This is a genomic window from Halomonas sp. (assembly GCF_031581305.1).
Classification (GTDB): Bacteria; Pseudomonadota; Gammaproteobacteria; order Pseudomonadales; family Halomonadaceae; genus Halomonas.
Window position 1 is genome coordinate 1 of sequence record NZ_JAVLBC010000004.1, and the last position, 42,246, is coordinate 42,246.

Here is a 42,246-nt window from a genome sequence, read left to right on the forward strand (position 1 = left end):
TTCGGCGGCCAGGGCCTCGAGGGTGGCCGGCGGGGTCGCCAGGTCCTCGCTGCCGCCGAAGAGATGCACCCTGACGCCCTTCCCGGAGAGCTTCCCCGTGAAGGTGTCACGTCCCAGCATCTCGCAGAGCGTGGCGTAGGAGTCGTCGTCGCCGCGGCCCATCTGGGTGCACCAGCCCGCCTTCAGGGCCGGCTCGGCCTCGAAGCAGGCGGGGGCGAACCAGCGCGGCACGATCTCCTCGGACATCGCCGCCAAGCCTTCCTGGCGCACGCGGTCGGCGCGTGTGCTCCACAGCTCGGCGTTGCCGATCACCGCCCCGGTGTTGGTCAGGATGGCGGTCAGCAGCCGCTCACCATGCTCGCTGACCAGCTGCTGGCCCACCACGCCGCCGATGGAGGTGCCGGCGAAGTGGAAGCGGCTGGCGCCGGCGTGGTCGGCCAGTGCCAGGGCTTCGCCTGCCAGGTCGGCCGGGGTGATTGCCCCCTCGCCCCAGGCCTGGCTCGCGCCGTGGCCGGGCAGGTCCCAGGTCAGCACGCGGTAGCGCGGCAGCAACGTCGGCAGCACGTCGTCCCACACCGCCTGGTTCATGCCCAGCGGGTGGGCCAGCACCACCAGGGGGTTGGCCTCGGCGCCGAGCAGGCGATAGGCCACGCTGCGGCCGTTGATGTTCAGAAATGCCATGAAAGTCTCTCCTGACGCCTAACGTCAAAATTCAATGTCTTCCCCATCGACGGCGGTCCTCAGTGGCCCCCGACATGGACCCGATGGCGAGTCGTCAGACAGCCTTGAGCCCCAGGATCTGGCGAGCCTGTTGCCAGGTGGCCACCGGGCGCTCGTACTTCTCGCAAAGCGCCGCCACCCGCTCGACCAGGGCGGCATTGGAGGGGGCCAGATTCTCCTTGTCCCAGCGGACGTTGTCCTCGAGGCCGGTGCGCGTGTGGCCTCCGGCGGCGATCGACCACTCGTTGAGCACCAGCTGGTTGGCGCCGACACCGGCCCCGCACCACTGGGAACCCGGTGCCAGTCGCTCGAGAGTCTCGATGTAGAAGTCGAAGGTCGGCTTGTCGGCCGGCATGGCGTTCTTCACGCCCATCACGAACTGAACGTACAGCGGTGCCTTGATCTTGCCCTGCTTCATCAGGTTCACCGCCTGATGAATATGTGACAGGTCAAAGGCCTCGATCTCGGGCTTGATGTCATAGGTCAGCATCTCGGCGGCGAGCCAATCCACCAGGTCGGGGGAGTTCTCGTAGACGCGCGTGGGGAAGTTGTTGGACCCCACCGACAGGCTGGCCATGTCGGGCTTCAGCGGTAGCATGCCGCCGCGCTCACGCTCGGCACCGGAGCGGCCGCCGGTGGAGAGCTGGACGATCATGCCCGGACAGTGCTTGCGCAGTCCCTCGAGCAGACGGGCGAACTTCTCGGGATCCGAGGTCGGGGTCTGGTCGTCGTTGCGGACATGGCAGTGCGCAATGGTCGCCCCGGCCTCGAAGGCCGCCTGGGTGCTCTCGATCTGTTCCTCGATGGTGACCGGTACCGCCGGGTTGTTCTCTTTGCGTGGCAGGCTGCCGGTGATGGCAACGCAGATAATACAGGGATTCGACATGGGAACCTCGCGTTATGCCTGAGAGCTCGTGTGGAGGGTATGCAGGAGCCTCGAGGGTGATGCCGTGGACGCCTAGGCCCGTTCGATCAGGGTGGCGATGCCCTGCCCCACGCCCACGCACATGGTGCACAGGGCGTAGCGCTTGCCGCTCTTGTGCAGCTCATGGGCGGCGGTCAGCAACAGGCGTGCGCCGGACATGCCCAGCGGGTGTCCCAGGGCGATAGCGCCGCCGTTGGGGTTGACCCGAGGGTCGTCATCCTCGAGGCCGAGGTCGCGCATGCAGGCGAGCGCCTGGGCGGCGAAGGCCTCGTTGAGTTCGATGACGTCGATCTCGTCGAGCGACACCCCAGTGCGCGCGAGCAGCCTGTTCACCGCGGGCACCGGGCCATAACCCATGATCCGCGGCTCGACGCCGGCGGTGGCCATGCCGAGGATCTTCGCCATGGGTGTCAGGCCGTGTTTCTCCACCGCGGCGGCGCTTGCCACCAGCATGGCGGCGGCGCCGTCGTTGACGCCCGAGGCATTGCCGGCGGTGACGCTGCCGCCCTCGCGGAAGGGCGTGGGCAGGCCGGCGAGCTTCTCGAGCGTGGTCTCGCGCAGGTGCTCGTCCTGGTCGAAGACCAGCGGCGCCAGCTTGCGGCGCGGGATCTCGATGGCGGTGATCTCGAGGGCGAAGCGGCCGGCCTGCTGGGCGGCGGCGGCCTTCTGCTGGGAGCGCAGGGCGAAGGCGTCCTGGTCCTCGCGGGAAATCTTGAACTGTTCGGCCACGTTCTCGGCGGTCTCGGGCATGGAGTCCACGCCGTAGGCCTTCTTCATCAACGGGTTGATGAAGCGCCAGCCGATGGTGGTGTCCTCGATCGTCTGGCCGCGTGAGAAGGCGCTGTCGGCCTTGCCCATCACGTAGGGCGCACGGGACATGGACTCCACGCCGCCGGCCAGGGCCAGCTCCATCTCGCCGGCCTTGATGGCACGGAAGGCGGTGCCCACCGCGTCCATCCCGGAGCCGCACAGGCGGTTCAGCGTGGTGCCGGGCACGGAGGTCGGCAGGCCGGCGAGCAGCAGCGACATGCGCGCCACGCTGCGGTTGTCCTCGCCGGCCTGATTGGCGCAGCCCATGAAGACATCGTCGATGGCAGCCGGGTCGAGCCCTGGGGCCTCGGCCAGCACCGCCTTGAAGATGCTGGCGGCGAGATCGTCGGGGCGCACGCTGGAAAGGGTGCCGCCGAAGCGGCCCACGGCGCTGCGCCGCGGATGACAGAGGAATACGTCGCTCATGGGAGGGTCTCCTGTTACTCGCCGGCGTGCTGGCGTTCGGTTCTGTCCTTCAGCTCGCGCAGGATCTCGAGCTCATGTGCGGAGGGCTCGGGGGTGCTCTCGAGCTCTCCGGCGAAGCGGATCTCCCAGCCGGTGGCCTCGATCACGTCCTCGCGGCTCACGCCCGGATGCAGGGAGACCACCGTGAGCTCCTTGCTCTCGGGGTCGGGCTTCATCACGCAAAGGTCGGTGATAACGCGAGTGGGCCCCTTGCCGATGTTCGGCACGCCGTCGCGGCCCTTGCCGTCGCGGCCGAAGCCCAGGGTGGTGACGAAGTCGACGTCCTTCACGAAGGCGCGCTTGGAGTGCTTCAGGGTGATGAAGACCTCGCCCGCGTTGGTGGCGATCTCAGGCGCCCCGCCGCCACCCGGCAGGCGCACCTTGGGATCATGGTAGTCGCCGATCAGGGTGGTATTGAGGTTGGCGTAACGGTCGATCTGGGCAGTGCCCAGGAAACCCACGCTGATCTTGCCGCCCTGCAGCCAGTAGCGGAACATCTCCGGCACCGCGACGGTGGTCAGGGCCGACTCGGCAAGCTCCCCGTCGCCGATGGAGAGCGGCAGCACGTCCGGCTTGGTCTGCAGGGTGCCGGACTCGTAGATCAGCACCACGTCGGGGGCGTGGGTCAGGCGCGCCAGGTTGGCGGCCTCACTGGGCAGGCCGATGCCGACGAAGCAGGTCATGCCGTTTTCCAGGGCGCGGGCGGCGGTGACGGTCATCATCTCCGAAGACGTGTACTCGAGGCTCATCAGGCGTTCCCCCCTGCGTTCATGACATTCTCGTCGATCCAGGCCGTGAAGGCGTCGCGATCCCGGGCGATGGCATCCCACTCCTTGTAGAAGCGGTTGTTGCGCGGGTAGTAGCCATGGGCATAGGAGGGCAGGGCGCCCTTCTCGGCCACGGCGATGGCATCGATGGCCCAGCCCGGGATGATGCAGGCGTTGGGGTGGTAGTCCGGCTCGGTGGTCAGGTCATCGACGATCTCCTCGACAGTGACGATGCTCTGTGTTGCCGCCAGCACGGCCTCCTTCTGCACGCCGACGATGCCCTCCACCAGCACATTGCCCTTACGGTCCGCCTTCTGGGTGTGGACGATGGAGACGTCCGGACGCACCGCCGGCACCGCGGCCAGGCGCTCGCCGGTAAAGGGGCACTCGATGAACTTGATCTGGTCATTGACGTTGGGCAGCTCGCTGCCCACATAGCCGCGCAGCACGGCCAGCGGCAGGCCGGCGGCCCCGGCCTCGAAGGCGCAGGCCATGGCGGCGTGGCTGTGCTCGAGGATCTCGATCCTGCGGGGCCAGCCCTTCTCCACGGCGTCGCGCAGGCGGTGCAGGGAGCCCACGCCGGGGTTGCCGCCCCAGGAGAAGATCACCTTCTTCGCACAGCCCGCGCCGATCAGCTGATCGTAGATCAGGTCGGGGGTCATGCGGATCAGGGTCAGGTCGCGCTTCTTCTGGCGGATCACCTCGTGACCCGCGGCGAAGGGAATCAGGTGGGTAAAGCCTTCCATGGCCACGGTGGCGCCGTCCTCGACGTAGCGCGCGACCGCGTCATGCAGGCTGAGAAACTCGGCCATGATGGTTCGCCTCATGCTGTTGCGTTCGGGAGGCCACCGGCCGGGAACCGGCTGGCCCGAATGTGTTCGCAAAGTGAACATAGTTTTGCAGTGCGAACAAATTACTCCCGTCACGATCGGCCGTCAAATCCCGCCGAGCACAGACGAAAGAGGGGAGGCCTGGCCTCCCCTCGCGATCTCCCCGTGTAAGTATCGAACTTTCAGTCGATTACTTGCCCTCCAGCCAGGCGATGGCACGTTGTAACTGGGCTCGACTACTACCAAGGTATAAGGCCGGATCACTGGCCCGCTCGAGCTCGGTAGCCTCGACGCGACCCGCTACCTCTTCGTGCCCGGCCAGGACCTCGGCGTAGGGGCGGCCCGTCAGACGCGCCGTCTCGGCGGCCTCGGCGCTGATGCGCTTGGCGGCATCCTGGCCCACGACCGGGGCCAGCAGGCGCGAGACCGGCTCGGCCATGATGCCGCCGCCTGTCACCGCCAGGTTGCGCCGCATCGCCTCGGGGTGGACCTCCATGCCCTCGAGCAGCACCGCGGCCTGTTCCAGCGCGCCTTCAAGCAGCAGGGCACTATCGAGCAGCGGCGCCCACTCGGCGTGCCACTCCCCCAGACCCCGCTCCAGAGGCTGGGCCGCGGCATTGAGGACCACCGAGGCATGGCCATGCACCTGGCGGGCGGCACCGCGGATCAGCGCGCAGCGTACCGGATTGCGCTTGTGCGGCATCGACGAGGACTCCCCCATGCCGGGTGCCACCGGTTCGGCCACCTCGCCGAGCTCGGTCTGGGTCAGCAGCGATACGTCCAGGGCCAGCTTCTCGGCGGCGCCGGCGGCGGCATCCAGCCCCGTGGCCAGGGCATGGATCGGCTGGCGATCGGTGTGCCACGGCAGCACGGCCGTGGCGAGGCCCAGCCGCTCGGCCAGGGCATCCATGAACGCAAGGCCCAGCTCGTCCCGGCCCGGCCCTTCCAAGCCAGAGTGCACCGCCACGGCACCGCCGAACTGCACCGGCAGCTCCAACCCGGCCAGGCGACGACGCGCCTGCTCCAGGCCGATGGCCCAGTGGGCCACCTTGACGCCAAAGGTGATCGGCAGCGCCTGCTGCATCAGGGTGCGGCCCACCATCACGGTCTCGCCATGGCGCTGCATCAGGCTGAGGGCCGCGGTGCGACAGCGCACCAGCAGGGCATCGAGGGACGTCAGTCGAGGCAGCAGCAGCAGCATCAGGGCCGTGTCGACCACGTCCTGGCTGGTGGCGCCCTGATGCCAGTAGCGCTTGAGCGCCTCCGGCAAGGCCGCGCGCCCCTGCTTGACGAAGGGGATGGCCGCATTGCCGCCGCTGGCGATGCCGGCGGCGATCGCCTCCAGATCGAAGTCATGCGCCTCGAGGGTCTTGCGCATGGCCTGGCTGGCGCCCTCGGGGACCGCCCCGCGGGCCTCCTGGACCTCCGCGAGGGCCAGCTCGAAGGACAGCATGGCGTCGACCATGGCCCGGGCATTGCACTCGGCCAGCGCCTGCTGGCTCATGAAGGGGTGCTGGATCAGGGCGGCAGGCATGGCGGTCTCTCCGGTGGTGGCGTGGGGTGTCGACCAGGGGGTTCCCCTATGGTCGCACACATGTTCGCATTTCGAACAAATATGCTAGATTAGACCAAGGTTCTCCGGCAACACGACCAAGGATAACGACGGATGGAAACGTCTCTGCAGGACGAGGCCCTCAGCCCCGACGATCGTGACTTCGTGACCGCACTGGCCAGTGGCCTCGAGGTCATCCTGGCCTTCGACGAGGCCCACCCGCGCATGACCCTCAGCGAGGTGGCGGCGCGCACCGGCATGAACCGTGCCCGGGCGCGACGCTTCCTGCTGACCCTGCATGCGCTGGGCTATGTCCGCAAGCAGCAGCGCCACTTCGAGCTGGCCCCCAAGGTGCTGAACCTCGGCTATGCGTTCCTCTCCGCCAACAACTACCGCAGCGTGATCCAGCAGATTCTCGAGGACATCACCAACGAGTGTGGCGAGTCCTCGTCGCTGGGCGTGCTGGACGGCGACGACGTCACCTATGTGGCGCGCTCCTCGTCGCGCCACCGCCTGATGGCCATCACCCTCTCGGTGGGCACGCGCCTGCCGGCGGCCCACACCTCCATGGGGCGGGTGCTGCTGGCCCAGCTGCCGGATGCCGAGCTCGACGCCTTCCTGGCGCGGGTGGTCCTCGAGCCGCATACCGACAAGACCATCACCGACAAGGCCGAGCTCAAACGCTGCATCCTCGAGGTGCGCCAGCAGGGCTACGCCATCGCCGACCAGGAGCTTGACTCCGGCTTGCGCTCGGTGGCCGTGCCGGCCTTCGATGCCAACGGCCGGCTGCTCGGTGCGATCAACATCAGCACCAATGCCGCCCGAGTCGACTTCGACACCCTGCTGCGCCAGTACCTGCCGCTGCTGCAGGAGAAGGCCCGACAGATCCGCGCCAGCGTCAGCTGATCCACCTGCCACCCCAAGGACGGCGAAGTGCTAGAGATACTGGCGATCACGCTGCCGATCTTCCTGCTGATCGGCGCCGGCTTCACCGCGGCTCGCACCGGCCTGCTGAGTCGCGACAACATGCAGGGCGTGGGCACCTTCGTCATGTACCTGGCCCTGCCCTCGCTGATCATCCGCGCCCTGACCGAGTACCCGTTGGCGGAAGTCTTCAACCCGACCTACCTGCTGGCCTACGGGCTGGGCTCGCTGGTGGCCTTCCTGCTGGGGCTGGCGCTGTCGGTGGGACTGCGTGGCAAGCGCCTGGATGCCGGTGCCATCCACGCCCTCGGCATGTCGGCTTCCAACAGCGGCTTCATCGGCTACCCGGTCGCCCTGATGGCGATCGGCCCGCCGGCAGCCATCTTCATGGCGCTGAACATGGTGGTGGAGACGCTGATCATCATCCCCACGGCACTGATACTGGCCGAGGCCAGCCGACAGAACGGCAACGGCGTCGGGCAGGTGGCCCGCCAGACCCTCGCTCGCCTGACACGCAACCCGGTACTGGTCGGGCTGTTGATCGGCATCCTCCTCGCCCTGACCGGGCTGAGCCTGCCGGGCCCCCTGGCCCGCGCCGTCAGCATGCTGGCCGACGCGGCGGGCCCCGCGGCCCTGTTCACCATCGGCGGCATGCTGCATGGCCTCAAGGTGCGAGGCATGGCCATGGATGTCGGTCAGGTGGTACTGGGCAAGCTGCTGCTGCACCCCCTGGTTGTGCTGGGCGTCTTCCTGCTGCTGCCCGACCCGGACCCGATGCTGATCGCCGGCGCCATGCTGTTCGCCTGCGCACCGATGATCAGCGTCTACCCACTGTTCGGCAAGCAGTACGGTCAGGGCGACACCAGTGCCGCAGGGCTGATGGTCAGCACGCTCGCCTCCTTCGTGACGATCAGCCTGGTGATCTGGCTACTGACGCAGTTCGGCCTGCTGCCGGTCTGAACGCCGGCAGTCAGGAGTCTGCCCCCTCGCCGGCGGCCATCACCGCCTCCAGGGCGCTGACATAGCCGCGGCTCCCCAGGCCCGCGATCACCCCGTCGGCGCGCAACGAAACATAGGAGTGGTGACGGAAGCTCTCCCTCTTGTGCACGTTGGAGAGGTGCACCTCGATCACCTTGCCGTCGAAGGCATTGAGCGCATCCAGGATCGCGACGGAGGTGTGGGTATAGGCCGCCGGGTTGATGATGATCGCCGCGGTGCCATCCAGGCGAGCCGCCTGGATGAGATCGATGAGCTCGCCCTCGTGGTTGCTCTGCCGGCAGGTGATCTCCCAGCTCCCCAGCACTGCCTGCTCGTAGAGGGCGTTGTTGATGTCCTCCAGGGTCTCATGCCCATAGATCTCGGGCTGCCGGGTGCCCAGCAGGTTGAGGTTGGGGCCGTGGAGTACCAGTACCTTGCGCTGACTCATCCGGCAGTCTCCCTTGATCGTTTGTCCGTGGGGTTAAAGAGATCAGCCAGCAAATGTCCCTGGCAGCCCGGCAATTGTCAGTGCCTCCCTCCTGTGTTGCAAGGCAGAGTCCATCCTCTCGGCGGACTGACTGCAGATGACCCAGACCCTCGGAAAAATCCAATCTGGTCAGATTGGCCCTGGAGACAGCTGTCATTGCCAGCCGGGCCTGCAGAGAATACGGATCAACAAGGAAACACGACGCATCGTTCACGCAAAAGCACGCGTGCCAGCATTCCTTGTCGACCCAGGCTCCATGCGCCCAGACAAAAGGCCATCACATCAGCGGTGGCATGGAGAGACCCACAACAAGACCCCGAGGTGACACCATGGACAAGACCCGTCTTGAAGGAAAGAACTGCCTGATTACCGGTGCCGCGCGTGGCATGGGTGCCGCCGTTGCCGAACACTATGCCGAACAGGGCGCCAATGTGTGTGTGGCCGACCTTAACCTGGAAGGATGCGAGGAGGTCGTGGCGCGTATCCAGGAAAAGGGTGGAAAGGCCATCGCCGTGAAGCTCAACGTGACCGAGCGTGACCAGGTGCAGGCCGCCATCAAGGCCACCGTCGATGCCTTCGGCAGCCTCAACGTCATGGTCAACAATGCCGGCATCAACAAGCCGCTGATGTTTCTCGACATCACCGAGGAAAACTGGCACCAGATCATGGACGTCAATGCCCTGGGTTGCCTGATTGGCATGCAGGAAGCTGGCAAGCAGATGATCGCACAGGGCAAGGAGAACGGTCCCTACAAGATCATCAATGTTGGCTCCATTCTCTCGCGTCAGGCCTTCGACGATGTGGTGCCCTATGCCTGCAGCAAGCATGCCGTGCTGGCGATGATCAACGGCGGCGCCAAGGCGCTGGTCGACCACAACATCACCGTCAACGGCTATGGACCCGGTGTCGTGCGTACCGAGCTGTGGGAGCAGCTCGACAAGGACCTGGTCAGCATCGGCAAGTTCGACAAGCAGGGCCAATCCATGGACGAGCTCGCCGAGAAGATGATCCTGATGAAGCGCTACTCCTACCCGGAAGATGTGGTCGGCACGGCCTCCTTCCTGGCCAGCCCCGAGTCGGACTACATGACCGGCCAGCTGCTGATGATCGACGGCGGCATGATCATGCAGTGACGCCACCGGCAACCCGGCCGATGAATCAGTAATACCCTTTTTCTCGCATCACCCGATCGGCCCTGTCCTGCGCCAGGAACAGGGCCTTCTTGATAGAGCGGCGTCCGTCCAGCACTTCGAAGATCTCGTGCCCGGCAATGCTGATCAGGTCCGTGATGCCCGGCACCGGGGGGCGCGGCCAGGCCTGCAGGATGCCCTTCCTGGCCATGTCATCCACGATATCGATCAGCGGAGACAGCGCCGAGACCTCCGGGTCATGGCTGACGCTGAAGCGCGGGGTCACCAGGCTGCCGTTGAGGATGTAGAGCTTGGACATGTTGGCCGAGGTGAGGTGGCGAAGTGCCGTCCAGACACTCTCGACCCGTTCCTCCGAGAGGTTGGCCGGAATGGCGAGGGCATAGCCTCCAATCGGGGTGATCGGACGGCCATGGTTACCGACGGGGTGGGGAAGATACCCGGTATTCCCCCAGGCCGGCGAGTCCTTGTTGAGCTCGAAAAGGGGAGCCAGCAGCGTGTAATTGTAGGCCATGCAGGCCTCGCCGGCGGCATAGGACTTGGCTCGCTCGTACCATGCCATATTGAGGATATTGGGCGGCGAGTATTTCAGGATATCGAGCATGTACTCACAGGCACGGTAGGCCGCATCCGACTGGAACATCGGCCGCAGCTCCTCCCCGACGGTCTGCTGAAAATCATAGCCACCCTCGCGGCGGCGAAGGTTGATGATCGGCTGGCCGAACTTGGCCATCAGGAAACTGAAGGTGTGGCCCAGCGGCGTGCCTCGCGCGGCATTCCAGGCGATGCCATACCGCCCTCTGGCGGGATCATGCAACCGACTTGCCACCTTGACCAGTTCCTCGGTCGTCGTCGGGGGCTCGAGTTGTGCCTGCTCGAATATGTCCTTCCGGTAACAGAGTAGCTCCGGGGTGGTCTGCAGGGGAATACCGTACTGCTTACCAGCATAACGGGAACTCTGGATGGCGACGGAATGGAAATCGGACAGGTCGTAGTCATCCCGCTCGATCAGCGAATCGAGTGGCATCAGTATCTCCTTCGACGCCAGCTCACCGAACCAAGGGAGGTCACAGGCGACGAGGTCGTAGCGAGACTTCGTGCGGCCGGCATTGGCCAGGATCGCCTCGCGCAGGTCGTCGATCGACCTGGCAGAGTTGTGGATCTCGAGGCCGAAGATCGATTCCAGCTGCTGCTTGAGGTTATGCATCGCCATGAAGGTCGGATCGGCGTGGATGAGTCCACGCAGCCCGCCCTTCAATTCGAGCCGTGCCGACAGCACCGCCGGCGGTGAGATCACGCGATCCGTCGCGTCCGCGGCGAGGAAGATCACGCGGCCGGTGTCCGACGTCGGATCCACGCCAAACAGGGGGCCCAGGAGGTCCTTGATCCGATGTGCATAGGCCTCCCACTCGTCGATCATCATGGCCGAGGGGTGCAGCGAGACGGTCTTCCCCGACTTCGTCCTGGGGCGCGACAGGATCAGCCCGCGCTTGATGATGCTCTCGATCCCGCGCTTGGCGGTGCCGTAGGAGAGCCCGGAGGCATCCGCGAGCGAGGTGGGCGTCGTCAGTCGGCCGGCCAGGTGGTTGCGCATGAGATGGAGCATCATGCGCATCTCCCGGTAGCCGTGGCTCAGGGAGAGGGAATACTCGGTCTCCTCCTCGAGCTTCTCGATGAAGTCGATGAAGCGCGAGAGTTCCGTATTGGAGAGCTTCGGCCTCGGCGTCTGGGACAGCGTGTCGTAGGGCCCCTCAGGATGGCTCTCGTCGGGGAGGTCGCTCATGTTCGCCTCGGGGCAAGGAGAAGATAGTGCACCAAGATAGCGCCGCCTCACGCCTGACAGCAAACGCGACGCCAACGCGGCTATCCCCAGCCGTCGGCGATCAGCCGAACGCCCAGCACGATCAGCAAGCTCAGGATGACCCGGAAGAAGAGCTCACCACTCAGCCACTTCTGTATGACCAGCCCGAGGCGCACCCCCAGCCAAGCCACGGGGATCAGCAGCAGCGCGATGATGAGGTTCTCGATGTTCAGCAGGCCAAGCATGCCGTAGGGCACCAGCTTGACCAGGTTGGTGGCGGCCAGAAAGACCACGGCGGTGCCCAGGAACTGCTCCTTGGAGAGCCGGCACTGCAGCAGGTAGAAGTTGAGCGGTGGCCCTCCGGCATGGGCGATAAAACTGGTGAAGCCGGCAATGCCGCCACTCAGTCCACCGATCCAGCCAGGCATCACGCGACCTCTGAAGGGCTTGAACAATCCCCACAGGCCGAACAGGATCGAGAATACCCCCAACAGCACCTTCAGCAGGCCCTCATCGAAGAGGCCATAGGTGAGGTAGCCGACCGCCACGCCCAGCACCGCCGGGGGAAACATCAGCCACAGCAGTGATCCCACTCGGTGGCGCCACCAGGCCCGCAGGCTGAAGACATCCATGACGATCAGCAGCGGCAGCATGACGGCCACGGCAAAGGTCGGGCTGACCTTCAGCGAGATCAGCGGCACCGCCACGACTCCGACGCCCCCGGCGAATCCCGACTTGGAGATGCCGGTGAGCAGTACCGCCACGATCATCAGGACAATGAACTGCCAGTCATACACCATATGACGCCTCGTGTTTCCCGAAAGGGAATGAAAAAGGGCCGTGCTAACACGGCCCAAATCATAGGAACCTGCAGTGTCCAGTTCCCGCTTCGGCTGACCGAAGCGGCAGCCTTTCAGCCCTGTCAGAGGACCTGGCAGACCTCGTCGAACTCGAACCGATCCTGGCGCGGGAAGAGTGCCGAGGCATCGCCGTAGCCCAGATTGCAGAGGAAGTTGCTCTTCACCTGGCCATCGGGGAAGAACTCCTCATCCACGGCCGCGTTGTTGAAGCCGGACATCGGCCCGGCATTCAGCCCCAATGCGCGGGCGGCAAGAATGAAGTAGCCACCCTGAATGGAGCTGTTGCGAAAGGCCGTGGAATTGATGAAGTCGGTCTTGCCCTCGAACAGCGACTTGGCATCCTTGTTGTGGGAGAACATGCGCGGCAGATGCTCGTAGAATTTCGTATCGTAGCCCAGCACGGCCACCACCGGCGCCTTCATGGTCTTCTCCTGGTTACCGGGAAGCAGGGCCGGCTTGAGCCTTTCCTTGGCCTCCTGGCTCTTCAGGAACAGCACGCGAAGGGGCTGGCAGTTCATGGAGGTCGGGCCGAAGTGCATCACCTGATAGAGTTCGCGAAGTGTGTCCTCGCTCACCTCCCGGTCCTGCCAGACGTTGTGCGTCCGGGCGCCGGTGAACAGGGTCTCGATGGCATTCTGATCGATAGCGGTCATGTCATATACCTTCTGTGGAACAATGATTTACTGCGTCTAGACTCTCAACTTGCCTTCAAGCCGAAGTCGTAATTCAGATAGCGATAGGACGATGGCATGGAACGGCCATCAGGCGCCTCGCCGGTTGGCATCTGACGGTAGTCCCTGACCAGGGAATCCTTGACGCCAAAGACGGCATCGGAATCCAGGTAGGGATCATCCTCGGCAAACACCTGGGTCACGAGGGTTTCATACCCATCGGCCATCAACATGAAATGCACATGGGCCGGCCGATAGGGGTGGCGTCCGGTCACCTCGAGCATCTTGCCCACGGGGCCGTCGGTGGGGATCGGATAGGGCGCCGGTGTCACGGTCCAGAAGGCATAGCGCCCCTGGTCGTCGGTGGTGAACCGGGCCCGCAACGAGGCACCGTCGAGCTCCTTCTGGACGTCATAGAAGCCTTCGCTGTCGGACTGCCAGACGTCGATGACGACATTGGCCAGCGGCTCACCGCGTTCATCGTGGACTCGCCCTTCGACGTACAGCGGCTCGCCCTCGACGTTCCAGTCGATCGAGGCGCCCTGATCCGCCTGCGGCGGATCGGCGACGTAGAAGGGGCCAAGCACCGTGCTCTCCGACACCATCGGGTCCGAGGTCTGGTGGTTGAGAGCGTCAACCAGCATGGTCACACCCAGGGTATCGGAGAGCAGGATGAATTCCTGGCGCTGGTCGTCGCACTTCTGACCGGTGCGCGTCAGGAAGTCGATGGCCTGAGTCCACTCCTGTTCGGTGGGTTCCACCTCGCGCAGGAAGGCGTGCAAGTGGGTCACCAGGCTGTTCAGAATCGTCTTCAGTCGCTCATCCCGACACCCGGAGAATTCCTCGATCACGGCGTCCGTGATGTTCTCTGCATTCAGGTTTCTCATCTGGTCATTCCTTCTCGAAGGCCGGCAGCCCCGCGAGGCGCTCGGTATGATGGACGGTGGCGATGTAGTCGTCATCACCGTGCCCCGTGCCGATCAGGGAGGTATAGGCCTCGCGCATCTGGGCGGCGAGGGGCACCGGTACGCCGGCACCATGGGCACAGCCGAGGATCAGGTCGAGATCCTTGGCCATCTGGGCGGCAGAGAAGGTCGAGGTGAAGTCCCGCTCGCGCAGGGGCGGCACCTTGTACTGGACCATCGGTGAGCCCACCGCGCTGTCCGCGACCAGTTCGAGCATGTCGTCCCAGCCGATGTTGCCCTTGCGGGCCAGGGTCAGGGACTCGCCCAGCATCCCGGCGCTGACCGCGATCATCAGGTTGATCGCCAGTTTGGCGTAGCGCCCCTGCTCCTCCTCGCCCAGCCAGTACTGGGCCTTGGTGAAGGCGTTCATCACCGCCACGGCGTCATCCAGCGCCTCCCGCGGACCGGAGACCATGGCCGAGAGGGTGCCGGCCTCGGCGGCGACCGGGTTGCCCGACACCGGGCTTCGCAGGTAGGCGATGCCCCGCGCCTCGGCGGCCCGGGCCACCTGCGCGGAGGCCGCGATGCTTACGGTGCTGGTCTCGATCAGTGTGGAACCGGGCGCCATGAGGGCGATCAGTTCCCCGGCCTCCAGGCAGAGCCCCAGCAGGGCCCGGTCATCGGGAATCGAGACCAGCACCAGTGAACAGCCGTCGACGGCGCTGGCCAGGTCCTGATGGGCGACGATACCGGCCTCCTCGGCCAGGGCCAGGCGCTCGGCGCTGAGGTCGAACCCCTGCACGGCATGTCCCGCCGCGGCGATGCGGGCCGCCATGGGCAGGCCCAGCTTGCCCAGGCCCACCCAGGCCACCTTGCGTGTGGTTGTCATCGGGCTGTCTCCTCGTGTTGTTGCCGTGTCTGCAGCTCGGCGTAGATGCGATGGCCGGACGCCGCCAGCTCGCTCAGTCCATCGGCGACGTCGGCCAGCAGCCGGCCGTGTCGCTTGTGGAACTCTCCCGCCACCATGACGCTGTCGACGTTGGCGAGACTCGCCTGCATGACGACACTCGAGACCGGGTCGCTGACCGGCTGCATGTTCAGCAGGCTGCTGTCCAGCAGCACGAGGTCGGCCTGCTTGCCGGGCGTCAGGCTGCCGATGCGGTCCTCGAGCCCGAGGGCGCGTGCACCGTGGAGGGTGATCCACGCCAGCGCCTCGCGGGTGCGAATGGTCGAGGTGGTGGGGATCGTGCCCTGCTCCCGGCGAGAAGCGTCGTTGTCCAGCGAGCGCTGCATGCCCAGGGCCGCGCGCGCCACGGAGAACATGTCGCCCGAGATCACCGACTCGAGATCCACGCCCAGCGACACGACGCCGCCGTGGCGGCGAACATGGCCGGTGATCGGGAAACCGTGCCCCTGGGTCATCTCGTTTTCGGGGGCGATGGAGAAGGTCACGCCCTGCGCGCAGAAGCGGGACAGCTGGCCGTCATCCAGGCTCTGCCCGTGCACGATGTTGATATCCGGCCCCAGCAGCCCCCTCTCCTCGATCACGTCCCAGCCACCGGGGCTCACGGCCTGGCCGCCGCCCTGGTGCATCGAGGCCACCAGGCCAAACTCCTTGGCGAGTTCGAAGTCCTGCAGGGAGACCTCGAGGGTCGAGTAGTGCGGGCCCAGGATGGCGAGCCCGAGGGTCACGCGCCCGTCCGGATCCTTAAGCGGCCCGGCCAGCAGTCGTTCGACCTCGCCGCGGGGATGGGGAACCTCGCTGAAGTGGGGCTGGCCGGGCTTGGGATCCGGCTTGGGAGAGCCGTGGAAGAAGACGGCGCGGATGCCCGACTCCTGCAACCCCTTCACGGCGGCATCGGTATGCGCCGGCGTGGGATTGTTGTGGCACCAGTCGCCCAGGGTGGTGGCACCGCAGTTGAGCTGATTCAGCGCGCCCATCCGGGTGGCGATATGGATGTCATCAGGGGTGAACAGGGTCGCCAGGCCGCGATGCACATGGCCGAAGTACTCGAGCAGCGTCCAGTTCGCGGCGACGCCGCGCAGTGCCGTCTGCCAGGTATGCATGTGGGCATTGACCAGCCCCGGGATGAGGATGCCGCCCCGGCAGTCGATGACCTCGGCGCCTTCGGCGGGAAGGTCCTGACCCACGGCCCGGATCCGGTCGTCTTCTACCAGCACCTGGCCGTCGGCCAGATCGCCGATCTCGGGGTCCATGGTCACCACGGTGGCATTGGTCAGCAGGGTCTTCATGCGTCAGTAACCTCCCTTGACGTCGGTCGACGGCCGGCATGGGCATCGCTCAAGAGACGATGGATGCCGTCGGCCTCGATCTCGCGTGGGTTCCAGTAGGGATTGCTCGTGGCGATCTGCGTCGCCCGGTCGATATCGCTCTCCTGCAGGCCGAGGTCGGCCAGAGCCAGGGGGGCACCCACGGCACGCGCCAGGTCATGGAGCCCGCCGGCCGCATCCTCGCTGCCCAGCGCCCGGGCGATGCGGGACATCGCCTCCGGGGCGGCCCCGGCGTTGTAGGCCACGGCGTGGGGCAGCACGATGGTATGGGTCTCGGCATGTGGCAGGTCGAAGGAACCGCCCAGGGTGTGGCAGAGCTTGTGATGCAGCGACATCCCGACGGAGCCGAGGCAGGCACCGCACAGCCAGGCACCATAAAGGGCATCCGAACGTGCAGTCTGGTTGGCCGGCTCCTCGGCAATCAGTGGCAGGCTGCGCGCCAGGGCCGCAATACCCTCCTCCGCCATCAGCGAGACCACCGGGTTGCGGTCGCGGGCGTAGAGCGCCTCCACCGCATGGGCAATGGCATTGATGCCGCTGGTACCGGACATGCCGACCGGCAGGCCCAGCGTCAAGTCGACGTCATAGATCACCACCTCGGGCAGTACCTCGAGGGTGCGCTGGGTCGTCTTGAGGCCGTCCCGGGTTTCCCCGAGGATCGGCGTCATCTCGGAGCCGGCATAGGTCGTGGGGATCGCCACCTGGGGCAGGCCGGTCCGAAGGGCGATGGCCTTGCCGAGCCCGATGGTGGAGCCGCCCCCGATGGCCACGACGCCATCGGCGCCCAGCGAGGCGAGCACGCGCATCGCCTCCTCGGTGGTCTCCACCGGGGTATGCATGCGGGCCCCGGCGAAGACGTCGGCCCCCAGCTCGCCGAGCCGGTCCAGCACCTGGCGTGCCTGGCCTGCCTGCTCGGGCGTGGAGAGTACCAGGACTCGCGAACAGCCCAGCGACCGGACCTCCTCGGCCACCTGGGACAGGGTCCCCTGGCCGAAGATGACGCGTGACGGCAAGCCATTGTAGATGAATGGCATCATGATGTTGTCCTCGTTGGTTGGGTGAGCGCCACGGCGGGTATCAGCCGGCAGGGTGACCCGACGTCGAGCCAGTATTGCTCTGGGCCGTCACCGGCTGCCCGGTGATGGCCTGAACCAGCTTGTCCTCGGATACCGCATCGCCGTCGAACTCGGCGGTCACTCGTCCGTCGTACATCGCGATGATGCGATTGCTGACGCCCAGTACCTCGGGCATTTCCGACGAGATCACCAGCACCGCATAGCCCGAACGGGCCAGTTCCTTGATCAGCGCATGGATCTCGGCCTTGGAGCCCACGTCGATGCCGCGGGTGGGCTCGTCGAGGATCAGCAGCTTGGGATGGGTATGCAGCCACTTGCCGATGACGATCTTCTGCTGGTTGCCACCGCTCAGGTTGCCGACCTTCTGACGCCAGCTGGGCGTCTTGATCTTCATCGCCTGCTGATACTTGTCGTAGACGCGCTTCTCGGCAGCGGTCTTCATGAACCCCCGCCGGGAGACGCTTTCCAGGCCCGCCAGAGTCATGTTGTCGCGACAGTTCATCCCGAGGATCAGCCCCTGGTCCTTGCGATCCTCCGGGACCAGCGCGATCCCCTCGGCGACCGCATCATGGGAGGAATGCAATCGCTCGACCTGGCCATTGAGCAGAATCTCGCCCGAGGAAGGCTTGCGCAGGCCGAAGATGGTCTCGGCGACCTCCGAGCGCCCGGCCCCGACCAGGCCGTACATGCCGACGATCTCGCCCTTGCGGACGTTGAAGCTGACGTCCTCGAACACTCCATCGACGCTGAGGCCGCGCAGCTCGAGCATGTTCTCGCCGAACTCCTTCGGCTTGCTGGCATGATCAAGTTCGAGGGTCCTGCCGATCATCAGCTTGGTGACCTCATCCTCGCTGGTGTCGGCCGTGTTCAGGGTCCCGTTGTACTCGCCGTCACGCAGGACCGAGATGCGCTGGGAGAGGTGGAAGATCTCGTCCATGCGGTGCGAGATATAGACAATACCGACCCCCTGCTCCTGGAGGTTGCGGATGATGTCGTAGAGCACCGGCTTCTCGTGATCGGTCAGTGATGCCGTCGGCTCGTCGAAGACCACGATCCGGGGCGTAAAGACCAGGGCCCGGGCGATCTCCACCATCTGCTTCTTGGCGATGGAAAGGTTGCTGACCATGTCGCGGGAGCTGAAGGTACACTTGAGACGCTTGAGTATCTCGGTGCTGTCTGCGTGCAACCTCTTCCAGTCGACGCGGTTACCCCATTTCAGCGGCAGGCTGCCCAGGAAGATGTTCTCCGCCACCGACATCTCGGGGACCAGGGATTGCTCCTGGTGAATCAGCACGATACCGCTCTTCTTGGCCTGCTTGGGGTTCTCGAAGGACTTCTCCTCTCCCGCGAGGATGATCTTCCCTCCATTGGGCTGATGCTTGCCGGCCAGTACCTTCATCAGGGTGGACTTGCCGGCACCGTTCTCGCCGAGCAGGGCATGCACCTCGCCCGCCCTGACGTCGAAGCTGACCTTGTTCAGGGCCACCACACCGGGAAACTTCTTGGTGATGTCGATCAATGACAGGACGGGGCTCGAGGAACTCGCACCGTGAGCGGTATTCCGGTTCATGGCTGCAGTGCTCATATGCTGACTCCCTTGCTGGCATGGACATTGAGCCGCTGGTCGATGATCAGCACGGAGATCAGGATCACCCCGAGAATGACCAGCACGTAGAAGGCCGGTACCTGCATCAGGTTCATGCCGTTGCGCAGGATTCCGATGGCCAGCACACCGCCCAGGGTACCGGTGATGCTGCCGTATCCACCCGTCAGCTTGGTGCCGCCGAGCACCACGGCCGTGATGGTCCACAATTCATAGTCACGGCCCAGGTTCGGCGTGGCGGCCCCCATCTGGGTCGCCAGAAGCACCCCGGCGAGGGCAGCGAAGAACCCCACGATGATGAAGTTGATCATCATGTGACGGCCGATGCGGATGCCCGCATCCAGGGCAGCCTCGGGGTTGCCACCCACGGCAAAGGTATTGCGACCATGGCCGGTCTTCTTCAGCACCAGATGCATCACCAGAGTGCAGATGAGGAAGATGAGGGCGAGCACGGGAAACGGCCCGATCGAGGCGGTCCCGAAGTCGGAGAAGGCGAAATTGGTGGCGTAGAAGGACTGCTCTTCGGTGTAGACGAAGATGAGGCCACGGACCCCTATCATGGCCCCCAATGTGACGATGAAGGCGTTGACGCCGGTCTTCCAGACGACCAGTCCATTGATGGCACCCAATACAAGGCCAGATGCCAGAGCGGCAATGACCGCGATGGTGATGCCATAGTCCTGAAGGCCGACCGACAACGATGCCGACAGCCCCAGGACGGCGCCCACCGAGAGATCGATGTTGCCATTGATCATCACGTAGGTCATGCCCAGAGCAATCAGCCCAATGGTCGAGGTCTGGACAAGGATATTGCTCAAGTTGCCGATCGAGAGAAAGTACTCCGACATGAAGCTGAAGAAGATGGTAATGACGATGACAAATACCCAGATCGGCTGGATAAAGCCACTACCCTTTAGAAAATCCTTCATGTTAATCATGTTGATCACCAGGTTCAGGAGTGAGTCGTGAATAGACGCTTGCGCTTGTTGGCAAGGTCCAGCCACACCGCCAGGATGATGATCACCCAGGTGACAAGCCATTGGGTGTAATAGGGGTAACCCAACAGCAGCAGGCCATTCTGGATGAAGCCCAGGATCAATACCCCGATGATCGTCTTCCAGATACTCCCTGCCCCACCCAACAGGCTGGTTCCCCCGAGAATGATCCCGGCCAGCACCAGCAATTCGTAGCCCTGCCCGACGTTGTTCTGTGACCCCATGACCCGCGAGCCAAGCACCAGTGCCGCACAGGCCACGCAGAAGGCCGAGATCAGATAGGTACTGAATACGCACCAGTTCTTGCGGATGCCGGAATACACGGCGGCAGCCGGGTTACCGCCGACGGCAAAGATGCGCCGACCATAGCTGGTATAGGACATGACGACCTGCACGATGATCGCCAGCATGGCAAAGAGGATGACCGGGACCGCGATACCCAGCACATAGCCTCGCCCGAAGAAGGCGAACCAGGTGTCGCTCTGGTTGGCGATATCGACGTTCTGACCACCGCTGTAGATCAGCACCAGACCCTGTATCGCCGAGAGCATCGCCAGGGTGACGATGAGCGAATTGAGCCGCATAAAGCCGATCAGGAAGCCGTTGACAGCCCCGATCAGCAACGTAAAGAAAAACATCAGGATGATAGCGCCGATCGGTCCGATCTTGTCATGCAGATCGACGACCAGCACCGTCGAGAAGGAGAGCATCGACCCGACGGAGAGGTCCAGGTTACCGCCGATGATGACCACCGTGACACCTACGGCAATGATACCGATGATCGAAGCCTGACGGACCACCGTCATGATGTTTGACTGAGAGAGAAACTGTTCGGAGAACAGCGAGAAAGCAAACATGCAGATAAGAAAGAAGACCAGGATGCCCTGAGCGGAAAGAAAGTTCAGGAGACCTGCCTTATGCTTCTTGCTCAGCATGATGGCTTGTTTACCTTGTTCTACAGAAGCCATGATACTCACCTTTGTTGGCGCTACTGACTGAAGGCCAGGATGCTTCCGTTGCCGTCGACGCCCCATCGGCATGCCCGGGAGCATGCCATCGATCCGTGAAAATTCGTGGCCATTCAGCATGGCAGACGGAACAGAGTGTCGTTCCTGGTGATCCGAAAGGGTCTTGATCGAACATTCCGGAACCACTGGCCGGGGTCACCCGAGAAGGCCTAGCCCCCTGCGTGACCCGAGAACCCCAAAGCTTAGAAAACGGGCTTGTCGAATTCGGCCAGGTTGTCTGCGGTGATCTTGGGCGTCTCGAAGAAGTTCATCTTCGGCACATCCTTGCCTTCCAGGACATCGAGTGCCGTCTGGAGAGCCGCTTCGGCATCATCGACCGGGGACTGGTAGATGGAGCCGTAGTACTCACCGCGCTCGATAGCCTCGTAGCCCACGGCGAAATTGGTGGCACCGATGAACACGATCTCACCGGCACGGCCGGTGCTCTTGGCGGCGTTCAGGGCACCGACACCCATGTTGTCATCCCCGGCATAGACGCCATCGATGTCATCGTATTTGGTGAGGAAGTTCTCCATGACTCGCTGGGCCTTTTCGCGGTTCCAGTCCGCGGGCTGAGTCTCGACAATCTCGACACCCGGGCAGGCATCGGCCAGTTGGTCCTCGAACCCCTTCGAGCGTTCCATGGCGGTGGTATAGCCGGGCTGCCCGGCAATCTGGACGATCTGCCCCTCACCATCGAGGGCCTCGCACATCATCTCGGCGGAAGAGGCCCCCTGCTGGACATTGTCGGGGCCCGAGAAGGCGGCGATATACTCCATGCCCGCCTCCGCGATCTTGGAATTCGTCACCACGACCGGGATGTCCGACTTGTGGGCCTGGCGGATGGCCGGGATGACTGCCTGGCCGTTGGTCGGCCAGATGATGATGGCATCGACACGTTGCTGGATAAGGTTGCGCACCTGGCCGATCTGGCGGGCCACATCGCCGCCCGCATCAAGCACGACGACGTCGACATCGCCATTCTTGTCGGCCGCTTCCTCGAAGGCGCTTTCATAGGTCGTCTGGTAGCTGTCGACACCGACATTGTTCTGGGTGATGCCGATCCGGTAGGTCTCCTCGGCCTGGGCAAGGCCCGCGGAGAGAATCATGACACTGGTCGCTAGCGCTGTTTTGTAGATCATGTTGTCACCTGCTTTGTTTTAGTTTGCTCTCACCGACTCGCCGGAGGGGGCTTGTCAGGGTCAGGGGAGCTTAGTGCCGCGGCTTGATTCGCCGCAACGCGGCCATCCCAGCGAAATGACCAATCTGGCTATTTTGTCGGCCTGCTTCGCCTGGTGATGGGGCAGCGCCAAGGAGAAAACATCGTTGTTGCCAGCTAACTGACTGTCATAAAAGAAGGAAGCCGTCGGACAACGATTACTGAGGAATTCCGTGATCGCGGTACAGCGATGGTGCAGACGCAAGGCGCCCCGCCTGCGGGACACAGGCGGGGCGCCAGACTTTCACTTCCGGAGGGGCCGGGAGATGGCGGGGAGCTGCGTATCAGGCCACCGGCGTCAGCCAACTGGCATCGATGGCCTGCTTGCCGCGCACCACATCGAAGTAGAGCGACTGGATCTTCTCGGTGACGGGGCCACGGCGACCCTCGCCGATGGTGCGGCCGTCGAGTTCACGGATCGGCAGTACCTCGGCGGCGGTGCCGGTGAAGAAGGCCTCGTCGGCGATGTAGATCTCGTCGCGGGTGATCAGCTTCTCGCGCAGCTCATAGCCCAGGTGCTCGGCCATGTGCAGCACAGTGTTGCGCGTGATGCCGTTGAGGCAGGAGGTCAGCATCGGCGTGTAGATGACACCGTTCTTGACCATGAAGAGGTTCTCGCCGGAGCCCTCGGCAGCATAGCCCTGAGGGTCGAGCAGCAGCGCCTCGTCATAGCCGCCGCGCTGGGCCTCGGCCAGGGCCATCATGGAGTTGATGTACTGGCCGTTGGCCTTGGCGCGGGTCACGGCGATGTTGACGTGGTGACGGGTAAAGGAGGAGGTCTGCACCTTGATGCCGAGCTCGCGGGCCTCGGGCGACATGTAGGAGGGCCACTCCCAGGCGGCCACGATGACGTGGGTCTTGAGGTTGTCGGCACGCAGGCCCATCCCCTCGCTGCCGAAGAACACCATAGGACGCAGGTAGGCCTCGTCGAGGCCGTTCTCGCGCACTGCGGCCCGCTGGGCCTCGTTGATCTGCTCCTTGCTGAAGGGCATGTTCATGCCGAGGATCTTGGCCGAATCGAACAGCCGGTCGGTATGCTCCTTGAGCCGGAAGATGGCCGCGCCCTGGTCGGTCGCATAGGCGCGCACGCCCTCGAAGCAGCCCATTCCGTAGTGCAGGGTGTGGGTCAGTACGTGCACCTGGGCATCGCGCCAGGGAACCAGTTCGCCGTCGAACCAGATGAGACCGTCTCGGTCAGCCATCGACATAATCTACGTCCTTTCATCTTCTCAATCGTGAAAACGGGAAACGCGCGGGACCCCCCGCGCTCAGTGATTTTCCGGTTCGAGCAGGCGTTGCCAGAGCTCGATGACGGCCTCGCGATGCGCCCGGAATTCGTCGTTGCGACCGCGCCCGGCCCCGCCGGTCAGGGCCGCCCTGTGGGCGGCAGTGCGACAGGCGAGATAGGCCTCGCGCAGCCGCTGGCAATCCCGGCTCGGCAGGCGGTCGGTCGCTTCGAGTGTCTCCAGAATACGAATATTGTCGCTGTAGGCCAATAGCTCGGGGGTCTCGTGCCCCATGGAGAGCACCGCAAACTGGCAGAGGAACTCGATGTCGACCATCCCGCCGGGGTCATGCTTGAGGTCGAAATCGTCGCCATCGCCCTTGCCGCCCAGGTGGTCGCGCATCTTGTGGCGCATCTTCACCACCTCCTCGCGCAGCGCCTCGATGTCCCGCTGGCGACCGAGGATCTCGCCACGGATCGCGTCGAAGCGCTCGGCCAGCAGCGGATGGCCAGCCACCACCCGGGCCCGCACCAGGGCCTGGTGCTCCCAGGTCCAGGCCTGCTCGCGCTGGTAATCGGCGAAGGCCGAGAGCGTCGAGACCAGCAGCCCCGAGTTGCCCGAGGGGCGCAGGCGCATGTCCACCTCGTAGAGGCTTCCCGCCGGCGTCACCGCGGTGAGCAAGTGGATGATGCGCTGGCCCACCCGAGTGAAGAAGACCGCGTTGTCGATGGGACGCTTGCCGTCCGTGGTCCCCTGGGTGGCGCCGTCATGGAGGAACACCAGGTCCAGATCGGAGCTGTAGCCCAGCTCGATGCCGCCGAGCTTGCCGTAGCCAACCACCAGGAACTCGGGCTCGCTACCGCAACGCCCCGCATCGCGGCGTTCCGGGAAGCCGTGCTTGCGGGTCAGGTGCTTCCAGGCCATGGCCAACACCGCCTCCAGGACCACCTCGGCGATGTAGGTGAGATAGTCGCTGACCTTCATCAGGCGACGGGTACCGGCGATGTCAGAGGCTGCCACGTGAAGCACCTGGGCATGCTTGAAGACCCGGAGGGCCTCGAGCTGTGCCTCCTCGTCATCCTCGGGAAGCCGCCCCAGGGCCTGTCGCAGCTCGTCGGCCAGGCGTTCCTTGTCGGCCGGGGTGTAGAGGGTCTCGGGAGTCAGCAGCTCGTCGAGCAGGATGGGATGGCGGGCTAGCTGGGCGGCGATCCAGGGGCTGGCACTGCACAGCTTCATCAGGTGCCCCAGGGCATCCGGGTTCTCGCGTAGCAGCGCCAGGTAGGCAGTGCGTCGAAGTACTGCCTCGACCAGCGGCAACACCTGCTTCAGGGCGATGTCCGGCGTCTCGCTGGCGGCCACGGCATCGAGCAGTAGTGGCATCAAGGCCTCGAGCCGCTCGTAGCCAATGCGCTGCATGGCCTGCACCTGGCGGGACTGGCGCAGCGCCCACAGCCGGCGCAGAGCGGCATCCGGCTCCGCCAGGCCGGCCTCCTCCATGAGCTCCCGGGCCTCGTCCTTTTCCAGCTCGCCGCGCCATAGCGCGCGCCACTCCTCGAGACCGACAGCACCGGAGGCCTGGTCGGCGTCCTCGCCGTCGTCCAGTTCCTCCTCGGGCTCGGCGATCACCGCATCGAAGTGCCGACGCACCCGTTCCCGCACCTCGTCGAGCCGCGCCATCACCGCCGGCCAGTCCTCCATGTCGAGCGCCAGGGCCACCCGTTCGCGATCGATGTCGTCACCGGGAAGGGTCTGGGTCTGACGATCCTCCAGGGCCTGCAGCACATGCTCCAGGTCGCGCAGAAAGACGTAGTCGGGCATCAGCTCGTCGACCACCTCCCGGGGCAGCAGGCCGAGCTCGGGCAGGCGTTCCAGGGCGGTCTTCAGCGAGGTGACCTGCAGCTCGGTATCACGGCCGCCTCGGATCAGCTGGAAGGCCTGGACCACGAACTCCACCTCGCGGATGCCCCCGGGACCGAGCTTGATATTGCCCTGCATGCCCTTGCGCCGGACCTCACGGTTGATCATCGACTTGAGTTCGCGCAGCGACTCGATGGCACCGAAGTCCAGGTACTTGCGATAGACGAAGGGGCGCAGGCTCGACAGCAGCTCGGCGCCCCCGCCCAGGTCGCCGGCCACCGGCCGTGCCTTGAGCATGGCGTAGCGTTCCCACTCGCGCCCCTGGTCCTGGTAGTAGCCGGCCAGAGAAGAGAAGCTTCCCACCAGGGGGCCACCATCGCCCAGTGGACGCAGGCGCATATCGACGCGGAAGGCGAAGCCGTCGGCCGTTACCGCGTCCAGAGCGGTGATCAGCTTCTGGCCGAGCTTGGTGAAATACTCCTGGTGCTCGAGGGCTGTGCGTCCTCCCTCGGTCTCCCCCTTCTCGGGGAAGGCGAAGATCAGGTCGATGTCGGAGGAGAGGTTGAGCTCGCCGGCGCCGAGCTTGCCCATGCCCAGCACCACCAGCCGCTGCTCGCTACCGTCACGACGCGGGGCGGGCCATCCCCAGCGCGGTGCGAAATGGGCCTCGAGCCAGGTCAGGCTCCCCTCCAGGCAGGTCTCGGCAAGCCGCGACACAGCGCCGCTGGTGTCCCACATGTCGATGCCCGGGGGGCGGGTCAGATCACGCCAGACAATGCCCAGCATGCGGGCGCGACGAAAGCGACGGATAGCGCCATGCAGGGCCGCCTCGTCCTCGGCGGCCTCCAGCCGCTCGTCGAGCCAGTCGCGCAGGGCCTCCGCGGAGGGCGTCGCATCCAGCTCACTGCTGGCATCCAGGTGCAACAGCCACTCCGGGTAGCGCACCAGGGTCTCGGCGGCGAAGGTCGAGACGGCCAGCACCCGGGCCAGCTGACGGCGCCGCGCGTCCGACAGCGACAGCCAGTCCTCCAGCGGGGAGTCGCTACCGTTCATGTCGGCCACGTTCTCGGCCTGCTCGAGCGAGCTTGCCAGCCGGTCTCGGGCATGCGCCAGGGGAGCCCTCAGGGGCTCGGGAATATCATCCAGCGGCAGGAAGTCATCGGGCAGGGCCATGGGCATCTCGCATCCGGTTCTCGAATGCCCCCAGCATAGCGAAGCCTGTCCCGCTCCATAACCTAGGAGCTGGTCGGATTTGACCGATCGTCGCGAGAGAGTCGGATTTCGAGACAACTTCATCGATCTGATGAGGCGTATAGCCCGCTATTTTACGCATCAGTTCGAAGGAAAATGGCCGGAAGACCGGTTCTCGTAATAGATCAGCATCAAGCTCGACAGGTTCCTAGGCGAGGAATTTCTCCCAGGCCAGCAGTCCCCAGGTCAGGCCAGCGATGAACAGCGTCAGCATCACGGCCGCCGAGCCGATGTCCTTGGCGCGACCAGAGAGCTCGTGGTGCTCGGTGCCGATGCGGTCCACCACGTTCTCGATGGCGCTGTTGAGCAGTTCCACGATCAGTACCAGCAGGCAGCTGCCCGCCAGCAGCACCCACTCCACCGGCCCCTGACCGATCCACCAGGCCAACGGCAGCAGGATTACACAGACCCCGAGCTCCTGCCGGAAGGCGGCCTCGTTGCGAAAGGCCGCCCTGAGCCCCTTGAGGGAGTAGCGAGTGGAGTGCACCAGGTGCTCCCAGCCGGTGTGTCCTGGCTTCATGTCGCGTGGTCCAGCGTATCAGTGGGCATCGATCATCGCCTCGAGGTCGGCGGCCAGCGGGTCAAGTACCTGCTGCCAGTTGAGCCACGGGGTGTTCGCCGTCCCGTTGACGAGCGCCACGAACACGCCCCATTGCCCGCTCCGGGTGCGGAAGTAGCCGCCTACGGCGCGCACCGCCACCGGCTGGTTGAGGGTGCCGGTCTTGAGCATGACATGCTGCTGGAAGGTCGCCGAACCCCGGCGCAGGAAACGCATCACGCCGTTGGCCGGCGACTGCAGGGTGGCGATGAAGCTGGGAAAGAGCGCCGGTCGGCGGTACATGCTCTCCAACAGGGTGATGATGCCCGCCGCCGAGGTGCGGTTTTCCGGCGTCAGGCCGCTGCCGCTGCGCAGGGTCACGGGGCCGTGACCGGGAAGGCCAGCCACAAAGGCCTCCAGCGCCCCGCCGGCCTGCACCAGGCCGGCGCGGGGGGATTCCACCAGGTTCAGCGCCAACTGGTCGGCCATGAAGTTGTTGGAGTGGTTGAGGGTGCGCAGCAGCAGTTCCTGCAGCGGCTCACTCTCCACTTCGGCCAGGGAACGGGCCTCGGCCGGCGGCTCTGTGGTGGCAACGCCGGCACCGTCGCGCACGGCGATCCCGGCCTGTGCCAGCATTGCCATCAGGGTAGCCGCACTCTGTTGCGCCGGGTCGGAGCTGGCTCGGTAGATGGAGCGGGGCCGTGCATTGGTGGAGATCTGCCCGCTCACCACCATGACATCGCCGCTGTCGCGAAGCACACGCTCGGCATTGAGCCGAGTGCCGCTGTCATCGGGCTTCGTCTCGACGCGGTTGTCGATTCCGACAATCGGCGCCTGACTGTCGCAGCTGGTGATGCGGGCAGACTCGCCGGGCACGTCGGCAGGGGCCACGCTGACGCACCAGCTACCGTAGTTCACCCCGACCGAGGAGAGCAGCGCACTGTAGGCATTGGCCACCCGGGAATGAGCCTGGCAGCGGTCGCTGGTGATGCACTCCACCGGGCCATAGCGCCACTGACTGAGCACCAGGCGGCCTTCGATCCGGCGCACGCCGGCCTGGTGAAGCCGCTGCGTGAGACGCCACAGGTCCTCGCTGGTCAGCATCGGATCACCCCCGCCATCGAGCACCAGGTCACCGTGCAACGTCCCGTCCGTATCGGGTTCGGCCAGGCTCACCAGCCGGGTGGTGAACCGGTGCTGCGGCCCCCAACGCTCCAGCGCCGCCGCCGCCAGATAGACCTTGGATACCGAGGCCGGCGACAGCTGGCGCTCGGGCTCGATGGCACCCAGGACTTCGCCGCTGTCCAGCAGACGGGCCTCGGCGCCGAGCAGGAAGCCCTTGTCGGCCAGCTCGGTCAGGCGGGTGAAGCCGCTCGCCTGGGCGAATACCGGCAGCAGCGTCAGCAGGATGCAGAGCAGCGGGCGGCGAAGCATGGAACCTCCAGGGAGCATGAGAGGCCCTCAGTTTAATGGGACGCGACGGAAGAGAACACCTGGATCACCACCACGCCACCAACGATCATGCCCAGTCCCAGCAGCGCCGGAAGATCCGGCTTCTCGCCATAGACCAGGATGCCCACCAGGGTCACCAGCACGATGCCGAGCCCTGCCCAGAAGGCATAGGCGATGCCCACCGGCATGGTGCGCAGCACCAGAGCGAGCAAGTAGAAGGCCAAGCCATAGCCGACCACCACCGTGACGCTGGGCCAAAGGCGGGTGAAGCCCTCCGAGGCCTTCAGCGCACTGGTGGCGATCACCTCGGCGACGATCGCCAGGGCCAGGAACAGGAATGCCATCATCCTTTCTCCCCGGCGGCCGGTAGCACGTCCCCGGGCACCAGCCCGGGGTCATGGGGAAGCTCGACCACCAGCCGCCAGAGCGCCTGTCCGCTGGCATGGTACTTATGCTCGAAGGGCGTCAGACAGGCCTCGCCCGGCACGAAGGACTCCGCCGCGGCCGCCATCCCGGTGACCTGGGTCACCGCCAGGGCGAACTCCTCCACATAGAGCCGCCAGTTCGAACGCAGTTCCAGCCGGCCACCCAGGGCCAGGATCACCGGCAGCACCGGATGCCCCTGCCAGCGCATTTTCAGGTGGGCGGCCTTGGGATAGGGATTGGGATAGAGCAAGTAGTGACGTGCTGGACACCAGCCCTCGGCCAGGGCCAGGCGCCAGAAGTCCACCAGGTCGGCCCGCACCAGCAGGGCATTGTCCGGCAGCCGGCCATGGTCGCGGGAGAGGCGATCGGCGCTGCGGTCGACGCCGATCACCGCGGCAGCCGGGTACAGCGCGGCCAGCCGGCGTGTCGAGAGCCCCACGCCGCATCCCGCATCCAGTATCAACGACGCCCCGGCACGGTGTTCGAGCCAGTCCTGGGCCCGAGCAAAGGCCTCGCGGGTGTGCGCGGCGAGGGGTTTACGCAGCGGATGCTCCAAGGCCCGCGTCACGCGGCGGGCCAGATCCTCATGGGGGCCGGTCTGGCGGCTGACGATGGATCGTGAACGGGCAGTCATGGCAGCGGGCTCAGCGGAATGGCGAAAAGGCCCGCATTCTACCAGCCGCAGGCCCCCCGCGCAGGGGCACCAGCATGACGCCGCCACGGGCCGGGTGCTATGATCCATGGCCTGACAGCGACTAACAATGCAGCCCCGATATCAACCGCACAACGAGGAACCCGGCTTGCCACACTTACCGGTGATCGTCGGCATGGGCGGCGTGAATCCCGCCGGCCGAACCTCGGGCCATCAGGCATTTCGCCGTACCGTGCTCGACGCCCTGCCCGACGACGACCAGGCCCGCACCCTCTTGGGCCTGGCGGCGATGATGCGCCTGGCCGACAGCCAGGCAGGCGGTGACTGGCATGATGCCGAGGGCCGTCCGCTGGACGCCGCCGAGATCGTCGAGCAGACTCGTCAGCAGGTGCTCGATCACACCCTGATCCGGCGCATCGAGGATCCCCGCTTCAACGAGGAGGGCCTGCCGGCCAACCGCAAGGCTAGCCTCGCACTGGAGACGCCGCTGACCTTCCGCATCCGCCGCCGCCAGTTGCCCGACGACCTGCCCCCCACCTGGCAGGTACGGGAGCAGGACCGCCTGAGCCTCGAGGTCACCGTTCCCGCCGGCAACATGGAGGTGATGCTGCCCGAGACACGCCCGGCCCAGGTGCGTGCCGCCGGCCAGCTGCCCTCAGGATTCGATCCCAGTCGCCTCTACCGCAGCGTCCACCACCCGCGCGGGCTCTCCATGACGGTTTTCGCCGCCAGCGACTGCCTGGGCGACAGCGGCCTCGAGTGGGACAGGCTGCGCGACCGCCTGGACCCCGACGCGGTCGCCGTCTACGCCGGCAACTCCATCGGCCAGCTCGACGACGAGGGCTGGGGTGGTTTGCTCAAGAGCTTCGTCTCCGGCAAGCGTGCCACCTCCAAGCAGATGCCGCTGGGCTACGGCCAGATGCCCGCCGACTTCATCAATGCCTATGTGCTGGGCAGCGTGGGCGGCACCGGGGCGGCACTCGGCGCCTGCGCCAGCTTCCTCTACAACCTGCGTCTGGGCGTGGACGACATCCGTGCCGGACGCCGCCGGGTCGTGCTGGTGGGCACCGCCGATGCCCCGATCACGCCCGAGGTCATCGAGGGCTTCCGCACCATGGGGGCGCTGGCCGATGACGACGGCCTCAGGGCCCTGGATGCCCTGGAGCTGCTCACCGACGCCGACTACCAGCGCGCCTGCCGCCCCTTTGCCCGCAACTGTGGCTTCACCATGGGTGAGTCCAGCCAGTTCATCATGTTGATGGACGACGCCCTGGCCCTGGAGACCGGTGCCGATATCCTCGGCAGCGTGCCGGGCGTCTTCGTCAATGCCGATGGCTGGAAGCGCTCGATCTCCGCCCCCGGCATCGGTAACTACATTTCCCTGGCCAAGGCGGCCGCCCTGGTCCGCGACATGCTCGGCGAGACGGCCCTGCGCGAGCGCACCTTCCTCCATGCCCATGGCACCAGCACACCCAAGAACCGCGTCACCGAATCGCATGTCTTCGACCAGGTGGCCCGCGCCCACGGCATCACGGCGTGGCCGGTGGTAGCGGTGAAGGCCTTCGTCGGCCACTCCCAGGGCAGTGCCGCTGGCGACCAGCTGACCAGTGCCCTGGGCAGCTTTGCCCACGGCCTGCTGCCGGGCATCTTCACCCTGGATGCGGTGGCCGACGACGTCCATGCCGAGCGTCTCATACTGTTTCGCGAGCCATTACCCTTCGTCGCGGATGCCGCCTTCATCAATGCCAAGGGCTTCGGCGGCAACAACGCTACCGGCGTGGTGCTCTCCCCCGCCGTCACCGAACGAGTGATGGCGAAGCGCCACGGCGAGACCGCCGTGGCAGCCTGGAAGACGCGCCGCGAGGCCACCCGAGAAGCCGCCGCCGCCTATCACCAGGCCGCCGACCGCGGACGCTTCGAGCTTCGCTATCGCTTCGGCGAGGGTGTGCTGGAGGGGCCTGAGCTCGACGTCGGCCGTGACGCCATCCGCATTCCCGGCTATGCCAGGGAGGTGTCACTCGCCGTGGACAACCCCTTCGGACGACTCGACGAAGGAGAAGCGTGATGATCACCGCCGTCTATCCCGGCACCTTCGATCCCGTCACCAACGGCCATCTCGACCTGATCGAGCGCGCCTCGAAGCTGTTCGACAAGGTGGTGGTGGCCATCGCCACCAGCCCCGGCAAGGGGCCTGCCCTGGACCTCGACACCCGCATCGCCCTGACCCGGGAGGTGGTGGCAGGCCTCGACAACGTCGAGGTGATCGGCTTCTCGGGGCTGATGACCGAGTTCATGAAGCAGCAGCAGGCACGGGTGCTGCTGCGCGGCCTGAGGGCGGTGTCGGACTTCGAGTACGAGCTGCAACTGGCCAACATGAACCGCGCCCAGATGCCGGAGCTGGAGACGGTCTTCCTGACGCCGGAAGTGGAAAACTCCTACATCTCCTCGACCCTGGTACGCGAGATCGCCCGGCTCGGTGGCGATGTCTCCAAGCACGTGCACCCCAGGGTCGCCGAGACGCTGAAGAGCCATTACAATACCTGACCAGTAAACTCGGGATTAACCTTTCCCGGGACCGCTTGCCGGCCAGCGACATCCGTGAGGTACCCCATGGCCCTGATGATCACCGACGAGTGCATCAACTGCGACGTCTGCGAACCCGAATGCCCCAACGGCGCCATCTCGCCGGGGGAAGAGATCTATGTCATCGACCCCGGCCTGTGCACCGAGTGCGTCGGCCACTATGACGAGCCCCAGTGCCAGCAGGTCTGTCCGGTGGACTGCATTCCGCTGGACCCGGAGCATAAGGAGAGCCGTGACGAGTTGATGGAGAAGTACCACGTCATCACAGCGGCCTGATCCCCGCGCTGCCCCGTCAGGACCACCAACGAAAAACAGACAAGCACGTCGAAACCGACCTCTTATTTCACAGTCCCGGCCATCGTCTGTAGCACTTGACGCACGCCCCGCAACGGCTCCGCCGGGAGGCGGGGCCGTTGCATTTCGAGACGGGACACGCCACCCTGCCCGGTTTCACCGCCAAGGGACCCGCCGTGACGTCGCCCGCGACCACCCCCCGCGCCGGGACACGACAGCGTATCCTCTCGCTGGCCTGGCCGATCATCCTCTCCAACATCACCGTGCCACTGCTCGGGCTGGTGGATACCGCCGTGGTCGGCCACCTGCCCGACTCGCGCTATCTCGCCGGGGTGACCCTCGGGGCAACACTGTTCAGCTTCCTCTACTGGGGCTTCGGCTTCCTGCGCATGGGCACCACCGGCCTCACCTCTCAGGCGGTGGGTCGCGAAGCGGACGGGGAGGTGCGCAACCTGCTCGGCCAGTCGCTGCTGCTCGCCCTGGTGATCGGCCTGGGACTGATCCTCGCCGGTGGCCCGCTGGTGACCCTGGGGCTGTGGCTGCTCGACGGCAGCGAGGCGGCCACGGAACTGGCCGCGGAGTATGCCCGCATCCGCCTGCTCTCGGCACCGGCGGTGCTGGCCAACTACGCCATCCTCGGCTGGTTCCTCGGCCAGCAGAACTCGCGGGTGACGCTGGCCATCCTGGTACTGACCAACGGCGTCAACATCGCCCTCGATCTGCTGTTCGTGGTGGGACTGGGGATGACCAGCGACGGCGTGGCCTGGGCCACGGTGCTCGCCGACTACACGGCACTGATCTTCGGCCTCTGGCTGGTGTCGCGCCAGCTCAGATGGCTGTCGGGGTGCTTCCTGCGCGAACGGCTGCTGCGCCTGGCCGCCTATGGCGAGCTCTTCCAGGTCAACGCCAACCTCTTCGTACGCACCCTGGGCCTGCTCTTCGCCATGGCCTTCTTCACCTCTCGCGGCGCCGCCCAGGGCGATACCGTGCTGGCGGCCAACGCCGTGCTGCTGCAATTCATCATGCTGACCAGCTACGCCCTGGACGGCTTCGCCCATGCCGCCGAGGCGCTGGCCGGCCGCGCCGTGGGCCGCCGGCGCTTCGACGAGTTCGGTCAGATCGTCGCGAGCGCCGCCCGCTTCTCGCTGGCCACGGCAGGGCTCGCTGCGCTGGCCTTCGCCCTGGGAGGCGAGTGGCTGATCGCACTGCTCACCGCGCTGCCGGAGGTGCGGGCTACCGCCGGGGACTACCTGCCGTGGATGGTCGTCATGCCACTGGTGGCGGTATGGAGCTACCTGTTCGATGGGGTCTTCATCGGGGCCACGGCGATCCGCGAGATGCGCAACAGCATCTATGCAGGGCTCGCGGTCTATCTGCCGCTCTGGTGGTTGACCACACCGATGGGTAACCACGGGCTATGGCTGGCCTTCCTGGCCTTTGCCATGGTGCGATCGGGCGTGCTGGTGGCCTACTATCGGCACCATCGCCGCACCCGCTGGCGTCACCACGTCACGGCCGACAGCATGGACGGCATCACGCGCGCCGGGTAGCGCAACCCTCTGAGGTTGCGCTACTTTCTGTCAGGCACGCCAAGATTCGACAACACAAGAAGGGAACCCTCATGCTCAAGGCCCTATCGAGACCGGCTGTCAAGCTGGTCGAACGCTACCTGCCCGACCCCTACATCTTCGTCCTGCTGCTGACGATCATCGCCGCCGGCGCCGCCATCGCCGTGGAGCGCCAGACCCCGCTGGCGGTGATGCGCTTCTGGGGCGACGGCTTCTGGGGCCTGCTGACCTTCTCGATGCAGATGCTGCTGGTGCTGGTGACCGGTTACATGCTGGCCAGCTCCCCGCCCGTCAAGCGCCTGCTGCAGAAGCTCGCCGGCCTGGCGAAGAACGCCGGCAGCGCCATCATCCTGGTCACCCTGGTGTCGCTGGTCGCCAGCTGGATCAACTGGGGATTCGGCCTGGTGGTCGGGGCCCTGTTCGCCAAGGAGCTGGCCCGCCTGGTGCGCGTCGACTACCGGCTGCTGGTGGCCAGCGCCTACTCCGGCTTCATCGTCTGGCACGGCGGCCTGGCCGGCTCGATTCCGCTGACCATCGCCACCGATGGCCATTTCACCGCCGAGCAGATCGGTGTGATCGGCACCGGCGGCACTATCTTTTCGCTGTTCAACATCGCTATCGTGCTCTGCCTGTTCGTGGCGGTACCGCTGGTCAACCGGATGATGCTTCCGGACGAGAAGGACAGCGTCTACATCGATCCCAAGCTGCTGGGTGACGACGAGGAAAAGCGCGTGCGCATCACCCGCCCCGCCGAGCGCCTGGAGAACAGCACGACCCTGGCCTGGCTGGTGGGCATCCCCGGAGTGCTCTTCCTGCTCGACCACTTTGTCTTCCGCGGCGGCGGCCTGAACCTCAACGTGGTCAACTTCCTGTTCCTGTCGCTGGCTATCGTGCTGCACCGCACGCCGCGCAGCCTGCTGGAGAGCCTCCATGAGGCGATCAAGGGCGGTGCCGGCATCGTCATCCAGTTTCCCTTCTATGCCGGCATCATGGCGATCATGGTGCAGTCGGGCCTGGCCGAGAGCATGTCGGAGGCTCTCATCTCCTTTGCCACCGAGACCACCCTGCCCTTCTGGTCCTTCATCAGCGCCGGCATCGTCAACATCTTCGTACCCTCCGGTGGTGGCCAGTGGGCCGTGCAGGCCCCGGTGATGCTGCCCGCCGCCGAGGCCCTGGGCGTGGACATTCCCCGGTTGGCCATGGCCGTCGCGTGGGGAGATGCCTGGACCAACCTGCTGCAGCCCTTCTGGGCTCTGCCGGTGCTCGGCATCGCCGGCCTCAAGGCCAAGGACATCATGGGCTTTTGCCTGATCCAGCTGCTCATCACCGGCATCATCATCGCCGTGGGCCTGACCTGGTTCTGATCCCGGGTTCGAACCCGCGACACCGAACGCCTTGCTCCCCCCGCGGGGGCAAGGCGTTATGCTGTAGGAAACCTCAAGGGAGCATGACAATGGACGACCAACCGCTGAGCGGCCAGCACGAACTCTCCATGACCGTGCTGATGACCCCGGACATGGCCAACTTCAGTGGCAAGGTGCATGGCGGCGCCATCCTCAAGAAGCTCGACGAGGTCGCCTATGCCTGTGCCAGCCGCTACGCCGGTCATTACGTGGTGACGCTCTCCGTCGACCAGGTGCTGTTCAAGCAGCCGATCCATGTCGGCGAACTGGTCACCTTCCTGTCCTGCGTCAACCATGTCGGACGCTCATCCATGGAGGTCGGCATCAAGGTCGTGGCCGAGGACATCCGCAGGAAGGTGATCCGCCACACCAACAGCTGCTATCTGACCATGGTGGCCGTGGACGAGAGCGGCAAGCCGGCGCGGGTGCCGCCGCTGAAGCTGGAGACCCGGCTTCAGAAGCTGCGCTTCGAGAAGGCGGCCCTGCGCAAGAAGCTGCGCAAGCAGGCCGAAGAAGAGGAACGCCGCACCCAGGCCGAGCATGGCGATCCCTGAGAAGGGGGTGCGTCAGCCACAGTCCAGGGCGGTGATCCGGTCTCGCTCGTCCAGGCGGACATTGAGGCGCTCGGGGCGATAATCCAGCGTATGAGCCTCCCCGGGGCGCATCACGCGAAGCCCATCGGCACCGCTCGCCTCACGAAGGGACGCCCCAAGGGCCGCGTCGAAGTGACGCCCCACTCGGGCCTGGACATGCTCGACACCACAGGCATCCTCGCCATCGGTGACACGAGGGGGTTCGGGCGCCGGCTCCCGGCGAGACGCGGACTCGTTCATGGCGCTGCAGGCGGTCATCAGCGACAGGCCGGCAGCGGTCAGCCAAGGCTTCCAGGCAATGGGCATGGGGGCTTCCGGAACAAGCGTGAGTATTTATCCGGGCAACACTAGACAACGGGCATGCCGAAGGGCATGCCCGTGCGAGGCTCAGCAGGTCGGTTCAGCCGGATGAGCGGGACACTCAGCTGGCGGCATCCTGCACGGCTTCACCTCCACGCTCGACGTCCTCGCCGGCACCGCGGATGGTATTGCAGCCGCTGAGCAGGGAGAGAGTGAAGAGTGAGACCAGTATCAGCGATAATGTACGTTTCATGATGGCGTCCTCGTTGCCGTTACGGGTTCGGAAAAAAGGTGTTTCACACTTCAATCTAGCAGGTTCGGCGAAAGTGCCCAATGGCCTCAGCCCAGTAGTAGCCGAAGGATGATCACCAGGATCACCGCGATGGTCAGCCACTTGACGACAAACGCCCCGCGCGGACTCATGTTGACCTTCACCGCCAGCCAGGCCCCCAGCATGCTGCCTGCTGCCAGTACCAGGCCATACCCCCAGCGCACCTGATCGTTGACCAGAAAGATGGCCAGGGCCGGCAGAGTGTAGACAAGTATGATCAGCACCTTGAAGACATTCACCTGAGCCAGGTCGATCTTCAGCATACGGTAGAGCACCACGATGAAAAGGATGCCCACCCCGACCTGGATGAAACCGCCGTAGAGGCCGATCGCGAACATTGCCATATACACCGCCGGAGTGAGGCGCTCCGGGGTCAGTGGGCGAGTTTCCAGGCGTGGCTGGGGCAGCAGCATCAGTACCGCCGCGCACGCCATCACCGCGACCAGGATCACCTCGAAGAGCGCATCCTCGGTCTGCAGGGCCAACCAGGCGCCGAGCAGCGAGCCGACCACCGCCGGCACCGAGAGGCGCAACGAGAGGCCCAGGTAGCGAGCACCGGCGCGGAAGAAGCTGGTCACCGCGGCGATGCTCTGAAGCGCGATCGAGACCCGGTTGGTGCCGTTGGCTGCCTGGGGCGGCAGCCCAAGGAACATCAGCAGGGGCAGGGTCAGCATCGAGCCCCCGGCGGAGAGCACATTGATGAAGCCGGCCAGGGTCCCGATGGCCAGCAGGGCAAGTGCCTCGAGCAGCGTCATGAAAGCATCCGTTGTTGGCGGGTCGGAGATAGGCCGCCCAGCATACCGGGGCAACCCTGCCGGGGGAATCTGCCCCGATATCGGCCGGGTGTGCCATGATGATGGAGACAGGGACAGCCAACGCGAAAGGAGCCCCGTGATGTTGGATTTCGAACCCGATGCCCGCCTGGTGGATGACAGCTATCCGGTCACCGAACTGCCACTGTGCCAGCTGCGACTGATGGACGATGTCCGCTTCCCGTGGTTGGTGCTGATACCGCGCCGCCTCGAGGTCAGCGAGGTATTCGAGCTCGAGGCTTCGGCCCAGCAGCAGCTATGGCGGGAGGCCACCGCGGTCGGGAGGGCCATGCTCGATGCCCTGGGTGGTGACAAGCTCAACATCGCCAGTCTCGGCAATGTCGTCGCCCAGCTGCATGTGCATGTCGTCGTGCGGCGTCGCCAGGACGCCGCCTGGCCGGCACCGGTGTGGGGCCATGGTCAGGCAGAGGCCTATGACCTGGATCGCCTAGCCGAGATGCGCGCCCGCATCCTGGCCGAGGTGGAAGGGCTGGACCTCGCCTCAGGGCAGTAGCCCCAGCCGCGACTGCAGATCGGTCAGCAGGGGATCCAGAACCGTCGGCGCCAGGGGCCGCCCACCCCGGGTGGCGATGAAGCTGACCCGGCTGCCGCTCCCCTGGCCAGCCACGCGCAGCGATACGCCATAGCCCGGCATCCGGCCCAGTACGGCCTCCAGGCGACCCAGGTCGCTGTCGGCATGGCGAATCACGTAGCCGCGCTCCATCAGCAGGCTCATGGCCTCGCGCAGGGTGGCCTCGGGTGTCGCCGCCAAGTGACTCTCGCGGGGCTCGACTGGGGCCAGCGTGGCACAGCCGGCCAACCAGGCAACCAGCAGGATGACGAGGGGGATCCGTATCATGGAGCCTCCCGTGCCGGTACGGCCTCGATGACTGAGCGTAGCTCGCGACAGAAGGCGGCATCGCTGGCACTGCGTGACTCGCGCAGCTCGCCTCGCCAGTCGAAGAGGCGGATATCCCGGGACACCTGCACCTGCTGCTCCCCTACCACCACCGAGACACGCTCGATGCGGGTCGCCTCGTCGGTCACCGGCCCGAAAACGCCGCCGATGCCGAGCATCACCCCGGAGACGACATGGCCACCGCTGCCGCCCAGCACGAAGCCGCCGAAGCGGGGCAGGCGCTCGACACCATGGTCGTGATAGAGGGTCTGCCGGGCGCGTTCGGCACTGACCAGCCCCAGAAGCAAATCGGTGTGGCGTACCAGGAAGCCCTCCCTCTCGAGGGCCGTGACGGCCCGGGCCAGGCTGTCGCCGGGCCCGGCCGGCCAGCGGCAGTCGGCGGCCGGGGCAGGCTCGGCCACGGGCAGGGTCGTCGGTGTCACCTGGCAACCGGCCAGCGCCACCGGCAGCAACATCAGCAGCCATGCACGCATCGAATGATCTCCGCGAAAGGTCAAGAGGAGTCTACGCCGGAAGCCGAAAGGGATGAAGCGCCCCGGGGTTCTGTCCGGCGCCGGCTGGCGCTAAGCTGGAAACCCCTTCCACACAACGAGAGTGGCCATGAAGATCCTCATCTGCCCGGACAGCTTCAAGGATGCCCTGCCCGCCGCCGATGCCGCGCGCGCCATCGCCGTGGGGGCGAAGCGCGCCGGCGGCGACATCGAGGCCCTGGAATGCCCCCTGGCCGATGGCGGCGAAGGCAGCCTGGATGCCCTGCTGGCCGCCACCGGAGCCGAGCGACGCTCGGCTGACGTCCACGACGCCCTGGGGCGCCCGGCCCGGGCCGACTGGGGCTGGCACGCCGCGAGTCGCACCGCCTACGTGGAGCTGGCCGAGGCCAGCGGCCTGCAGGCGCTGGCGCCCGACGAGCGCACCGCCCTGCACAGTACCACCTTCGGGGTCGGCGAGCTGATCCGCGAGGCACTGGAAGTCGGTGCCGAGCGGCTGCTGCTCACCCTCGGCGGCAGCGCCACCAATGACGGCGGGGCGGGGATGCTGGCCGCCCTGGGAGCGCGACTGCGTGATGGCGAGGGCCGCGACCTGGCCCCGGGCGGTGCCGCCCTCGCTGACCTGGCCGAGCTCGACCTGGACGGCCTCGACCCGCGCCTGACCGGTCTGCGGGTCGAGACTGCAGTCGACGTGGACAACCCGCTGCTGGGCGAACTCGGCGCCAGTGCGGTCTTCGGCCCACAGAAGGGCGCCACGCCGGACGAGGTGGCACGCCTCGATGCCGCCCTGATCCGCTTCGCCGACGTCACCGCCGCGACCCTCGGCGAGGATCACCGGGACCTGTCTGGGGCCGGCGCCGCCGGGGGTATGGGCTTCGCCGCTCGGACCTTCCTCGGCGCCGAGCTGCGGCCCGGCATCGAACTGGTGATGGCCCAGGCCGGTGTCGAGTCCCTGCTGGCGGACGCCGATCTCGTGATCACCGGCGAGGGGCAGCTCGACGGCCAGAGCCTGGCCGGCAAGACCCCGGTGGGGGTGGCGCGGCTGGCCCGGCGTCACGGCGTGCCGGTGGTGGTGCTGGCCGGGCGCCTGGCCCCGGGCTGGCAGGCCGCCCTCGACGAGGGCGTCACCGCGGCCTTCGCCCTGGCCGATGGTCCCATGGCGCTCGACGAGGCCCTGGCACGCTGCGCCGAGCTGCTGGCCGACCGCAGCGAGAGCCTGCTGCGACTCTGGGTTGCCCTCACCGGCCGCTGACCTTGAAGAAGGCATTCGACACCCGCACGTCATGGATATCGGCTATGGTGGCCATGCTGACAATTGGCTTTCTCGCCAACTGCAGACCTATTACCCTAGCACCATCGCGATCAAGGAGGCATTGCATGAGCGACACCAATACCATCGGCCTGCACGAGGCCAGCGCCAGCCAGCTCGCCGAGAAGCTCAACGAGTTATTGGCCAACTACCAGATCTTCTACATGAACGTGCGCGGTTACCACTGGAACGTCAAGGGCCGCCAGTTCTTCCAGCTCCACGAGAAATTCGAGGAGTTCTATACCGACCTGCTGACCAAGGTCGACGAGGTTGCCGAACGTATCCTGACCCTGGGCCACCAGCCGGTACACGCCTACAGCGATTATATAAAGCTCGCTCGTATCCAGGAGGACAAGAACGTTCATGACGGCGAGACCTGCGTGCGCGGTGTACTCGAGGGCTACCAGACCCTGATCGAGCTGCAGCGCGAACTGCTTTCCCTGGCCTCGGATGCCGACGACGAGGGCACTGCCGCCCAAGCCGGCGATTACATCCGCGAGCAGGAAAAGACCGTATGGATGCTGGGCGCCTACCTCGGCTGATCACCGGCATCGCAGAAGCACCGCACACGACGCCGTCCTTCGGGGCGGCGTCGTCGTTGCCGGGCCGGTCGATGGGGCCGGAGCTCAGGCCCCTCCGGGCGCCTCACCGTCCGCCTCACCCTCGGCGGCGCGCACCAGTTCCTTCGGTAACGGCTTCTTCATGCGCACCCCCAGCCGCTGCAGCTCGGTGGCCTGGGCCACCAGGCTACCCTGCCCACTGGAAAGCCGGGCCACGGCCCGGCGATGGCTGTCGCCCGCCCGCTCCAGGTGACGGCCGACCTCGTCGAGGCTCTCGACGAAGCCGGAGAACTTGGCCAGCAGTTTCTCGGCGCGCTCACCGATCAGGCGCGCGTTCTCGTTCTGACGCTCCAGGCTCCACAGGCCGGCCACGGTGCGCAAGCTGGCCAGCAGGGTGGTCGGGGTGACCACCACCACCTGGCGGTCGAAGGCCTCCTGGAAGAGCGTGGGGTCGCGCTCGAAGGCCGCAGCAAAGGCCGGCTCCACCGGCACAAAGAGGAACACGAAGTCCGGCGAGTTGAGCCCCGGCAGCGAGGGATAGTCCTTGCCCGAGAGCCCGGCGACATGGCCGCGCAGCGACTGCAGGTGGGCCTTCATGGCCGCCTCGCGCTCGGCCTCGTCCTCGGCGTTGACCAACCGCGTCCACGCTACCAGCGATACCTTGGCGTCGACGATCAGGTGGCGATCGTCGGGCAGGTAGATCACCGCATCGGGGCGCTGGCGCCCCTGCTCCCCCTGCAGCGAGACCTCCCGGCGGTACTCGATATCCCGCCGGAGGCCGCTGCGCTCCAGCACGGTCTCGAGCATCAGCTCGCCCCAATGGCCCTGCGCCTTCTGGTCCCCCTTTAGGGCCCGGGCGAGGCCCGCGGCCTCCTCGCCGAGGCGGGCATTGAGCCCGGCGAGCTGTTCGAGCTGGGTCTTGAGGGAGCCGCTGTCGCGGCTCTGCTGGCCGTGCAACTCCTCGACCCGGCGGCGGAACTGGTCGACCTGCTCGCGAAAGGGCCGCAGCAGGGCCTCCAGGCTGTCGCGACTCTGCACCGAGAAGGCCTGCTGGCGCTCCTCGAAGATGCGGCCGGCGAGCTGTTGGAATTCCTCCTTGAGCCGCTCCCGGGCCTCCTCCAGCAGGGCCAGCTGCTCGCGATGACGCAGCGCCATCTGCTCCCGCTCGGCCTCCAGGCGGGCGGCATGCTCGCGCCGTTCGGCCAGCCGGTCGCGCGTCCCGGCCAGTTCGGCCTCCAGGGCGTCCAGGCGCTCGCGGCTGCCATCCAGCTGCGCATCGCTGTGGGCCAGCTCCTGCTCCAGCCGCCGCACGCTGGCCTCGCTCTCCGCCCGCTCCTGCTCCCGGTCAAGGAGTCGCGCCTCGGCGCTGGCCAGGCGCTTGCGCCAGGACAGCCCCGCCCAGACCATCACCAGCAGCAACCCGGCAAGCCCCAAGAGCCCCCAGGCCGGTACGGCCTCCTGCAACAGTTCATTCATCTCGGTCACTCCTGACCCATGCACCATGGTGTCGACCGCGGTTGCCGAGGGACAGGACCTAGCCCTTGGCCAGGTCCTCGACCAGCGCGCGCAGCAGTTCCCAGAACTCCGCCACGGAGGCGAGTTCCACCCGCTCGTCGGGGGAGTGGGCGCCGCGGATCAGCGGACCGAAG

The 42,246-nt window shown here is 65.9% G+C and carries 42 protein-coding genes; 12 read left to right on the forward strand and 30 right to left on the reverse strand.

Going from position 1 to position 42,246, the window contains the following annotated elements; genetic code table 11:
* The 6 genes from RI841_RS00730 to RI841_RS00755 form a co-directional block, all read right to left on the reverse strand.
* Positions 1 to 681, reverse strand: a 681-nt coding sequence (locus RI841_RS00730; protein ID WP_310703605.1) for an alpha/beta fold hydrolase, incomplete at its 3' end; no start/stop codon positions are given.
* A gap of 94 nt (positions 682 to 775) precedes the next feature.
* Positions 776 to 1,606: a 3-keto-5-aminohexanoate cleavage protein gene (locus tag RI841_RS00735; RefSeq protein ID WP_310703606.1), complete on the reverse strand. Its 831-nt coding sequence runs from the start codon at positions 1,604 to 1,606 to the stop codon at positions 776 to 778.
* A 72-nt stretch (positions 1,607 to 1,678) separates the two neighbouring features.
* Positions 1,679 to 2,881 carry a 3-oxoadipyl-CoA thiolase gene (pcaF, locus tag RI841_RS00740; RefSeq protein WP_310703607.1) on the reverse strand — a complete coding sequence of 401 codons (1,203 nt, stop codon included), beginning with the start codon at positions 2,879 to 2,881 and terminating at the stop codon, positions 1,679 to 1,681.
* A 14-nt stretch (positions 2,882 to 2,895) separates the two neighbouring features.
* Entirely contained in the window at positions 2,896 to 3,669 is a 774-nt protein-coding gene (locus RI841_RS00745) for a CoA-transferase subunit beta (RefSeq protein ID WP_310703609.1), read from the reverse strand.
* Positions 3,669 to 4,499: a CoA-transferase gene (locus tag RI841_RS00750; RefSeq protein WP_310703610.1), complete on the reverse strand. Its 831-nt coding sequence runs from the start codon at positions 4,497 to 4,499 to the stop codon at positions 3,669 to 3,671. The genes RI841_RS00745 and RI841_RS00750 overlap by 1 nt, the downstream gene beginning before the upstream one ends.
* Before the next feature lie 208 nt (positions 4,500 to 4,707).
* Entirely contained in the window at positions 4,708 to 6,051 is a 1,344-nt protein-coding gene (locus RI841_RS00755) for an adenylosuccinate lyase family protein (protein ID WP_310703611.1), read from the reverse strand.
* Positions 6,052 to 6,183: 132 nt separating this feature from the next.
* Here RI841_RS00755 and RI841_RS00760 point away from each other — a divergent pair, with 132 nt between their 5' ends.
* Together RI841_RS00760 and RI841_RS00765 are read left to right on the forward strand one after the other, a co-directional pair.
* Positions 6,184 to 6,975 (forward strand): IclR family transcriptional regulator C-terminal domain-containing protein, encoded by a 792-nt coding sequence (locus RI841_RS00760; RefSeq protein ID WP_310703613.1) that lies wholly within the window; start codon positions 6,184 to 6,186, stop codon positions 6,973 to 6,975.
* Positions 6,976 to 7,002: 27 nt separating this feature from the next.
* Positions 7,003 to 7,953 carry an AEC family transporter gene (locus RI841_RS00765; protein ID WP_310703615.1) on the forward strand — a complete coding sequence of 317 codons (951 nt, stop codon included), beginning with the start codon at positions 7,003 to 7,005 and terminating at the stop codon, positions 7,951 to 7,953.
* Positions 7,954 to 7,963: 10 nt separating this feature from the next.
* Here the strand turns inward: RI841_RS00765 and aroQ are convergent, their stop codons facing one another.
* Positions 7,964 to 8,419 (reverse strand): type II 3-dehydroquinate dehydratase, encoded by a 456-nt coding sequence (gene aroQ, locus RI841_RS00770; RefSeq protein ID WP_310703616.1) that lies wholly within the window; start codon positions 8,417 to 8,419, stop codon positions 7,964 to 7,966.
* 368 nt (positions 8,420 to 8,787) lie between these two features.
* On the opposite strand from aroQ, the gene RI841_RS00775 reads away from it, so the two are divergent.
* On the forward strand, positions 8,788 to 9,591 hold the full coding sequence (locus tag RI841_RS00775; RefSeq protein ID WP_310703617.1) for an SDR family oxidoreductase: 804 nt from the start codon (positions 8,788 to 8,790) through the stop codon (positions 9,589 to 9,591).
* Between the two features lie 25 nt (positions 9,592 to 9,616).
* On the opposite strand, the gene RI841_RS00780 is transcribed toward RI841_RS00775, so the two are convergent.
* The 17 genes from RI841_RS00780 to RI841_RS00860 form a co-directional block, all read right to left on the reverse strand.
* Positions 9,617 to 11,389: an extracellular solute-binding protein gene (locus tag RI841_RS00780; RefSeq protein ID WP_310703618.1), complete on the reverse strand. Its 1,773-nt coding sequence runs from the start codon at positions 11,387 to 11,389 to the stop codon at positions 9,617 to 9,619.
* Between the two features lie 80 nt (positions 11,390 to 11,469).
* Complete coding sequence (locus tag RI841_RS00785) at positions 11,470 to 12,207, reverse strand: sulfite exporter TauE/SafE family protein (protein WP_310703619.1); 738 nt, start codon at positions 12,205 to 12,207, stop codon at positions 11,470 to 11,472.
* A 122-nt stretch (positions 12,208 to 12,329) separates the two neighbouring features.
* Positions 12,330 to 12,920 carry a malonic semialdehyde reductase gene (locus tag RI841_RS00790; RefSeq protein ID WP_310703620.1) on the reverse strand — a complete coding sequence of 197 codons (591 nt, stop codon included), beginning with the start codon at positions 12,918 to 12,920 and terminating at the stop codon, positions 12,330 to 12,332.
* 44 nt (positions 12,921 to 12,964) lie between these two features.
* Complete coding sequence (locus tag RI841_RS00795; RefSeq protein WP_310703621.1) at positions 12,965 to 13,825, reverse strand: intradiol ring-cleavage dioxygenase; 861 nt, start codon at positions 13,823 to 13,825, stop codon at positions 12,965 to 12,967.
* Positions 13,826 to 13,829: 4 nt separating this feature from the next.
* Positions 13,830 to 14,732, reverse strand: coding sequence for an NAD(P)-dependent oxidoreductase (locus RI841_RS00800; RefSeq protein WP_310703622.1), 903 nt, complete (start codon positions 14,730 to 14,732; stop codon positions 13,830 to 13,832).
* On the reverse strand, positions 14,729 to 16,096 hold the full coding sequence (locus RI841_RS00805; protein WP_310703623.1) for an amidohydrolase family protein: 1,368 nt from the start codon (positions 16,094 to 16,096) through the stop codon (positions 14,729 to 14,731). The genes RI841_RS00800 and RI841_RS00805 overlap by 4 nt, the downstream gene beginning before the upstream one ends.
* Positions 16,093 to 17,169, reverse strand: coding sequence for a maleylacetate reductase (locus tag RI841_RS00810; protein ID WP_310703651.1), 1,077 nt, complete (start codon positions 17,167 to 17,169; stop codon positions 16,093 to 16,095). Before RI841_RS00810 ends, RI841_RS00805 begins: the two co-directional genes overlap by 4 nt.
* Before the next feature lie 43 nt (positions 17,170 to 17,212).
* On the reverse strand, positions 17,213 to 18,796 hold the full coding sequence (locus RI841_RS00815) for a sugar ABC transporter ATP-binding protein (protein ID WP_310703624.1): 1,584 nt from the start codon (positions 18,794 to 18,796) through the stop codon (positions 17,213 to 17,215).
* Complete coding sequence (locus RI841_RS00820; RefSeq protein ID WP_310703625.1) at positions 18,793 to 19,854, reverse strand: ABC transporter permease; 1,062 nt, start codon at positions 19,852 to 19,854, stop codon at positions 18,793 to 18,795. Before RI841_RS00820 ends, RI841_RS00815 begins: the two co-directional genes overlap by 4 nt.
* On the reverse strand, positions 19,767 to 20,777 hold the full coding sequence (locus RI841_RS00825) for an ABC transporter permease (RefSeq protein ID WP_310703627.1): 1,011 nt from the start codon (positions 20,775 to 20,777) through the stop codon (positions 19,767 to 19,769). The genes RI841_RS00820 and RI841_RS00825 overlap by 88 nt, the downstream gene beginning before the upstream one ends.
* A gap of 242 nt (positions 20,778 to 21,019) precedes the next feature.
* Positions 21,020 to 21,958, reverse strand: a complete 939-nt coding sequence (locus RI841_RS00830) for a sugar ABC transporter substrate-binding protein (RefSeq protein WP_310703628.1) — start codon at positions 21,956 to 21,958, stop codon at positions 21,020 to 21,022.
* A gap of 361 nt (positions 21,959 to 22,319) precedes the next feature.
* Positions 22,320 to 23,243, reverse strand: coding sequence for a branched-chain amino acid transaminase (locus RI841_RS00835; protein ID WP_310703629.1), 924 nt, complete (start codon positions 23,241 to 23,243; stop codon positions 22,320 to 22,322).
* 60 nt (positions 23,244 to 23,303) lie between these two features.
* Positions 23,304 to 26,291, reverse strand: coding sequence for a bifunctional [glutamate--ammonia ligase]-adenylyl-L-tyrosine phosphorylase/[glutamate--ammonia-ligase] adenylyltransferase (gene glnE, locus RI841_RS00840; protein WP_310703630.1), 2,988 nt, complete (start codon positions 26,289 to 26,291; stop codon positions 23,304 to 23,306).
* A gap of 226 nt (positions 26,292 to 26,517) precedes the next feature.
* Positions 26,518 to 26,889: a diacylglycerol kinase gene (locus RI841_RS00845; RefSeq protein ID WP_310703631.1), complete on the reverse strand. Its 372-nt coding sequence runs from the start codon at positions 26,887 to 26,889 to the stop codon at positions 26,518 to 26,520.
* Positions 26,890 to 26,907: 18 nt separating this feature from the next.
* Complete coding sequence (gene dacB, locus RI841_RS00850) at positions 26,908 to 28,341, reverse strand: D-alanyl-D-alanine carboxypeptidase/D-alanyl-D-alanine-endopeptidase (protein ID WP_310703632.1); 1,434 nt, start codon at positions 28,339 to 28,341, stop codon at positions 26,908 to 26,910.
* Positions 28,342 to 28,373: 32 nt separating this feature from the next.
* The gene (locus RI841_RS00855; protein WP_405000890.1) at positions 28,374 to 28,706 is read right to left on the reverse strand and encodes a DMT family transporter; all 333 of its coding nucleotides are present in this window, start codon (positions 28,704 to 28,706) and stop codon (positions 28,374 to 28,376) included.
* Complete coding sequence (locus RI841_RS00860) at positions 28,703 to 29,419, reverse strand: methyltransferase domain-containing protein (RefSeq protein WP_310703633.1); 717 nt, start codon at positions 29,417 to 29,419, stop codon at positions 28,703 to 28,705. Before RI841_RS00860 ends, RI841_RS00855 begins: the two co-directional genes overlap by 4 nt.
* Before the next feature lie 193 nt (positions 29,420 to 29,612).
* On the opposite strand from RI841_RS00860, the gene RI841_RS00865 reads away from it, so the two are divergent.
* From RI841_RS00865 to RI841_RS00890, 6 genes are all read left to right on the forward strand, one after another.
* Positions 29,613 to 31,502 (forward strand): beta-ketoacyl synthase, encoded by a 1,890-nt coding sequence (locus RI841_RS00865; RefSeq protein WP_310703653.1) that lies wholly within the window; start codon positions 29,613 to 29,615, stop codon positions 31,500 to 31,502.
* Positions 31,502 to 31,981, forward strand: a complete 480-nt coding sequence (gene coaD / locus RI841_RS00870) for a pantetheine-phosphate adenylyltransferase (RefSeq protein WP_310703634.1) — start codon at positions 31,502 to 31,504, stop codon at positions 31,979 to 31,981. Before RI841_RS00865 ends, coaD begins: the two co-directional genes overlap by 1 nt.
* Before the next feature lie 66 nt (positions 31,982 to 32,047).
* Positions 32,048 to 32,296 carry a YfhL family 4Fe-4S dicluster ferredoxin gene (locus RI841_RS00875; RefSeq protein ID WP_310703635.1) on the forward strand — a complete coding sequence of 83 codons (249 nt, stop codon included), beginning with the start codon at positions 32,048 to 32,050 and terminating at the stop codon, positions 32,294 to 32,296.
* Between the two features lie 194 nt (positions 32,297 to 32,490).
* A complete protein-coding gene (locus RI841_RS00880) occupies positions 32,491 to 33,864 on the forward strand; it encodes an MATE family efflux transporter (RefSeq protein ID WP_310703654.1) in 1,374 nt (457 codons plus the stop codon).
* Between the two features lie 71 nt (positions 33,865 to 33,935).
* Entirely contained in the window at positions 33,936 to 35,246 is a 1,311-nt protein-coding gene (locus tag RI841_RS00885; RefSeq protein WP_310703637.1) for a short-chain fatty acid transporter, read from the forward strand.
* Positions 35,247 to 35,335: 89 nt separating this feature from the next.
* Positions 35,336 to 35,839 (forward strand): acyl-CoA thioesterase, encoded by a 504-nt coding sequence (locus RI841_RS00890; protein WP_310703638.1) that lies wholly within the window; start codon positions 35,336 to 35,338, stop codon positions 35,837 to 35,839.
* A 12-nt stretch (positions 35,840 to 35,851) separates the two neighbouring features.
* Here the strand turns inward: RI841_RS00890 and RI841_RS00895 are convergent, their stop codons facing one another.
* The 3 genes from RI841_RS00895 to RI841_RS00905 all read right to left on the reverse strand — a co-directional run bounded on the left by RI841_RS00895 (position 35,852) and on the right by RI841_RS00905 (position 37,264).
* Positions 35,852 to 36,184 carry an I78 family peptidase inhibitor gene (locus RI841_RS00895; protein WP_310703640.1) on the reverse strand — a complete coding sequence of 111 codons (333 nt, stop codon included), beginning with the start codon at positions 36,182 to 36,184 and terminating at the stop codon, positions 35,852 to 35,854.
* Between the two features lie 115 nt (positions 36,185 to 36,299).
* On the reverse strand, positions 36,300 to 36,431 hold the full coding sequence (locus RI841_RS00900; RefSeq protein ID WP_310703642.1) for an entericidin A/B family lipoprotein: 132 nt from the start codon (positions 36,429 to 36,431) through the stop codon (positions 36,300 to 36,302).
* A gap of 86 nt (positions 36,432 to 36,517) precedes the next feature.
* Positions 36,518 to 37,264: a sulfite exporter TauE/SafE family protein gene (locus RI841_RS00905; RefSeq protein ID WP_310703643.1), complete on the reverse strand. Its 747-nt coding sequence runs from the start codon at positions 37,262 to 37,264 to the stop codon at positions 36,518 to 36,520.
* Between the two features lie 139 nt (positions 37,265 to 37,403).
* On the opposite strand from RI841_RS00905, the gene RI841_RS00910 reads away from it, so the two are divergent.
* On the forward strand, positions 37,404 to 37,835 hold the full coding sequence (locus RI841_RS00910; RefSeq protein WP_310703644.1) for an HIT family protein: 432 nt from the start codon (positions 37,404 to 37,406) through the stop codon (positions 37,833 to 37,835).
* On the opposite strand, the gene RI841_RS00915 is transcribed toward RI841_RS00910, so the two are convergent.
* A complete protein-coding gene (locus RI841_RS00915) occupies positions 37,824 to 38,180 on the reverse strand; it encodes a hypothetical protein (protein ID WP_310703645.1) in 357 nt (118 codons plus the stop codon). The genes RI841_RS00910 and RI841_RS00915 overlap by 12 nt on opposite strands.
* Positions 38,177 to 38,713, reverse strand: a complete 537-nt coding sequence (locus RI841_RS00920) for a hypothetical protein (RefSeq protein ID WP_310703646.1) — start codon at positions 38,711 to 38,713, stop codon at positions 38,177 to 38,179. Before RI841_RS00920 ends, RI841_RS00915 begins: the two co-directional genes overlap by 4 nt.
* A 127-nt stretch (positions 38,714 to 38,840) precedes the next feature.
* On the opposite strand from RI841_RS00920, the gene RI841_RS00925 reads away from it, so the two are divergent.
* Both RI841_RS00925 and RI841_RS00930 read left to right on the forward strand, forming a co-directional pair.
* Positions 38,841 to 39,980, forward strand: coding sequence for a glycerate kinase (locus tag RI841_RS00925; RefSeq protein WP_310703647.1), 1,140 nt, complete (start codon positions 38,841 to 38,843; stop codon positions 39,978 to 39,980).
* A gap of 125 nt (positions 39,981 to 40,105) precedes the next feature.
* Positions 40,106 to 40,579 carry a Dps family protein gene (locus RI841_RS00930; protein ID WP_310703648.1) on the forward strand — a complete coding sequence of 158 codons (474 nt, stop codon included), beginning with the start codon at positions 40,106 to 40,108 and terminating at the stop codon, positions 40,577 to 40,579.
* An 84-nt stretch (positions 40,580 to 40,663) separates the two neighbouring features.
* Here the strand turns inward: RI841_RS00930 and rmuC are convergent, their stop codons facing one another.
* Complete coding sequence (gene rmuC / locus RI841_RS00935; protein WP_310703649.1) at positions 40,664 to 42,073, reverse strand: DNA recombination protein RmuC; 1,410 nt, start codon at positions 42,071 to 42,073, stop codon at positions 40,664 to 40,666.
* Positions 42,074 to 42,246 lie beyond the last annotated feature (173 nt).

Excerpts from the sequence above, each read along its gene's own strand:
- RI841_RS00735 (WP_310703606.1), bottom strand. The coding sequence starts at position 1,606 with ATGTCGAATCCCTGTATTATCTGCGTTGCCATCACCGGCAGCCTGCCA.
- pcaF (WP_310703607.1), bottom strand. The coding sequence starts at position 2,881 with ATGAGCGACGTATTCCTCTGTCATCCGCGGCGCAGCGCCGTGGGCCGC.
- RI841_RS00745 (WP_310703609.1), bottom strand. The coding sequence starts at position 3,669 with ATGAGCCTCGAGTACACGTCTTCGGAGATGATGACCGTCACCGCCGCC.
- RI841_RS00750 (WP_310703610.1), bottom strand. The coding sequence starts at position 4,499 with ATGGCCGAGTTTCTCAGCCTGCATGACGCGGTCGCGCGCTACGTCGAG.
- RI841_RS00755 (WP_310703611.1), bottom strand. The coding sequence starts at position 6,051 with ATGCCTGCCGCCCTGATCCAGCACCCCTTCATGAGCCAGCAGGCGCTG.
- RI841_RS00760 (WP_310703613.1), top strand. The coding sequence starts at position 6,184 with ATGGAAACGTCTCTGCAGGACGAGGCCCTCAGCCCCGACGATCGTGAC.
- aroQ (WP_310703616.1), bottom strand. The coding sequence starts at position 8,419 with ATGAGTCAGCGCAAGGTACTGGTACTCCACGGCCCCAACCTCAACCTG.
- RI841_RS00775 (WP_310703617.1), top strand. The coding sequence starts at position 8,788 with ATGGACAAGACCCGTCTTGAAGGAAAGAACTGCCTGATTACCGGTGCC.
- RI841_RS00780 (WP_310703618.1), bottom strand. The coding sequence starts at position 11,389 with ATGAGCGACCTCCCCGACGAGAGCCATCCTGAGGGGCCCTACGACACG.
- RI841_RS00785 (WP_310703619.1), bottom strand. The coding sequence starts at position 12,207 with ATGGTGTATGACTGGCAGTTCATTGTCCTGATGATCGTGGCGGTACTG.
- RI841_RS00790 (WP_310703620.1), bottom strand. The coding sequence starts at position 12,920 with ATGACCGCTATCGATCAGAATGCCATCGAGACCCTGTTCACCGGCGCC.
- RI841_RS00795 (WP_310703621.1), bottom strand. The coding sequence starts at position 13,825 with ATGAGAAACCTGAATGCAGAGAACATCACGGACGCCGTGATCGAGGAA.
- RI841_RS00800 (WP_310703622.1), bottom strand. The coding sequence starts at position 14,732 with ATGACAACCACACGCAAGGTGGCCTGGGTGGGCCTGGGCAAGCTGGGC.
- RI841_RS00805 (WP_310703623.1), bottom strand. The coding sequence starts at position 16,096 with ATGAAGACCCTGCTGACCAATGCCACCGTGGTGACCATGGACCCCGAG.
- RI841_RS00810 (WP_310703651.1), bottom strand. The coding sequence starts at position 17,169 with ATGCCATTCATCTACAATGGCTTGCCGTCACGCGTCATCTTCGGCCAG.
- RI841_RS00815 (WP_310703624.1), bottom strand. The coding sequence starts at position 18,796 with ATGAGCACTGCAGCCATGAACCGGAATACCGCTCACGGTGCGAGTTCC.
- RI841_RS00820 (WP_310703625.1), bottom strand. The coding sequence starts at position 19,854 with ATGGCTTGTCACCTGGGTGATCATCATCCTGGCGGTGTGGCTGGACCT.
- RI841_RS00825 (WP_310703627.1), bottom strand. The coding sequence starts at position 20,777 with ATGGCTTCTGTAGAACAAGGTAAACAAGCCATCATGCTGAGCAAGAAG.
- RI841_RS00830 (WP_310703628.1), bottom strand. The coding sequence starts at position 21,958 with ATGATCTACAAAACAGCGCTAGCGACCAGTGTCATGATTCTCTCCGCG.
- RI841_RS00835 (WP_310703629.1), bottom strand. The coding sequence starts at position 23,243 with ATGTCGATGGCTGACCGAGACGGTCTCATCTGGTTCGACGGCGAACTG.
- glnE (WP_310703630.1), bottom strand. The coding sequence starts at position 26,291 with ATGGCCCTGCCCGATGACTTCCTGCCGCTGGATGATATTCCCGAGCCC.
- RI841_RS00845 (WP_310703631.1), bottom strand. The coding sequence starts at position 26,889 with ATGAAGCCAGGACACACCGGCTGGGAGCACCTGGTGCACTCCACTCGC.
- dacB (WP_310703632.1), bottom strand. The coding sequence starts at position 28,341 with ATGCTTCGCCGCCCGCTGCTCTGCATCCTGCTGACGCTGCTGCCGGTA.
- RI841_RS00855 (WP_405000890.1), bottom strand. The coding sequence starts at position 28,706 with ATGATGGCATTCCTGTTCCTGGCCCTGGCGATCGTCGCCGAGGTGATC.
- RI841_RS00860 (WP_310703633.1), bottom strand. The coding sequence starts at position 29,419 with ATGACTGCCCGTTCACGATCCATCGTCAGCCGCCAGACCGGCCCCCAT.
- RI841_RS00865 (WP_310703653.1), top strand. The coding sequence starts at position 29,613 with ATGGGCGGCGTGAATCCCGCCGGCCGAACCTCGGGCCATCAGGCATTT.
- coaD (WP_310703634.1), top strand. The coding sequence starts at position 31,502 with ATGATCACCGCCGTCTATCCCGGCACCTTCGATCCCGTCACCAACGGC.
- RI841_RS00875 (WP_310703635.1), top strand. The coding sequence starts at position 32,048 with ATGGCCCTGATGATCACCGACGAGTGCATCAACTGCGACGTCTGCGAA.
- RI841_RS00885 (WP_310703637.1), top strand. The coding sequence starts at position 33,936 with ATGCTCAAGGCCCTATCGAGACCGGCTGTCAAGCTGGTCGAACGCTAC.
- RI841_RS00890 (WP_310703638.1), top strand. The coding sequence starts at position 35,336 with ATGGACGACCAACCGCTGAGCGGCCAGCACGAACTCTCCATGACCGTG.
- RI841_RS00895 (WP_310703640.1), bottom strand. The coding sequence starts at position 36,184 with ATGCCCATTGCCTGGAAGCCTTGGCTGACCGCTGCCGGCCTGTCGCTG.
- RI841_RS00900 (WP_310703642.1), bottom strand. The coding sequence starts at position 36,431 with ATGAAACGTACATTATCGCTGATACTGGTCTCACTCTTCACTCTCTCC.
- RI841_RS00905 (WP_310703643.1), bottom strand. The coding sequence starts at position 37,264 with ATGACGCTGCTCGAGGCACTTGCCCTGCTGGCCATCGGGACCCTGGCC.
- RI841_RS00910 (WP_310703644.1), top strand. The coding sequence starts at position 37,404 with ATGTTGGATTTCGAACCCGATGCCCGCCTGGTGGATGACAGCTATCCG.
- RI841_RS00915 (WP_310703645.1), bottom strand. The coding sequence starts at position 38,180 with ATGATACGGATCCCCCTCGTCATCCTGCTGGTTGCCTGGTTGGCCGGC.
- RI841_RS00920 (WP_310703646.1), bottom strand. The coding sequence starts at position 38,713 with ATGCGTGCATGGCTGCTGATGTTGCTGCCGGTGGCGCTGGCCGGTTGC.
- RI841_RS00925 (WP_310703647.1), top strand. The coding sequence starts at position 38,841 with ATGAAGATCCTCATCTGCCCGGACAGCTTCAAGGATGCCCTGCCCGCC.
- RI841_RS00930 (WP_310703648.1), top strand. The coding sequence starts at position 40,106 with ATGAGCGACACCAATACCATCGGCCTGCACGAGGCCAGCGCCAGCCAG.
- rmuC (WP_310703649.1), bottom strand. The coding sequence starts at position 42,073 with ATGAATGAACTGTTGCAGGAGGCCGTACCGGCCTGGGGGCTCTTGGGG.